Source organism: Aeromonas sp. R5-3 (genome assembly GCF_040908225.1).
In the GTDB taxonomy this organism is placed as follows: Bacteria; Pseudomonadota; Gammaproteobacteria; order Enterobacterales; family Aeromonadaceae; genus Aeromonas; species Aeromonas dhakensis.
The window spans coordinates 1-46,240 of the sequence record NZ_JBFODH010000003.1 but is presented as its reverse complement, the minus strand read 5'-3'; the positions used below and the strand labels follow the sequence as shown (position 1 = coordinate 46,240).

The 46,240-nt window shown below is 63.1% G+C and carries 48 protein-coding genes; 27 read left to right on the top strand and 21 right to left on the bottom strand.

Annotated features, from left to right (window positions below; translation table 11 throughout):
• Nucleotides 1-105: 105 nt before the first annotated feature.
• Both AB5Y95_RS02195 and AB5Y95_RS02190 read right to left on the bottom strand, forming a co-directional pair.
• Complete coding sequence (locus AB5Y95_RS02195; protein WP_368159430.1) at nt 106-2,685, bottom strand: GNAT family N-acetyltransferase; 2,580 nt, start codon at nt 2,683-2,685, stop codon at nt 106-108.
• 72 nt (nt 2,686-2,757) lie between these two features.
• Nucleotides 2,758-2,949 (bottom strand): hypothetical protein, encoded by a 192-nt coding sequence (locus AB5Y95_RS02190; protein WP_005307455.1) that lies wholly within the window; start codon nt 2,947-2,949, stop codon nt 2,758-2,760.
• Between the two features lie 171 nt (nt 2,950-3,120).
• Here AB5Y95_RS02190 and AB5Y95_RS02185 point away from each other — a divergent pair, with 171 nt between their 5' ends.
• Nucleotides 3,121-3,993 (top strand): transporter substrate-binding domain-containing protein, encoded by an 873-nt coding sequence (locus tag AB5Y95_RS02185; RefSeq protein WP_268000243.1) that lies wholly within the window; start codon nt 3,121-3,123, stop codon nt 3,991-3,993.
• Here the strand turns inward: AB5Y95_RS02185 and ilvY are convergent.
• The gene (ilvY, locus tag AB5Y95_RS02180; RefSeq protein WP_201990626.1) at nt 3,982-4,875 is read right to left on the bottom strand and encodes an HTH-type transcriptional activator IlvY; all 894 of its coding nucleotides are present in this window, start codon (nt 4,873-4,875) and stop codon (nt 3,982-3,984) included. The two genes, AB5Y95_RS02185 and ilvY, sit on opposite strands and share 12 nt — an antisense overlap.
• 202 nt (nt 4,876-5,077) lie before the next feature.
• Between ilvY and ilvC the strand changes: the two genes are divergently transcribed.
• A complete protein-coding gene (gene ilvC / locus AB5Y95_RS02175) occupies nt 5,078-6,559 on the top strand; it encodes a ketol-acid reductoisomerase (RefSeq protein WP_368159429.1) in 1,482 nt (493 codons plus the stop codon).
• A 156-nt stretch (nt 6,560-6,715) separates the two neighbouring features.
• Here ilvC and pgi read toward each other — a convergent pair whose 3' ends face one another.
• The gene (pgi, locus tag AB5Y95_RS02170; protein ID WP_042007876.1) at nt 6,716-8,365 is read right to left on the bottom strand and encodes a glucose-6-phosphate isomerase; all 1,650 of its coding nucleotides are present in this window, start codon (nt 8,363-8,365) and stop codon (nt 6,716-6,718) included.
• Between the two features lie 416 nt (nt 8,366-8,781).
• Here pgi and AB5Y95_RS02165 point away from each other — a divergent pair, with 416 nt between their 5' ends.
• Nucleotides 8,782-8,970 carry a holin gene (locus AB5Y95_RS02165; protein ID WP_368159428.1) on the top strand — a complete coding sequence of 63 codons (189 nt, stop codon included), beginning with the start codon at nt 8,782-8,784 and terminating at the stop codon, nt 8,968-8,970.
• Nucleotides 8,971-9,107: 137 nt separating this feature from the next.
• Here the strand turns inward: AB5Y95_RS02165 and AB5Y95_RS02160 are convergent, their stop codons facing one another.
• From AB5Y95_RS02160 to coaBC, 4 genes are all read right to left on the bottom strand, one after another.
• Complete coding sequence (locus AB5Y95_RS02160; RefSeq protein WP_099359903.1) at nt 9,108-9,944, bottom strand: mechanosensitive ion channel domain-containing protein; 837 nt, start codon at nt 9,942-9,944, stop codon at nt 9,108-9,110.
• Nucleotides 9,945-10,144: 200 nt separating this feature from the next.
• Nucleotides 10,145-10,741, bottom strand: a complete 597-nt coding sequence (slmA, locus tag AB5Y95_RS02155) for a nucleoid occlusion factor SlmA (protein ID WP_005307475.1) — start codon at nt 10,739-10,741, stop codon at nt 10,145-10,147.
• Nucleotides 10,742-10,809: 68 nt separating this feature from the next.
• On the bottom strand, nt 10,810-11,268 hold the full coding sequence (gene dut, locus AB5Y95_RS02150) for a dUTP diphosphatase (protein ID WP_211049060.1): 459 nt from the start codon (nt 11,266-11,268) through the stop codon (nt 10,810-10,812).
• Between the two features lie 40 nt (nt 11,269-11,308).
• Nucleotides 11,309-12,511 (bottom strand): bifunctional phosphopantothenoylcysteine decarboxylase/phosphopantothenate--cysteine ligase CoaBC, encoded by a 1,203-nt coding sequence (gene coaBC, locus AB5Y95_RS02145; RefSeq protein WP_005307482.1) that lies wholly within the window; start codon nt 12,509-12,511, stop codon nt 11,309-11,311.
• A gap of 147 nt (nt 12,512-12,658) precedes the next feature.
• Between coaBC and radC the strand changes: the two genes are divergently transcribed.
• The 6 genes from radC to AB5Y95_RS02115 all read left to right on the top strand — a co-directional run bounded on the left by radC (nt 12,659) and on the right by AB5Y95_RS02115 (nt 16,337).
• Entirely contained in the window at nt 12,659-13,333 is a 675-nt protein-coding gene (gene radC, locus AB5Y95_RS02140) for a DNA repair protein RadC (protein ID WP_005307485.1), read from the top strand.
• A gap of 136 nt (nt 13,334-13,469) precedes the next feature.
• Entirely contained in the window at nt 13,470-13,706 is a 237-nt protein-coding gene (gene rpmB, locus AB5Y95_RS02135) for a 50S ribosomal protein L28 (protein ID WP_005307492.1), read from the top strand.
• 11 nt (nt 13,707-13,717) lie between these two features.
• Complete coding sequence (gene rpmG / locus AB5Y95_RS02130) at nt 13,718-13,885, top strand: 50S ribosomal protein L33 (protein WP_005307500.1); 168 nt, start codon at nt 13,718-13,720, stop codon at nt 13,883-13,885.
• Nucleotides 13,886-13,978: 93 nt separating this feature from the next.
• A complete protein-coding gene (locus AB5Y95_RS02125; RefSeq protein WP_139726416.1) occupies nt 13,979-14,434 on the top strand; it encodes a hypothetical protein in 456 nt (151 codons plus the stop codon).
• 30 nt (nt 14,435-14,464) lie between these two features.
• Nucleotides 14,465-15,277 carry a bifunctional DNA-formamidopyrimidine glycosylase/DNA-(apurinic or apyrimidinic site) lyase gene (gene mutM / locus AB5Y95_RS02120; protein WP_010635525.1) on the top strand — a complete coding sequence of 271 codons (813 nt, stop codon included), beginning with the start codon at nt 14,465-14,467 and terminating at the stop codon, nt 15,275-15,277.
• A 178-nt stretch (nt 15,278-15,455) separates the two neighbouring features.
• Nucleotides 15,456-16,337, top strand: a complete 882-nt coding sequence (locus tag AB5Y95_RS02115; RefSeq protein WP_017780815.1) for a VirK/YbjX family protein — start codon at nt 15,456-15,458, stop codon at nt 16,335-16,337.
• A gap of 54 nt (nt 16,338-16,391) precedes the next feature.
• Here the strand turns inward: AB5Y95_RS02115 and coaD are convergent, their stop codons facing one another.
• Complete coding sequence (gene coaD / locus AB5Y95_RS02110) at nt 16,392-16,874, bottom strand: pantetheine-phosphate adenylyltransferase (RefSeq protein WP_042007869.1); 483 nt, start codon at nt 16,872-16,874, stop codon at nt 16,392-16,394.
• Nucleotides 16,875-17,096: 222 nt separating this feature from the next.
• On the opposite strand from coaD, the gene AB5Y95_RS02105 reads away from it, so the two are divergent.
• Nucleotides 17,097-18,140 carry a glycosyltransferase family 9 protein gene (locus AB5Y95_RS02105; protein ID WP_010635522.1) on the top strand — a complete coding sequence of 348 codons (1,044 nt, stop codon included), beginning with the start codon at nt 17,097-17,099 and terminating at the stop codon, nt 18,138-18,140.
• An 88-nt stretch (nt 18,141-18,228) separates the two neighbouring features.
• On the opposite strand, the gene AB5Y95_RS02100 is transcribed toward AB5Y95_RS02105, so the two are convergent.
• The gene (locus AB5Y95_RS02100) at nt 18,229-19,017 is read right to left on the bottom strand and encodes a glycosyltransferase family 2 protein (protein ID WP_337077369.1); all 789 of its coding nucleotides are present in this window, start codon (nt 19,015-19,017) and stop codon (nt 18,229-18,231) included.
• 241 nt (nt 19,018-19,258) lie between these two features.
• Here AB5Y95_RS02100 and waaF point away from each other — a divergent pair, with 241 nt between their 5' ends.
• Together waaF and waaA are read left to right on the top strand one after the other, a co-directional pair.
• Entirely contained in the window at nt 19,259-20,368 is a 1,110-nt protein-coding gene (waaF, locus tag AB5Y95_RS02095) for a lipopolysaccharide heptosyltransferase II (protein ID WP_337077370.1), read from the top strand.
• A 1-nt stretch (nt 20,369) separates the two neighbouring features.
• Nucleotides 20,370-21,635 (top strand): lipid IV(A) 3-deoxy-D-manno-octulosonic acid transferase, encoded by a 1,266-nt coding sequence (gene waaA, locus AB5Y95_RS02090; RefSeq protein WP_368159427.1) that lies wholly within the window; start codon nt 20,370-20,372, stop codon nt 21,633-21,635.
• 65 nt (nt 21,636-21,700) lie between these two features.
• Here the strand turns inward: waaA and AB5Y95_RS02085 are convergent, their stop codons facing one another.
• Genes AB5Y95_RS02085 through AB5Y95_RS02075 form a run of 3 tightly spaced genes read right to left on the bottom strand, consistent with a single transcriptional unit; the run spans nt 21,701 to nt 23,781 of the window.
• Nucleotides 21,701-22,957 carry a PTS ascorbate transporter subunit IIC gene (locus tag AB5Y95_RS02085; protein WP_005307528.1) on the bottom strand — a complete coding sequence of 419 codons (1,257 nt, stop codon included), beginning with the start codon at nt 22,955-22,957 and terminating at the stop codon, nt 21,701-21,703.
• 60 nt (nt 22,958-23,017) lie between these two features.
• Nucleotides 23,018-23,305: a PTS sugar transporter subunit IIB gene (locus AB5Y95_RS02080; protein WP_016349013.1), complete on the bottom strand. Its 288-nt coding sequence runs from the start codon at nt 23,303-23,305 to the stop codon at nt 23,018-23,020.
• Nucleotides 23,306-23,337: 32 nt separating this feature from the next.
• Complete coding sequence (locus AB5Y95_RS02075; protein WP_368159426.1) at nt 23,338-23,781, bottom strand: PTS sugar transporter subunit IIA; 444 nt, start codon at nt 23,779-23,781, stop codon at nt 23,338-23,340.
• 252 nt (nt 23,782-24,033) lie between these two features.
• Between AB5Y95_RS02075 and AB5Y95_RS02070 the strand changes: the two genes are divergently transcribed.
• From AB5Y95_RS02070 to AB5Y95_RS02055, 4 genes are all read left to right on the top strand, one after another.
• The gene (locus tag AB5Y95_RS02070; protein WP_042049786.1) at nt 24,034-25,056 is read left to right on the top strand and encodes a LacI family DNA-binding transcriptional regulator; all 1,023 of its coding nucleotides are present in this window, start codon (nt 24,034-24,036) and stop codon (nt 25,054-25,056) included.
• 29 nt (nt 25,057-25,085) lie between these two features.
• Entirely contained in the window at nt 25,086-26,066 is a 981-nt protein-coding gene (locus AB5Y95_RS02065) for an MDR family oxidoreductase (RefSeq protein ID WP_211027824.1), read from the top strand.
• 74 nt (nt 26,067-26,140) lie between these two features.
• Entirely contained in the window at nt 26,141-26,263 is a 123-nt protein-coding gene (locus AB5Y95_RS02060; protein WP_005307545.1) for a hypothetical protein, read from the top strand.
• Between the two features lie 135 nt (nt 26,264-26,398).
• The gene (locus AB5Y95_RS02055) at nt 26,399-26,734 is read left to right on the top strand and encodes a DUF2799 domain-containing protein (RefSeq protein ID WP_010635514.1); all 336 of its coding nucleotides are present in this window, start codon (nt 26,399-26,401) and stop codon (nt 26,732-26,734) included.
• A 4-nt stretch (nt 26,735-26,738) separates the two neighbouring features.
• On the opposite strand, the gene AB5Y95_RS02050 is transcribed toward AB5Y95_RS02055, so the two are convergent.
• Both AB5Y95_RS02050 and AB5Y95_RS02045 read right to left on the bottom strand, forming a co-directional pair.
• Complete coding sequence (locus AB5Y95_RS02050; protein ID WP_368159425.1) at nt 26,739-26,909, bottom strand: hypothetical protein; 171 nt, start codon at nt 26,907-26,909, stop codon at nt 26,739-26,741.
• A gap of 105 nt (nt 26,910-27,014) precedes the next feature.
• Nucleotides 27,015-27,449, bottom strand: coding sequence for a flagellar basal body-associated FliL family protein (locus AB5Y95_RS02045; RefSeq protein WP_042049789.1), 435 nt, complete (start codon nt 27,447-27,449; stop codon nt 27,015-27,017).
• Nucleotides 27,450-27,594: 145 nt separating this feature from the next.
• On the opposite strand from AB5Y95_RS02045, the gene AB5Y95_RS02040 reads away from it, so the two are divergent.
• Nucleotides 27,595-28,131 carry a chorismate lyase gene (locus AB5Y95_RS02040; RefSeq protein ID WP_005307556.1) on the top strand — a complete coding sequence of 179 codons (537 nt, stop codon included), beginning with the start codon at nt 27,595-27,597 and terminating at the stop codon, nt 28,129-28,131.
• A complete protein-coding gene (gene ubiA / locus AB5Y95_RS02035) occupies nt 28,128-28,991 on the top strand; it encodes a 4-hydroxybenzoate octaprenyltransferase (protein WP_368159424.1) in 864 nt (287 codons plus the stop codon). The genes AB5Y95_RS02040 and ubiA overlap by 4 nt, the downstream gene beginning before the upstream one ends.
• A gap of 61 nt (nt 28,992-29,052) precedes the next feature.
• Here the strand turns inward: ubiA and plsB are convergent, their stop codons facing one another.
• Nucleotides 29,053-31,476 carry a glycerol-3-phosphate 1-O-acyltransferase PlsB gene (gene plsB / locus AB5Y95_RS02030; RefSeq protein WP_244366147.1) on the bottom strand — a complete coding sequence of 808 codons (2,424 nt, stop codon included), beginning with the start codon at nt 31,474-31,476 and terminating at the stop codon, nt 29,053-29,055.
• A gap of 204 nt (nt 31,477-31,680) precedes the next feature.
• Between plsB and lexA the strand changes: the two genes are divergently transcribed.
• From lexA to dinF, 4 genes are all read left to right on the top strand, one after another.
• Entirely contained in the window at nt 31,681-32,304 is a 624-nt protein-coding gene (gene lexA, locus AB5Y95_RS02025; protein ID WP_005307564.1) for a transcriptional repressor LexA, read from the top strand.
• A 446-nt stretch (nt 32,305-32,750) separates the two neighbouring features.
• Nucleotides 32,751-33,038 (top strand): hypothetical protein, encoded by a 288-nt coding sequence (locus tag AB5Y95_RS02020; RefSeq protein ID WP_005307567.1) that lies wholly within the window; start codon nt 32,751-32,753, stop codon nt 33,036-33,038.
• Between the two features lie 211 nt (nt 33,039-33,249).
• Nucleotides 33,250-33,876, top strand: coding sequence for an SCO family protein (locus tag AB5Y95_RS02015; RefSeq protein ID WP_368159423.1), 627 nt, complete (start codon nt 33,250-33,252; stop codon nt 33,874-33,876).
• Complete coding sequence (dinF, locus tag AB5Y95_RS02010; protein ID WP_368159422.1) at nt 33,866-35,287, top strand: MATE family efflux transporter DinF; 1,422 nt, start codon at nt 33,866-33,868, stop codon at nt 35,285-35,287. The genes AB5Y95_RS02015 and dinF overlap by 11 nt, the downstream gene beginning before the upstream one ends.
• Before the next feature lie 28 nt (nt 35,288-35,315).
• On the opposite strand, the gene trmL is transcribed toward dinF, so the two are convergent.
• The 3 genes from trmL to AB5Y95_RS01995 all read right to left on the bottom strand — a co-directional run bounded on the left by trmL (nt 35,316) and on the right by AB5Y95_RS01995 (nt 37,902).
• Nucleotides 35,316-35,786 (bottom strand): tRNA (uridine(34)/cytosine(34)/5-carboxymethylaminomethyluridine(34)-2'-O)-methyltransferase TrmL, encoded by a 471-nt coding sequence (gene trmL / locus AB5Y95_RS02005; protein WP_201972094.1) that lies wholly within the window; start codon nt 35,784-35,786, stop codon nt 35,316-35,318.
• A gap of 68 nt (nt 35,787-35,854) precedes the next feature.
• A complete protein-coding gene (locus AB5Y95_RS02000) occupies nt 35,855-37,210 on the bottom strand; it encodes an ATP-binding protein (protein WP_005307577.1) in 1,356 nt (451 codons plus the stop codon).
• On the bottom strand, nt 37,207-37,902 hold the full coding sequence (locus AB5Y95_RS01995; RefSeq protein ID WP_010635506.1) for a response regulator: 696 nt from the start codon (nt 37,900-37,902) through the stop codon (nt 37,207-37,209). The genes AB5Y95_RS02000 and AB5Y95_RS01995 overlap by 4 nt, the downstream gene beginning before the upstream one ends.
• 86 nt (nt 37,903-37,988) lie before the next feature.
• Here AB5Y95_RS01995 and AB5Y95_RS01990 point away from each other — a divergent pair, with 86 nt between their 5' ends.
• The 4 genes from AB5Y95_RS01990 (at nt 37,989) to AB5Y95_RS01975 (ending at nt 41,437) form a co-directional block, all read left to right on the top strand.
• The gene (locus AB5Y95_RS01990; protein ID WP_368159421.1) at nt 37,989-38,900 is read left to right on the top strand and encodes a cation diffusion facilitator family transporter; all 912 of its coding nucleotides are present in this window, start codon (nt 37,989-37,991) and stop codon (nt 38,898-38,900) included.
• Between the two features lie 8 nt (nt 38,901-38,908).
• Nucleotides 38,909-39,688, top strand: coding sequence for a serine O-acetyltransferase (gene cysE, locus AB5Y95_RS01985; RefSeq protein WP_010635504.1), 780 nt, complete (start codon nt 38,909-38,911; stop codon nt 39,686-39,688).
• Between the two features lie 21 nt (nt 39,689-39,709).
• The gene (locus AB5Y95_RS01980) at nt 39,710-40,990 is read left to right on the top strand and encodes a hypothetical protein (protein WP_005307590.1); all 1,281 of its coding nucleotides are present in this window, start codon (nt 39,710-39,712) and stop codon (nt 40,988-40,990) included.
• Nucleotides 40,991-41,227: 237 nt separating this feature from the next.
• The gene (locus AB5Y95_RS01975) at nt 41,228-41,437 is read left to right on the top strand and encodes a cell division protein ZapB (RefSeq protein ID WP_005307594.1); all 210 of its coding nucleotides are present in this window, start codon (nt 41,228-41,230) and stop codon (nt 41,435-41,437) included.
• A 72-nt stretch (nt 41,438-41,509) separates the two neighbouring features.
• On the opposite strand, the gene elbB is transcribed toward AB5Y95_RS01975, so the two are convergent.
• Nucleotides 41,510-42,160: an isoprenoid biosynthesis glyoxalase ElbB gene (elbB, locus tag AB5Y95_RS01970; RefSeq protein WP_368159420.1), complete on the bottom strand. Its 651-nt coding sequence runs from the start codon at nt 42,158-42,160 to the stop codon at nt 41,510-41,512.
• A 400-nt stretch (nt 42,161-42,560) separates the two neighbouring features.
• Here elbB and polA point away from each other — a divergent pair, with 400 nt between their 5' ends.
• The gene (gene polA / locus AB5Y95_RS01965; RefSeq protein WP_368159419.1) at nt 42,561-45,311 is read left to right on the top strand and encodes a DNA polymerase I; all 2,751 of its coding nucleotides are present in this window, start codon (nt 42,561-42,563) and stop codon (nt 45,309-45,311) included.
• An 89-nt stretch (nt 45,312-45,400) separates the two neighbouring features.
• On the opposite strand, the gene AB5Y95_RS01960 is transcribed toward polA, so the two are convergent.
• The gene (locus AB5Y95_RS01960) at nt 45,401-45,940 is read right to left on the bottom strand and encodes a gamma carbonic anhydrase family protein (RefSeq protein WP_010635500.1); all 540 of its coding nucleotides are present in this window, start codon (nt 45,938-45,940) and stop codon (nt 45,401-45,403) included.
• Nucleotides 45,941-46,240: the final 300 nt, after the last annotated feature.

The following is a 46,240-nucleotide window of genomic DNA, read 5'->3' as shown; positions in this document are numbered from 1 at the left end:
CATGCGAGAGTAGGACACTGCCAGGCACCCAATTGAAGAAGCCCGCTCATTTGAGCGGGCTTTTTTATTGCCTGAAATTCAGCCATTTCTGCACAATTTCCCGTGCTATTCCCTCTCTATTCGCTCCGCACAGGGCAGCTCCATGTTGACTACCCCATCTTCCAGCTGGATATCGATCTTGAAACCAAGCCGTTTGGCCAGGTTGATCATGCCGCGGTTGCTGGGCATGGTCATGCCCGACAGCTGGCCAATGCCGCGCTCCCTGGCATAACGCACAATCTTCTCCATCATCAATTTGCCAAGCCCCAACCCCTTCAGATCGGACCGTACCAGAATGGCAAACTCGGCATCGCTCAGATCCGGCGTCGAAATGGCGCGAACCACCCCTAAAATCTGATCTTTTCGTTCCCCATCCTGTCCCACGGCGACAAAGGCCATCTCCCGGTCGTAATCGATCTGGGTCATGCGGGCCAGCTCTTCGTGCCCTAGCTCCCCCACATCGGCGAAGAAGCGCTTGTACCTGTCTTCATCCGATACCTTGAGGACAAATTGCTTGTGGGCAGGTTCATCCTCCGGTCGGATGGGGCGCAGCAGCACATGGCTCTGATCCTTGAGCCAGGCCCCCTCTTCCAGCTCGGTGGGATAGGGACGGATAGCCAGCCTGCAGCTGCCTTCTTCATGGGGTTGCAGGGTCAGGCTGGCGTCCAGCACCACCATCTCGGCACCGCAGGCCTGCAGCGGGTGCAGATCCAGCTGCTGGATCTCGGGGAAGGCGAGCAGCAGTTCCGACAGTTGGCACAGCACCTGGCCGAGGGCGTCGATATCGAGTCGTTCCGGACTGGCTTGTTCGCGGATCTTGCGACTCTTGAGCGCCCCTATGATCTGGTAGCGTGCCAGCGCCTGGTTGAGTGGCGGCAGGGCCGCCATCATCTCCTGCGGCTCGGCCCCTGATTCACCGAGCAGGATGACGGGGCCGAACACCGGGTCTTGTTGCAGCCGGATCCGCAGCTCCAGGCCGCCGCTGCGCCGTGCCATCCGCTGTACCAGCAGGCCTTCGATGCGGGCACCGGGGTCGTGCTGCCTGACTCGATCCAGAATGGCGTCCGCAGCCTGGGCGACTTCGGCCGAGGTGCGCAGGTTGAGCATGACGCCGTGCACGGCCGACTTGTGGAGTATGTCTGGCGAGCGCAGCTTGACCGCGACTGGATAGCCGATCTGCTCCGCGGTCAGGGTGGCCTCGATGGCATCGGAGACGAGCCAGGTCGGCAAGGTGGAGAGCCCAGCGGCCTGCAGAATGGGGTGTGCCAGATGGGTGTCGAGGGTGAGCTGTTTACGTTCCAGCGCCTGCCGGATCAGCAGTTGGCACTGGTCGACGTCGAGCCTGTCACCCTGCAGCGATGCGGGGGTTTCCATCAGCTGCTTCTGGTTACGGCGATATTCCACCATATGCATGAAGGCGGCGACCGCGCTCTCCGGGGTGCGGTAGGTGGGGAATCCCGCCTCGCTGAACAGCCTGCGTCCTTCCTGGGCTGAATATTCCCCCGCCCAGTTGGTCAGGATATTGAAGCGTCTGGCCCTGGGATGCTGTTTGACGTAGTCGATCAGGCTGCGGGCCAGGGCGGCACCGCGGGCGGTGAGCGAAGGGGCATGGATGAGCAGGATGGCGTCAGCCTCCTCCCCTTGTAGCAGGTTGTCGAGTGCCTGCTGATAGTCGTGGATGTCGGCATCGCTGCCGATGTCGTGGGGCGGCATCGCCAGCTTGCCACCACGCTCCAGCAACTTGTCGATCGCCATGTTGGCCAGGCCACGACCATTGGAGATGATGGCGAGCCGCTCCCCCTTGAGGGTCAGGGAGTGACTCAGGGTCTCGACGGCGGCAAACAGTTCGTGGGTATCCCGTACCCGCAGCATGCCGGCGCGACGAATGGCGGCGTCATAGACGTTGTCGAGCCCGTTGTCCGGTTCATGGCGGCCACTCTTGAGCACCAGGATGGGCTTGTTGCGAGCGGCGGCACGGGCGGCCGAGAGAAAATGGCGGGCATCCTGCAGCTTGTCCATGTAGAGCAGGATGGCGCGGGTCACGCTGTCGCGGGAGAGCTGATCCAGTAGTTGGCCGAAGTTGATGTCGCAGTGATCGCCAAGGGAGATGAAGGCCGAGAAGCCGAGTTCATGCTGTTTGGCCCAATCCAGAATGGTGGTGCTGACGGCGGCCGACTGGGAGAGAAAGGCGACCTGACCGGGCTTGGCTGCAATCGGTGAGAAGCTGGCATTGATGCCCTGACCCGGCAACAACATCCCCATGCTGTTGGGGCCGAGCAGGCGGATGTCGTATTGCCGGCTCAGTCGCTGCAGTTGTTCGCGCTCAGGTGGGGTGAAATCGGCCGCCAGTATGATGGCGGCACCCGCTCCCCGCTTGCCGAGCGCCTCGATGAGGGCCAGTACCCGTTCCCGCCGGGTACAGATGATGGCGAGGTCCGGGGCAAGGGGGAGGCTGTCGATGTCGGGATAGGCCAGCACGCCGGCAATGGCCTTGCTGTGCGGGCTGACCGGCAGGATGGGGCCCTTGAACTGGCCAGCGAGTAGGTGCCTTATGACCACGTGACCGGCCTTCTGCGGGTCGGTCGAGGCGCCGATGACGGCGATTGACTGGGGTTTGAAGAGCCGATCCAGGCCGCTTGGTTTCATGGGCACTCCCGTGGGTGGCGGATGGTGCCAGTGTAATATGCTTTCAGCGCCGGTTCTGTGACCGGCTGCGGATCACTGCTTGGTGAGGGCGTTGGCGCGGAGGTAAAACCTCAGTTCACCCTGGATCTGGCGTACCGCTGCCAGGTGGTGCTCCTGCAGATAGATGTCCTGTTCCTGATCCAGCAAGGTTGAGGGTACCCCCAGGCTTTGCAGGTACTCGTCGAACAGCAGCGAGCTGTTGATTTCGATCAGATTAGACATCATGGCGGGACTCCCTCTTCCACTCAGGTTGAACGTTCAGTCTAGTCTCTGATCTGCCCCTTGCCGTAGCTACTGTCATATTTGACATCGAGTCGCTCACATATCCGTGCTGCCATGCGCCCGGCGGTAGAGGAGGAGAGGTTATAGTGAGGAAGTGACAAGGGGAGGAGTGCAATGATCAGGAGCTGGCTGTGGTGCGTCATTCTGCTGGCTGGCAGCGTGCAGGCGGCCGAGACCCCCATCAGGGCCTGGAATTTGCTGCTTGATCACCCCAATCCCGCCGTGGCTGGTCTGTTGCGACTCTCCCTCGATCTGACCGTGCCCGAATATGGTCCCTATCGGCTGATTGCCAGTCCGCCGATGGAGCAGGGTCGGGCGGTCAAGGAGTTGCAGGGGGGCGAACTGGTGCAGGTCGGGGTGTTTGCGCCCGATGAGGAGCGCGAGCGCACCCTGCTGGCCATTCATGTTCCGTTGGCAAAAGGGTTGCTGGGCTGGCGGGTGTGCCTCGTTCGGCAGGGGGACGAGGGGCGGTTCGCCAACATACGATCGCTGATCGACTGGCAGCAGGCCGGGCTTCGCATCGGCCAGCACAGATCCTGGCCTGATACTCGTCTGCTCAAGGAGAACGGCCTCGACGTGGTGGTGGGCGGCCTCTATGAGGCCCTGTTCAACATGCTGCGCAAGCGGCGCTTCGACTGCTTTCTGCGCTCGGTCATCGAGATCGAGGATGAGCTCACACAGCATCCTGATCTGGCCATCGAACCCCACCTGGTGTTTCGCTATCCGCTGGCGCTGCTGTTCTTCGTCTCACCCAGGTATCCGGAGCTGGCCAAGCGCATCGAGCTGGGGCTGCAGCGGGCCCGCCAGTCCGGTGACTATGAGCGGATATTCGAGGCGGGTTTTGGCAGCACCATCCGGCGGCTGCAGCTCGATCGGCGGGTGATGCTGGAGCTGAGCAATCCGGATCTGCCGGCCGGCAGCCGCGCCATGATGCAGGATCCCTCGCTCATCTATGCACCTGTGTTGCCCGCCTTGTCAGCGCAGTGATCCCTGTCCCCGCGCCGTATCCCAGAAGGCGCGGATCAGCGGCTCCTCCAGCCGCTTCTTGAGCACTGCGATGCCGACATCGAATGGTTTGAGCGCCGGCTTGGGCTCGACGATGCGTACCTTCTCACCCATGGGGCTGTGGTCGATCACCGCCGCCGGCACCAGTCCCACGCCGAAGCCGAGCGCCACCATGGCGACAATCCCCTCGTTGCCCGCCACCTCCGCATAGATGTTGGGGGCGATCCCCTTGTTGCGCAGCCACTGATCGCAGCGTTTGCGGGCCAGCCCCTGCTCCGAGAGGATAAGCGGCAGCCGCTCCCAGTCAGGTTCGCCCTGGGAGAACCACTGGCTCTGCTGCGGTGCGGTGCGAGGAGCGATGAACACCAGCGGTACTTGCTGCAGGCTGGCAAACTCCAGCTTGGACGAGAGGGCATCGGGGCGGGCGGCGATGGCGAGATCGGCCTCGTCGGCCAGGATCTTGTCTACCGCCAGCGCCGGGTCGCCGGTCTCCAGTTTGATCTCCAGCTGGGGATAGCGGCGGCGAAAGCGCTCCAGCACCTCGGGCAGCAGAAAGTAGCTGGCGGTGACCGAGCAGAACACCCGCAGTCGGCCCTGCAGCGGTTCGTCGCTGCGCTTGAGTTCCTGCTTGAGCTGGCGCCACTCCTGCAGCAGCTCTCCACCAAACTCGCGTAGCTTCTCGCCCGCCACAGTGAGCCGCACCGAGCGGTTATCCCGCTCGAACAGCACGCAGCCGGTCTCCTGCTCCAGCCGCTGGATGGCGCGGCTGAGAGTAGAGGGGCTGACCGCCATGGCGTCGGCGCTCTTGCCGAAGTGGAGGGAGTCGGCGAGGTGGAGAAACAGTTCGAGATTGCGAAGGTCCATCTTTCAGCTCCTGGCGCTGGATGTCTGCCCGATATCCAGCAGTGGGTGGTTCGCTCCCGCCATGTGATCATGAAGGGTTAACGTTTCAATTATTGCAACGTACTGTTTCGAATATATCAGTTCAGGCAATAAGTGTCCCGCGCTATAGTGGTTTCGACAACGCCGCCATCCGGCATGGAATCAATCGAACGGAGCAATCACCATGGCTAACTATTTCAACACCTTGAACCTGCGTCAGCAGTTGGCCCAGTTGGGCAAGTGTCGTTTCATGCAGCGCGAAGAGTTCGCGGACGGCTGCAACGTGCTGAAGAGCAAGAAGGTGGTGATTGTGGGCTGTGGTGCCCAGGGTCTGAACCAGGGCCTGAACATGCGCGACTCCGGGCTGGATATCTCCTACGCCCTGCGCAAGGCCGCCATCACCGAGAAGCGCGCCTCTTGGCAGAAGGCCACCGACAACGGCTTCGCGGTCGGCACCTATGAAGAGCTGATCCCGACCGCCGATCTGGTGCTGAACCTGACCCCGGACAAGCAGCACTCCGACGTCGTCAAAACCGTGATGCCGCTGATGAAGCAGGGCGCCGCGCTGGGCTACTCCCACGGCTTCAACGTGGTGGAAGAGGGTCAGCAGATCCGCTCCGACATCACGGTCGTGATGGTGGCGCCGAAGTGCCCGGGTACCGAAGTGCGTGAAGAGTACAAGCGCGGCTTCGGTGTGCCGACCCTGATCGCCGTTCACCCGGAGAACGATCCCAAGGGTGAAGGCATGGCCATCGCCAAGGCGTGGGCCTCCGCCACCGGCGGCGACCGTGCCGGGGTGCTGGAGTCCTCCTTCGTGGCGGAAGTGAAATCCGACCTGATGGGCGAGCAGACCATCCTCTGCGGCATGCTGCAGGCAGGTTCCCTGCTCTGCTACGACAAGCTGGTTGCCGAAGGCACAGACCCGGCCTATGCCGGCAAGTTGATCCAGTTCGGTTGGGAGACCATCACCGAAGCCCTCAAGCAGGGTGGCATCAGCCTGATGATGGACCGTCTGTCCAACCCGGCCAAGCTGCGCGCCTTCGAGCTCTCCGAGCAGCTCAAGACCCTGATGCGCCCGCTGTTCGAGAAGCACATGGACGACATCATCGCCGGTGAGTTCTCCCGCGGCATGATGGCCGACTGGGCCGAAGACGACGCCAAGCTGTTCGGCTGGCGCGAAGAGACCGGCAAGTCCGCCTTCGAAAACGCCCCGGCCTTTGCAGGCAAGATTGCCGAGCAGGAGTACTTCGACAATGGCGTGGTGATGGTGGCCATGGTCAAGGCGGGTGTCGAGCTGGCGTTCGAGACCATGGTGGCTTCCGGTATCTACGAGGAGTCCGCCTACTACGAATCCCTGCACGAGTTGCCGCTGATCGCCAACACAGTTGCCCGCAAGCGTCTGTACGAGATGAACGTGGTCATCTCCGACACCGCCGAGTACGGCAACTACCTGTTCGCCAACGCCGCCGTGCCCTTGCTGCGCGAGCACTTCATGCCGACCCTGAAAGCGGGCGACCTGGGTGCCAGCAAGGCGGAAGGGCAGAGCGTCGACAACCTGGCGCTGCTGGCGGCCAACGAGGCGACTCGCAACCACCCCATCGAAGCGATCGGTCAGGTGCTGCGCGGTTACATGAAGGACATGAAGCGTATCGCTGTCGGTGGTTAAGCCGGCATCGGGCTGGATGATGAAGGGGCGGGGGTGACGATCCCCGTCGCCGGTCGGGCTGGACACCCGACCGGCCAGCCAGCAAAACCAGCCCGACAGCCATAAAAAAGCCCCGCTCATCGAGCGGGGCTTTTGCATTCAGAAAGGCTGGCTAAATCAGGCTTTCCACGCTTTCCAGGTGTTGATAAGGCCGTTGGTGGAGCAGTCGTGGCTGGTGACAGCCTCGGCAGTGTTGAGCTCCGGCAGGATCTTGTTGGCCAGCTGTTTGCCCAGCTCCACGCCCCACTGGTCGAAGCTGAAGATGTTCCAGATTGCGCCCTGTACGAAGATCTTGTGCTCGTACATGGCGATCAGAGCACCCAGGGTTTTCGGGGTCAGGCTCTTGAACAGGATGGAGTTGGTTGGGCGGTTGCCTTCGAACACCTTGAACGGCACCAGATCCTTGACCTGCTCCAGCGTCTTGCCGGCGGCCAGGAACTCGGCTTCGACCTGCTCCTTGCTCTTGCCGAAGGCCAGCGCCTCGGTCTGGGCGAAGAAGTTGGCCAGCAGTTTCGGGTGGTGGTCACCGATCGGGTTGTGGCTGATGGCCGGTGCCAGGAAGTCACAGGGGATCAGCTTGGTGCCCTGGTGGATCAGCTGGTAGAAGGCGTGCTGGCCGTTGGTGCCCGGCTCACCCCAGATGATGGGGCCGGTCTGGTAGTCAACCGGCTTGCCGTTGCGATCCACGTACTTGCCGTTGGACTCCATGTTGCCCTGCTGGAAGTAGGCAGGGAAGCGGTGCATGTACTGATCGTACGGCAGGATGGCTTCGGACTCGGCACCATGGAAGTTGTTGTACCACAGGCCGATCAGCGCCAGCAGCACCGGCACGTTCTGCTCATAGGAGGCAGTGGCGAAGTGCATGTCCATCTCGAAGGCGCCTTGCAGCAGGGCTTCGAAGTTCTCGAAACCGACGGACAGGGCGATAGGCATGCCGATGGCAGACCAGGAGGAGTAGCGGCCGCCAACCCAGTCCCAGAACTCGAACATGTTGTTGGTGTCGATGCCGAACTCGGCCACGGCCTTGCCGTTGGTGGAGAGGGCGGCGAAGTGCTTGGCAACGTGGGCCTTGTCACCGGCAATCTTGATGAACCAGTCACGGGCGGTCAGGGCGTTGGTCATGGTCTCCTGGGTAGTGAAGGTCTTGGAGGCCACCAGGAACAGGGTGGTTTCCGGATCGATCTTCTTCAGGGTCTCGGCGATGTGGGTGCCATCGACGTTGGAGACGAAGTGCATCTGCAGGTGGTTTTTGTAGGGACGCAGCGCCTCGGTGATCATCACTGGGCCCAGATCGGAGCCACCGATGCCGATGTTGACCACGTGCTGGATCGCCTTGCCGGTGTAGCCTTTCCATTCGCCGCTGATGATCTTCTCGCAGAAGCCTTTCATCTTGGCCAGTACGGCGTTCACTTCCGGCATCACATCCTTGCCGTCACACTCGATGGGGCGGTCGGAGCGGTTGCGCAGGGCCACGTGCAGTACGGAGCGGCCTTCGGTCATGTTGATCTTGTCGCCATTGAACATGGCGTCGATCGCGCTGCGAAGATCGGTCTCTTTGGCCAGATCAATCAGCAACTTGAGGGTTTCTTCGGTGATCAGGTTCTTGGAGTAGTCGACCAGGATGTCGCCGCCGAAGGTGAGGGAGAATTTGTCGAAACGCTGGGGATCCTGGGCGAACAGATCCTTGAGCCGGGTCTCTTTGTTCGCTGCAAAGTGGGCTTCCAGTGCCTGCCAGGCCTGGGTCTGGGTTGGATTGATGTTTTTCATAGGATTATCAGTCTTCCAAGTTGTGTATGAACCTTGCAGGCAAGGCTCCCGCCAAACCTTATTATTCGAGCATTATACCGGGCCAGCTGCGCAGCCCGTGTAACAGAGCTTTACCAATTGTCTGCCATCGACCGAGTTTACAACCAAAACGCTGCGATTATGAGTCACTCATGGCAGCCGGATCTTGCGTTTGCGCATACTTGGTCGGGCTTGCAGCCGCTGAAAGGGCTTTCAGGGCGAGGCATGCTTCGAGCGGGGTGGCAACCTGGCATGGCAGCCAAAAGAGTATTCGATAGACGCCTTTTCGCTCATTTCATGCGCAGGCGCAAATTGTCGGCGGCCCAAGATGGCTAGCATGGGTGTCGCATGGACGAGATCTCCCAGGGATGGCTACTGTCTGGAGTGAGGAGATCGCTATGAAAGCTGTGTTGTCCCTGTTTGCCCTTAGCCTGATCGCCACCGGCCTCATCGGCCTGTTGACCCTGGTGCTGACCAGTGCGGCCCCTACCTTGCCGCTGCGGGTACTGGCGGTGATCAGTGCCGTGCTGGGGGGATATGTGCTGGTGCAACCGCTGCTCAACCGGGTGGCACGTCGGCTGGTGTAAGCCGACGCCCTGGAATGCTGAAAACAAAGTCCGGCCCATTGTGGCCGGCTTTTTTATGGTCGTGTTCACCCCTGCCGAGGCCAGAGACGACAATGCCAGCCCGAAGGCTGGCATTGTGGGTGGCTGCAAAACCGCGTTTACGCCTGCGGCTTTTGCATGTGCATGACCATCTGCGGGAAGGGGATCTCGATGCCTTCGGCATCGAAGGTGAGCTTCACCTTCTCGTGGAAGTCGAACCAGACTCCCCAGTAGTCGCCGGTCTTGACCCAGGGGCGCACGACTATGTTGACCGAGGAGTCGGCCAGCGCGGCGACGGCGATGGTGGCTGCCGGCTCCTTGAGGATGCGCGGCTCTTCGTTCACCAGCCGCTCCAGGATCTGCTTGGCCTTGCGGAGATCCGAGCCGTAGCCGATGCCGAAGGTCATGTCGACGCGGCGGGTATCCATGCGCGAGTAGTTGACGATAGTGCCGTTGAGGATGGCGGAGTTGGGCACCACCACCATCTTGTTGTCACCTGAGGTGAGAGTGGTGGTGAACAGCTGAACGGATTGCACCACGCCATTGGTGCCTGCCACCTCGATGAACTCGCCTGCCTTGATGGGGCGGAAGATGATCAGCAGGAAGCCGGCGGCGAAGTTGGAGAGCGAGCCCTGCAGCGCCAGACCGATGGCCAGACCGGCGGCACCGATAATGGCGACGAAGGAGGCGGTCTGCACCCCGACCCGGCCCAGCGCGGCGATCACCACGAACACCAGGATGGCGTACTTGAGGATGCTGCCGACGAAGTGGGTGACAGTGGTGTCCAGCTTGCGGGACTGCATCACCTTGACCACGGCGCCGCTGATGAGGTTGGCGGCGATGTAGCCGACCAGCAGGGTGAGCAGGGCGGCCGCGATGTTGACGGCATACTCGATCAGCAGGCCCTGGTTGTTGACCAGCCAGGTCTGCGCTTCGGTAATGATTTCGGGTTCCATAGGGTGTCCTGTCAGGCGATAAAAGGTTTATGACGCATGAATCTAACATTGGCATGCGACAGTCCGGGTCGCATCTGGTGCTCACCGCCTCTTTTGTGCCACAAAAAACAAGGGAGGCCAAGGCCTCCCTCTTTACTGCAACTCACCTGGAGCGGCGTTGCCGCGGCTGATTGCGAATGCATTGTCGCCGGGCGTGTTGCTCAGCTCTGCAGCAATTGGCTGCGGATAAACTGCCACTGATCTTCAAAGCCAGCGGTGGGTTTGATTTTGAACTCGGAGCGCACGAACTGGCTGATGCGCCCCTCGGTGTAGGCCAGCAGCAGGTTGGCCAGCATGGTTTCGTCGAGCTGGAAGCCCTGGCCTTCGCGCAGCCGTTTTTCCCGCAGCACCTGCTTGATCTGGGTCTCAAGCTTGTCAAACAGGATGCTGATGCGATCCCGCAGCCGGTCGTGCTCTCCCAGCAGGGCGTCGCCGTTGAGGATGCGGGTGATACCGGGATTGCGCTCGGCGAACACCAGCAGCAGCTGTAGTATGTGGTGGCAGCGGCTCATGGTGTCCTTCTCTTCGGCCATGATCAGGTTGACCCGTGACAGCAGGGAATCTTCGATAAAGTCGATCAGCCCCTCGAACATCCGCGCCTTGCTGGGAAAATGTCGATAGAGGGCTGCCTCGGAGACCCCCACCTCGGCCGCCAGACGGGCCGTGGTGATGCGCTGGCCTGGGCTGGTCTCCAGCATGTGGGCGAGCGCCTGCAGGATCTGATCGCGCCGACTCTGTTTCTGATTACTGCTTGCCATGGATTCCCCTAAAAAAACAATGGCCTGATTCTGTTATTAGGCACCGCCGCTCGGGCCGGTGTGGTCTGTTATTGGCGACCAGAAGAACCAAAACCGCCTTCACCCCGTTCGCTCTGATTGAACTCATCGACCAGTTGGAAGCTGGCCTGAACCACCGGCATGATCACCAGCTGGGCGATGCGCTCGCCGGGCTGCATGGTGAACGCCTCTTTGCCGCGGTTCCATACCGAGACCATCAGCTGGCCCTGGTAGTCGGAATCGATGAGGCCGACCAGGTTGCCCAGCACGATGCCGTGCTTATGGCCGAGGCCGGAGCGGGGCAGGATGGTGGCGCACAGGCCCGGATTCTGGATGTGGATGGCCAGCCCGGTTGGTACCAGGGTGGTATCACCCGGGGCCAGCGTCAGCGGGGCATCCAGCAGTGCGCGCAGATCCATGCCGGCGGAGCCCGGTGTGGCGTAGGCAGGCAGCGGATAGTCGGTGCCGATGCGGGCATCCAGAATCTTCAGTTCAATTTGTGTTGTCATAAATCGTTTTTATTGGAGTGGAGGTGGTCGATTGACTGGCTCAGCGCCGGTAATGGCGTGCAATCAGGGCAATCAGGTGACGAGCCAGCGTCAGCTTATCGGCCAGGGGCAGAGGGGCTTGACCCCCTTGCCAGAACACGGTGAGGGCGTTGTCATCGGCATTGAAGCCCTGGCCCGCACGGGATACGTCGTTGGCGGCGATCATGTCCAGCCGCTTACGCTGCAGTTTGTCGAGGGCGTATTGTTCCACATCCACGGTTTCTGCGGCAAATCCGACGGTGAAGGGTTTGTCTGACAAAGCCCCCACGGCGGCGATGATGTCGGGGTTTTTGACCAGGGTCAGCTGCATCTGGTTGTTGTCGCCGGTCTTCTTGATCTTCTGCTCGGCCACCTGGGCGGGGCGATAATCGGCGACGGCGGCGCAGCCGATGAAGAGGTCGCTCTCGCCGACCCGGCTCATGACCGCCTGGTGCATCTGCTCGGCGCTCTCGACGTCGACGCGGGTGACGCCGGCCGGGGTGGCCAGTGCCACCGGGCCGCTCACCAGCGTCACCTCGGCACCCGCTTCACGGGCGGCACGGGCGATGGCATAGCCCATCTTGCCGGAGCTGTGGTTGCTGATGTAGCGCACTGGATCGAGCGCTTCACGGGTCGGCCCGGCGGTGAGCAGCAGCCTGACGCCGGCCAGCAGCGGCTCGGCGGTGAGCTGCTGGCAGCAGCGTTCAACCAGCTCGAGGGGATCCAGCATCCGGCCCGGGCCCACGTCACCGCACGCCTGGCTGCCGGAATCCGGCCCCCACAGCAGAATGCTGCGACTGGCGAGGGTCTTGAGGTTGGCCTGAGTGGCGGCGTTGAGATACATCTGCTGGTTCATGGCCGGCGCCAGCGCCACCGGTGCCGGGGTGGCCAGGCAGAGAGTGGTGAGCAGCTCGTCGGCCATGCCGGCGGCCATGCGGGCCATCAGATTGGCGCTGGCGGGGGCGATCAGCACCAGATCGGCCCATTTGGCCAGCTCGATGTGGCCCATGCCCGCCTCGGCAGCGGGATCCAGCAGACTGTCGGCCACCGGGTGGCCGGATACGGCCTGCAGGGTCAGCGGGGTGATGAACTCCTTGGCGGAGCGGGTCATCACCACCCGTACCTCGGCGCCCTGATCTTTCAGGCGGCGCACCAGCTCGGCACTCTTGTAGGCGGCGATCCCGCCACTGACACCCAACAGGATGCGTTTATCGGCCAATCTCATCTGCTGTTTCTCTTCCGGCTCACTCTGACTGGTCGGCTAAGATACCACAGGCAGCAGTGGACGACAGAGGCTGACATGGGGGTCTTGTGGCCGGGCTCCCGTGATTTCTTTGCTATGTTTTCTCTCAATAGCGCGAAGGAGAGACAAATGAGCATCAAGGAGTGGCCAGAGGATGAACGACCCCGTGAGAAGCTGCTGCGTCACGGCCCGGGCGGCTTGTCCGATGCCGAGCTGCTGGCGATCTTCCTGCGCACCGGGGTCAGTGGCCTGAGTGCGGTCGATCTCTCCCGCAACCTGTTGAATCAGTTCGGATCGCTGCGCAATCTGCTGGGGGCGGACCGACGTGCCTTCTGCGAGGCGCATGGCCTGGGCCCAGCCAAATATGCCCAGCTGCAGGCGGTGCTGGAGATGGGTAAACGTCATCTGGCGCAGCAGCTGCAACGGGGGGATGCACTCACCTCGCCCCAGCTGACCCGAGACTATCTGCAGGCCCAGCTGCGGGATCGGCCGCGGGAGGTGTTTGCCCTGCTGCTGCTCGACAATCAGCACAGAGTGATTCAATTCGTTGAACTTTTTTACGGCACCCTCGACTCGGCGAGCGTCTGGCCCAGAGAAATCGTGCAGATCGCACTCAAACATAATGCAGCCGCCGTGATTCTGGCGCATAATCACCCGTCCGGCGTCGCCGAGCCCAGTAGGGCCGACCGCCAGATCACGGATCGGATCACGGCCGCCCTGGCCCTGATCGATATCAGAGTGCTGGATCACTTGGTGATCGGTGATGGCATCACGGTTTCTTTCGCCGAGCGCGGTTGGTTATGACTGTGCTCTGGCGCCGTATTAGTTGATCTTTGATCACGGATGCTGTATAAAATGCCGCCTTCTGTTTGCCCCGCAATCGAAGGCCAGCGGGGCAGATATTTGCTCGAGCAATGAAGTAAGATTTGGAGAGACTGACATGTCTAGAGTATGCCAAGTAACCGGCAAGCGCCCGGCAGTTGGTAACAACCGTTCGCACGCTAACAACGCTACCAAGCGTCGTTTCCTGCCGAACCTGCACACTCACCGTTTCTGGGTTGAGAGTGAAAAACGCTTCGTAAGCCTGCGCGTATCCGCAAAAGGCATGCGTATCATCGACAAGCGTGGCGTTGAAGTGGTTCTGGCTGAACTGCGCGCCAGCGGTGTTAAGGTATAAGGAATTAGATCATGGCTAAAGGTATTCGCGAGAAGATTCGCCTGAACTCCAGCGCCGGTACTGGTCACTTCTATACCACTACCAAAAACAAGCGCACCATGCCCGAAAAAATGGAAATCAAAAAGTTTGATCCCGTTGTTCGTCAGCATGTGATCTACAAGGAAGGCAAAATCAAGTAATTACTTGATGCTGCATTCCCAAAAACCCGGCCCTGTGCCGGGTTTTTTTATGGCTGGAATTCAGTACACTGCCGGTTCGAAGGGAGGCTTGCCATGTTCAAATTGAGCCGCAGAGGCTGGAACAACGTGATCATTGTGGTGGTGCTGATCGTGATCACCCTGTTGCACCGGCTGGAGATCGCCCAGCAGGAAAACACCGCCAAGCGGGCGCGTCCGCTGTTGCCGGAGAGCGCCGTGGTGCTCACCTGGCAGGGGCCGAGCTGGCAGATAGAGCGCATCGGGCAGGGCTGGCGCAGCGGGCCGGACCTGGGGCTCAGCAGTGCCCAGCTGGCGGCGCACATCGAGGCCTGGCAGGGCTGGTTGCTGCCGCCCGGCGAAGCCGTGCGCGGCAATCCGGTTACCCTCAAGATCTGGGTCGCTGGCCAGAGCGACCCCATCGAGGTGGGGCTCTATCAGGATGACGGCAAGTTTGCCGCCCTGCTGCCCCCCTCGACCTGGCTCAGCCTGAGCCAGGAGCAGTATCGCAGCCTGCTGCGTCCCGCTCCCTAACCCATTTTTCAGCGTCAGCACGAGGATCCCATGCCTGAATTACCGGAAGTCGAAGTCAGCCGCCAGGGCATATCGCCCTGGCTTACCGGCATCAAGGTCACTAGGGTGGTGGTGCGGGACGGCCGTCTGCGCTGGCCGGTGCCGGGGGAGATCCAGGAGCTGGTGGACCTCACCATCCACCGGGTCAGCCGCCGCGCCAAGTACCTGCTGCTGGAGACCGACTTCGGTACCGCCATCCTCCATCTGGGCATGTCGGGCAGCCTGCGGGTGCTGGACATCGGCACCCCGGCCGAGAAGCACGATCACGTGGATATCGAGCTCGAGAACGGCAAGCTGCTGCGGCTCAACGATCCGCGCCGCTTCGGCGCCCTGCTGTGGACCCGCGAGCCGGCCGAGGCGCATGCGCTGCTGGCCAAGCTGGGGCCTGAGCCGCTCACCGACGCCTTCAACGCCGATTACCTGCGTGAGCGTGCTAAGGGGCGCAGCACTGCCATCAAGACCTTCCTGATGGACAACCAGGTGGTGGTCGGGGTAGGCAACATCTACGCCAACGAGGCGCTCTATGCCGCTGGCATTCATCCCAAGCGGGCGGCGGGCAACATCAGCGCCGAGCGGCTGGGCACCCTGGTAGGGGAGATAAAGCGGGTGCTGGCCGAGGCGATTCGGCAGGGCGGCACCACCCTCAAGGATTTCACCAGTGCGGATGGCAAACCGGGTTATTTCGTGCAGCAGTTGCAGGTGTACGGGCGGGGTGGCCAGCCCTGTTTTCACTGCCACACCCTGCTCAGCGAAATCCGGCTTGGGCAGCGCACGACCGTGTTCTGTTCCCACTGTCAGCGCTGAATCGCGGTTTTTTCGGCCTGAAACGGCCAAGTTGTAAGAGAGTATTTCCAGTCTGTTGAATATTTGCTCGCCCGTCACTACTATCTCGGCCGTTCAGGCGGTTTGAGACAATAAAATGACAGCTAAATCAATAGACTGGGACCATTTGTCCCGGCAGGGGCACTATTGTGCCCAAAAAATGGCGCGCTTCCTCTATCCCGATGACAGCGCCCGCAAGACCTTCAATCGCGCCAAGTTCGTGCTGCGCAGTCTGCTCTATCGGCAACAGCTGAGCCGGGTGTTCGAGCTGTTCCAGGCCGAACCGCTCAAGGCCCTGCCCGCCCACTATCCCGAACTGCTCGACAAGCCGATGCGACCCTATCGCTTCGCCGGCTCCACCGCGACCGAGCGGGCCGAGATGCTGGAAAACCACTATCGGCTGATGCTGGCTCGCTACCCGGATCTGATCGACCCGCTCTATCTGGGGGATGGCATCGAGCTTGGCCGTTATCCCGAGAGCGGCTGCCGCATCGTGCTGCGCCACGACGGCACCTTCCGCCGCGAGGCGGAGCTGGCCCTCTCCATCGTCGACCCGCAGGGCAAGCGGCTCTACAGCTGCGCCTTCTCGCTGGCCGGCACCCCCAACCGGCTGGCGGTGGTGATCGGTTCGGTACAGGGCCCGGAGCCCTGCATCGAGCAGGCGCAGGACAAGGTGCGTGCGCTGACCAAGGAGGGCCACGGTGTGCGGCCCAAGTCGCTGGTGGTGATGCTGGTGATGCAGCTGGCCGAGGCGATGCAGGCCGAGCATATCTCGGCGGTGCGAATGAAGGCCCACATCTATCAGGCCCGTCGCTACAGCAAGAAGAAGAAGGCCTGTCTGCAGGCGGACTATGACGAGCTGTGGCAGGAGTTCGGCGCCACCGATCTGGACGCCAACTTCGTGCGGCTGCAGCCCGCCCAGCGCAAACCGCTGGAGGAGATCGCCTCCAAGAAGCGGGCCATGTACCGGCGCCGCTACGAGTGGCTCGATCAGCTGACCCTGGCAGGCCAGCAGCTGCTGGGCCCGCGTCTGGCGGGCTGAGCCGCACAGGCCCCCAGCAGCAAACAGGCTACCCTCGGGTAGCCTGTTTCGTTGTTATCTGGTCTGTTTGGCCTTGATGGCGGCCGCCACTATGGGGTCGACGAACTGGCGAATGTCGCCGCCGTGCAGGGCGACCTCCTTCACCAGGGTGGAGGAGATGAAGGAGTTCTCCTCGGCCGGGGTGAGGAACACGCTCTCCAGCTCCGGCATCAGGCGGCGATTCATGTTGGCCAGCTGAAACTCGTATTCGAAGTCGGAGACGGCGCGCAGACCGCGGATCAGCACGTTGGCCTGCTGCTCCTTGGCAAAGTCCACCAGCAGGCCGGAGAAGCCGACCACCTTGACGTTGGGCAGGTGGGCGGTCACCTGGCGGGCCAGCTGAACCCGCTCGTCCAGATCGAACAGCGGCCGCTTGCTCGGACTGTTGGCCACCCCGACCACCACCTGGTCAAACAGTCTGGCGGCCCGGCCGATGAGATCGGTATGGCCGTTGGTGACGGGATCGAAGGTGCCGGGATAGATTACCTTGTTGGTCATGCTGCTGATTCCTGCAACCGGGAAATTTGGTCGCATTATAGGGGCTGTTGGGGGATTGGCGCGACCGCAATGGGGCGAGTTTTGGCGCCCCGATGGTGGCTTTGCCGCGTCAAATCAGCACCGACGGGCGTCTTCGCTTGAGAATAGCGATACATCAGGCAAGAATACCGCATCGCGCATCAAGCCTCCTTGCGTTGGTGACAGGGAGCAAAGGGATTTTTTATGAAACGTATTCTGGTAGTCCGCAATGACAAGATTGGTGACTTCATGCTGGCCTGGCCGAGTTTTGCCATGCTCAAGCGCTCCATGGAGTGTCATGTGACTGCCCTGGTTCCCGCCTACACGGCGCCGCTGGCCCGCCTCTGCCCCTGGATTGACGAGATCATCCTGGATCCGGGCTCGCGGGCCGACAAGGAACAACAACGTGCCTTGCAGGCACGCATCAAGGCGGCCGCCTTCGATGCCTCCATCTGCCTCTTCTCCAACTCCCGCAACGCCATGCTGGTGTGGAAGGCGCACATTCCCTACCGGCTGGCGCCGGCCACCAAGCTGGCCCAGGTGCTCTACAACCAGCGCCTGATCCAGCGCCGCTCCCGCTCCCAGAAGCCGGAGTACGAATACAACCTGGATCTGGTGCGCCGTTTCCTTGCCGACCAGCAGGTGAGCGCGGTGGAGCCGCAGGGCCCCTACCTCAGCTTCGATGCGAAGAGCCTGCAACAGGTGCGCGAGCAGGTTGCCGCCCGCCTGCGGCTCGATGCCGGCCGCCCCTGGCTGATGGTGCATGCCGGCAGCGGCGGCTCGGCCAACAACCTTTCCATCGAGCAGTACGCCCGCCTCATCATCAAGCTCAACCAGGCCTGTCCCGAGCTGCAGTGCATCCTGACGGCGGGGCCGGGGGAGGAGAAGATCGCCGAACAGCTGGCGGCCGAGCTGCTGGCCCACGGCGGCAACGGCTGGATCTACCGCTCCGAGGAGGGGCTGCCCAAGTTCTGCCAGGTGATGGCCAACGCCGCCCTGTTCGTGGCGGGCAGCACAGGGCCGCTGCACATCGCCGCGGCGCTGGATGTGCCCACCATCGGCTTCTTCCCGGCGCACCGCTCGGCAACGCCGCTGCGCTGGCGTCCGCTCAACAGCGAGGGGCGTCACCTGGCGTTCAGCCCGCCGGAAGACAGCGATCACCCGGAAGACATGAGTCAGCTCGATCCCAAGACCATGGCGGCGGCGATCGCCCGCTGGGCACCGCCGTTCTGGCGCAGCGAGCAGTGATAGCGGATAGCGCAAATGCAGACAGGGCCCTTCAAGGGCCCTGTCTCGTATGGGGGGCTGCTCGCTGGCAGCGCCTATCTGCGGCGGCTTACTTGTCCGCCTGTTCCGGTGCCTGCGGCTGCTGGCGGATCCAGAGGTCGGCGTACTTCACGAAGGTGGAGTGGGCCGACAGTATGGCCAGCAAGAGCCCCTGCTTGCCGTCGAGGAAACCGGCCTTGAGCAGGTACATCTTGAGGAAGCAGCCCAGTGCGTGCACCAGCCCCTGGCCGAGGGAGCCCTTCTTGCCACGGGCGGTGCGCTGATCGGCCCAGGCGCGGGCATAGCCGGCGGACTTGACCAGGTAGTGTTCCAGATCCCGATAGGTGAAGTGGAGCAGGTCGCCGTGCAGGTTGACGATCTTCATGTTGGCACGTACCTCCACCTTCTCGTGCACCAGCACCTCGTTGTAGCTGGTGAGATCCTTGGGATAGAGGCGCAGCACCCGGTCCGGGTACCAGCCACTGTGGCGGATGAAGCGGCCGAACACCCAGGAGAGGCGCGGGATCGAGTAGATGGTGTCGCTGGCCGGGTTGGCCATGACGTCGGCGATGGCGGCTTTCAGCTCGGGGGTGAGCCGCTCGTCCGCATCCAGCCACAGCACCCAGTCGGATTGCACGTGGGACTGGGCGAGCCGGCGCTGGCGGCCGAAGCCCGGCCACACCGGGTTGACGAAGAAGCGGGCGCCGAATTCGGCGGCGATGGCCGGGGTCTCGTCCTGGCTGCCGGAGTCCATGATGACGATCTCGTCGACCAGTCCGTCGAGGGAGGCGAGGCAGGGGCGCAGGTTTTCGGCTTCATTCTTGACGATAAGGACAGCCGCCAGAGTCGGTTTGTTCACGGATTAAAGGCTCTTGTTGGCGCCCGACTGGCGGGCCATGCTCAAATTGGCGCCCATTCTAGCCTAAAACGGCAGGCGGAGCATGGTTCCGGCGGTGGGACGAGCGCCGGCTTCAAATGGGTTGTTTTTTGGCGCCAGGATGCATGGCTGCGGGATCTTCTGTTATTTCTCGGGCCATTCTTCGGGCATAATCTCGGCCAGCAACGATTAACCGCAGGGCGTGGCCCTGGAGAAGTGCGAGATGAAAATATTGGTGATCGGCCCCTCCTGGGTCGGCGACATGGTGATGTCCCAGAGCCTCTACAAGGCGATCAAGGCCAACCACCCCGACAGCGAGCTGCACGTGATGGCGCCCGCCTGGTGTGGTGCCCTGCTGGAGCGGATGCCGGAGGTGGACAAGGCCATCCCGATGCCGCTTGGTCACGGCGACTTCAAGCTGGGAGCCCGCCGTCGGCTCGGCAAGCAGCTGGCGGCCGAAAAGTACGATCAGGCCATCATCCAGCCCAACTCCATGAAGTCGGCGCTGATCCCCTGGTTTGCCCGCATCCCGGTGCGCACCGGCTGGAAGGGCGAGCACCGCTTCGGTCTGCTCAACGACATGCGCAGCAACAAGTCCGCTTTTCCGCTGATGGTGGAGGCCTACCTGGCACTGGCCTATCCCAAGACGCAGATGAAGAGCCGGGCCGACATCCCGACCATCCCCCAGCCGGCCCTCAACGTCGATCTCGTCAACCAGGAGAAAGCGCTGGCGCGACTCGGGCTGGATCGCGCCCGCCCGGTGCTGGTGCTCTGCCCGGGGGCCGAGTTCGGCCCGGCCAAGCGCTGGCCGGAGGGCCACTACGCCGTGGTGGCACAAAAGCACCTCGACGAGGGCTGGCAGGTGTGGATCTTCGGCTCCGGCAAGGACGCGGCGGTGGCCAACACCATTCGCGACCGGATCAACCCGCTGTCGCGCCCCAACTGCCACGTGCTGGCGGGCAAGACCAGCCTGTACGAGGCGATCGACCTGATGGCGCTGGCCGGGCGGGTGATCGCCAACGACTCCGGCCTGATGCACGTCGCCGCCGCCCTCAACCGGCCGCTGATCGGGGTCTATGGCTCCACCTCGCCGCTCTACACCCCGCCGCTGGCGGACCGGGTCGAGATCGTCCACACCGACATCGAGTGCCGCCCCTGCTTCAAGCGCACCTGCAAGTTCGGTCACCTCAAGTGCCTGATCGAGCTGATGCCGGAGCAGGTCATCGAGGCCGGCCGCCGGCTGGAGTGCAGCGAGACGCCGGCCCCGCCGCTGGCGCCCGGCGAACCTCCCCGTTTTGTCGCCGAGCCGGGCAAGCGCGGGGAGCCGCACTAGCATGGGCTATCGGCTGCTCTACAACCTGCTGATCCACCTGGGGTTGCCGCTGGCGTTGCTGGCGCTCTACAAGCCGAAGAGGGGCAAACCAGGTTTTGGCAAGCGCTGGAGCGAGCACCTGGGGCTAACGCCCGCCACCGGGCAGGAGGCGCCGCTCTGGATCCATGCGGTGAGCGTGGGGGAGACGCTGGCCATCAGCCCCTTCATCCGCGCCCTCAAGGCCGAGCGGCCCTTCTTGCCGATCCTGCTCACCACCACCACCCGCACCGGCGCCGAGCAGGCCGCCAGGCTGGGGGATCTGGTGGAGCACCGCTACGCGCCGCTCGACTACCCCTGGGCGGTGGCGGCGTTTCTCAAGGCCGTCAAACCGCGCGCGCTCTGGGTGATGGAAACCGAACTGTGGCCAAACTGGCTGGCGGCCTGCGAGGCGCGCCACCTGCCGGTGACCATCATCAATGCCCGCCTCTCGGAGCGATCCTGCCGGCGTTATGGCCGTTTTCAGGGCGCCTTCGATGCCCTCAGCCGGCCGCTGACCCACCTGCTCTGCCAGCACCAGGACGACGCGGATCGCTTCCATCGGCTGGGGTTGGGGCGTGAGCGGCTGGCGGTGACCGGTTCCATCAAGTTCGACATCCAGCTCGATGAGCAGGTACAGACCAAAGGCCGTGCCCTGCGCCAGCTGCTGGGGGCGGAGCGGCCGGTCTGGATTGCCGCCAGCACCCATCAGGGAGAGGACGAACAGGTGCTGGCCGCCTTTGATCTGTTGCTCAAACGTCATCCCGCTGCGCTGCTCATTCTGGTGCCGCGCCACCCCGAGCGGTTCGAGCGGGTGGCAGCGCTGTGCGCCCCCTACGGCTGCGTGCGGCGCACGGCGGGCAGTGCGGTGGGCGAGCGCGACAAGGTTTACTTGGGGGATACCATGGGCGAGCTGCCGCTGATGCTGGCGGCGGCCGATGTGGCCTTCGTCGGCGGCAGCCTGGTCAAGGTGGGTGGCCACAACCTGCTGGAGCCGGCTGCGCTCGGCAAACCCTGCCTGAGCGGCCCCGCCTACTTCAACTTCAGCGACATCACCCGCCAGCTGGTGGCCCAGGGTGGCGCCGCCGTGGTGGCCGATGCCGCCGAGCTGGCGGAACAGGTGAGCGCGCTGCTGGCCGACGAGGGCCGGCGCCGGGAGATGGGCGAGCAGGCCCGCGCCGTGGTGCTGCGCAACCAGGGGGCGCTGGCGCGCACCCTGTCTCACTGCCTCGCCAGCCTGGAGAACGACTGAGTCGGGAGTGGTGGGCATAAAAAAACGGAGCGCATGGCGCTCCGTTTTGCATTTTAGAGACCGGCTCAGCGCATGATAAGGCCAAGCAGGATCCCCACCACGCCGAAGTCGGCATCGCTGAAGGTGGTGTTGGCAAAGCCGAGATCCCCCAGCACCGGCAGCAGGAACACCGGCAGGAAGGTGATCAGCAGGCCGTTGGCGAAGGCCCCGAGCATGGCGCCGCGACGGCCGCCGGTGGCATTGCCGAACACCCCGGCCGCCGCGCCGACGAAGAAGTGTGGCACGACGCCCGGAATGATGACGGTGAGCCCCAGCAGGTAGAGCAGCACCATGCCCACCAGCCCGGCGGCAAAGCTCGACAGGAAGCCGATCAACACCGCATTGGGGGCATAGGGGAAGACGATGGGGCAGTCCAGCGCCGGCTTGGCGTTGGGTACCAGCTTGTCGGAGATCCCCTTGAAGGCCGGCACGATTTCGGCGATGACCATCCGTACCCCCTGCAGGATCACGTAGACCCCGGCGGCGAAGGTGATGGATTGCATCAGGGAGAACATGAACCAGTGCTTGCCTTTGGCGACTTCCGAGACGTAATCCGCACCGGCAAACAGAGAGGTGATAAGGAAGATGATCCCCATGGTGAAGGAGATGGCCACCGGGGTATCGCGCAGGAACAGCAGGCTCTTGGGCACTTGCACCTCTTCGCTGCTGTGGGCCTTGTTGCCGAATTTGGCGCCGATCCAGCCGGCCAGCACGTAGGAGCAGGTGGAGAAGTGGCCGAGTGCCACGTCATCGGAGCCGGTGATCTGCTTCATGTAGGGGTGGGCGAGGGCCGGGAACAGCACCATGGTCACGCCGACCACCAGGCTGCCCACCGCGATGAGCGGAATGCCGCTCATGCCGCCGGCGGAGAGGATGGCCGCCACCATCATCGACATGAACAGGGTGTGGTGACCGGTCAGGAAGATGAATTTCCACGGGGTGAGGCGGGCGATCAGGATGTTCACCAGCATGGCGAAGAACATGATCATCGCCATCTCCTTGCCGAACGACTGCTGGGCGATGGAGACGATGGCCTCGTTGTTGGGCACCACCCCCTTGATGCCGAAGGCGTGCTGGAAGATGGTGGCGAAGTCGCCCAGCGAGTTCACCACCAGGGTGGCGCCGGCCCCCAGGATGACGAAGCCCATGATGGTCTTGACCGTGCCCTTGATGCACTCGGTCACCGGTTTCTTCTGGGCGATCAGGCCGATGAGGGCGATCAGGCCAACCAGCACGGCCGGCTCCGACAGCACGTCAAACATCAGAAAATTGAAAAATTCCATGGTCAGCTCCAAGCAGATGGAAGCGGCGGCTCACCGGCCGCCCAGACAGTTGCAAAGGGGTTAGAGTGCGCCCAGCTCGCGCAGGGCGATGGCGAGTTTTTCTTTCATGGCGGCCTTGTCGACCATGTTGTCCAAGGACACCAGCCGGCCGTCGACGCCCATGCTGACCAGCTGTTCGGCGATGTCGCGGGTGGCGACAAAGATCTCGGCGCTCTCGCTGCCGGCGGAAGCGAGATCCCGGTGATCCACCTCGGCCGTCACGGCCAGCTCCTTGAGAATGCTCTTGATGCTCATCTCCATCATCAGGCTGGTGCCCAGGCCGTGTCCGCATACAACCAGAATCTTCATGTGCTCTTCCTCTGTCGGGCGCAGGGCGCCACTCAATAACGCGCCAGGATGCGCAGGATGTCGTCTTTGCTGGTGGCCGCCATGATGGCCGCCACGTCTTCTTCATTCATGAACAGCTCGGCCAGCTGGGCGATGGTCTCCACGTGGGAGTTGCTGTCGCTGGCGGCCAGGGTGACCAGCAGCCGGACCGGGTCGTTGCCCTCGGAGCCGAAGTTGACCCCCTCCTTCAGCACGGTCAGCGCCAGTCCCAGCCGGTTGACGCCGTCTTCCGGGCGGGCGTGAGGCATGGCCAGGCCCGGGCCCAGCACGTAGTAGGGGCCGAGCTCCTCGTGGGAGCGGTAGAGCGCCGCCACATAGGAGGGTTCTATGGTGCCGTTGGCCAGCAGGGTGGCGGTGGACAGCTCGATGGCGTGGCGCCAGTCGCGGGCGCCCGCTTCGATGGAAATGACCTCTTCGGTCAGCAATTGGGTCAGCATGGCAGTGTCCGGGCTGGATAAGATGGCGCCAATCTAGCGATCTTGCCGGCTGATAACTGTGAGCCTGATCGCGAAAGTTAGCGCTACCAGATAGCGCTAACATCGATCTGTGATAGCGCTATCATTTCTCTCATGGAAGGGATTCATCCTGCCCCTTGTCGGCCTCAAAGGGGGTAAAATCCGGTTTGAGCAAATAGTCAGTGCCCCGCTTTTGCCTTAAAGTGAGCACCCGTATGCCGAGGAAGGGAAAGGATGTCAGAAGCGAAGAAACGCCGTAGCACGGGTCGGGTGACCCTCAACGATGTGGCCCAGCTGGCCGGCGTGGGGGCCATGACGGTGTCGCGCGCCCTGCGCACCCCCGAGCTGGTATCCGACAAGATGCGCGAGCGCATCGAGGCGGCGGTGGATGAACTCGGCTATATCCCCAACCGGGCGGCGGGGGCGCTGGCTTCCGCCACCTCCCAGACCATAGTGGTGATCGTGCCCAGCCTGACTGACTGCGGCTGCGGCGAGGTAATTGCCGGGCTGCAGCAGAGCCTGCGCCGGGAGGGTTACCAGATCATGCTGGGGGATGCCCAGCACCTGAAACAGCAGGAAGAGAGCCTGCTGACCAGCTTTCTGCAGCACAATCCGGCGGCCGTGGTGCTGTTTGGCAGCGATCCCGGCGAGACTATCCGCATGCGGCTGAAGGCGGCCCGCCTGCCGGTGGTGGAGGTGGGGGCCATGGCCCGCAGCCCCATCGACATGAACGTCGGGGTCTCCAACTTCGATGCCGGCTATCAGCTGACCCGCCACCTCATCGAGCGCGGCTACCGCAATATCGGCTTTCTCTGCGCCCGCCAGGAGCAGTGGATGCTGCAGCAGCGAATGCAGGGCTGGCAGAAGGCGCTGCTGGACAACTACCTCTCCCCCGACGCCATCATCAACACCTCGGAGCGACCCAGCTTCAGCACCGGGGCGGCCATGCTGGGGGAGTTCCTGCTGCGCTGGCCCGAGCTGGATGCGCTGGTCTGCGTCAACGACGAGCTGGCGGCCGGGGTGCTGTTCGAATGCCAGCGCCGCCACCTGAACGTGCCGGGCAAGCTCGCCATCGCCGGTTTCGACGATCTGGACGTGGCGCGCGCCTGCTACCCGGCCCTCACCTCGGTCCGTATCCCCTATCAGCGGATGGGGCAGGAGGCGGCCGATCTCATCTTGCGTCAGCTGGCCGGTGAACCCGTCATGGGCTCGGCGCTGACCCTCGACTTCCAGCTGCAGAAGCGGCAAAGCAGCTGATCCTTTTCACACTCATCAAAGAGGCAACCATGTTCAAGGCTCTGTTACTGGAAAACCAAGAAGGCAAGACGGTACCGACCCTCACCCGGCTGGGCGAGAGCCAGCTGCCGGAAGGCGAAGTGCGGGTGGCGGTGAGTTACAGCTCCATCAACTACAAGGACGGGCTGGCCATCACCGGCAAGGGCAAGATAGTGCGCCAGTGGCCGCTGGTGCCCGGCATCGACTTCGCCGGTACCGTGCTCGAGTCTGCCGACGACCGCTATCAGCCGGGCGACAAGGTAGTGTTGACCGGCTGGGGTGTGGGGGAAGGGCACTGGGGCGGCATGGCCGAACAGGCGCGAGTCAAGGCCGACTGGCTGGTGCCGCTGCCGGCCGGGCTGGATGAGCGCCAGGCCATGTGCATCGGCACCGCCGGCCTGACCGCCATGCTCTGCGTGCTGGCGCTGGAAGAGGCGGGAGTGACCCCGCACAGCGGCGAGATCCTGGTGACCGGCGCCGCCGGCGGGGTGGGCTCCACTGCGGTCGCACTGCTGGCCGCGCTGGGGTATCAGGTGGCGGCGCTGACCGGTCGTCCCGAGGAGCAGGGCGAGATGCTGACCGCGCTCGGTGCCAGCCGCATCGTGCCGCGCAGCGAGCTGCTGGAGCCTGCCAAGCCGCTCGAGAAGCAGCTGTGGGCCGGGGCGATCGACAGTGTCGGCAGTCAGGTGCTGGCCAAGCTGCTGGCCCAGATGAACTACGGCGGCGCCGTGGCGGCCTGCGGCCTGGCGGGCGGCTTCGATCTGCCCACCAGCGTGATGCCTTTCATCCTGCGCAACGTGCGGTTGCAAGGGGTCGACTCGGTGATGTGCCCGCTGGCACGTCGCCAGCTGGCCTGGCAGCGACTGGCCCGGGATCTGCCCGCCAGCTTCTTCGCGCAGGCGGTGACCGAGATTGGACTGGAGCAGGTGGTGGAGGCCGCCGAGGCCATCACCCAGGGCAAGATTGCTGGCCGCACCCTGGTCAAACTTTGAACTCCCGCTGACTGGCGAGCCCCATTTTTCTGGATAGACTTTGAGTGCGGGTGCACTATCCAAGGAGAATGAGCATGGGTGGACACAAGCCGGATTACGACCTCGACGACGAGTGGGAGCCGGAATCCTGGGAGGACGAGCTGGATGAATGGGAAGACGAGAGCTGGCAGGACGATGACCCTCTTGACGACCAGTAATCCGCGTATTGAATACACAGGCGGGCCTCGGGCCCGCCTGTTTTTTTGGGCGGCTCACAGGAATGGGGGCGGGCACTTGGAGGCCGGCGGCGGGCTGGCTAGAATGAACTGCCCAAACGACACTCAAGGATGACTATGCGACTCTCGGTGATAGTGTTTGCCGCCCTGCTTGGGGGCTGTGCCTCCCACTCGGATGATCCGTGCGAGAAGGTGTGGAGCGAGGTGGGGGAGGCGGATGGCAAGCTGGGCCTCACCGCCGAGCGGGTCGAGTTCCATCAGGCCCAGTGCGGCGAGAAGGTGGATGCCGAGCTGTGGAAACAGGGACACCAGAAAGGGCTGGCCTGGTACTGCCGACCGGAACATCTCTATCTGGCGGGCCGTTCCGGTGAGGAGTACCGCGGGGTCTGCCCCAACGACGTCCAGGCACGCCGGCTGTTCGAGCAGGGGCGCCAGGGCTGGACCGATCAATAGCCGGTCAGGCTTCTTTCTCTTTCAACCGCAGCGGCTGACACAGATAGCTCTTGTCGTTGGCGCTGCGGACACACTTGCCGCAGACGAACTTGGGTTTGCGCACGATTTTGCGCAGGGTCTTGAGATCGGCCGGGATCTCGCTGCGACGCCATTCACACAGGGTCTTGTTGCCCATTCCGACTACCTCGACAACTCAGTGGGCCCTAGTGTAATCAATTTTCATTTCTAAAACAGCGAGCGGGCCCGGATGATCGCATGGCCCGCTCGTGATGAGGGGACCTTACTGATAGAGGAATTTGGTGAAGATGAGCTCGCGTATCGCCTTCTTGCCGCTCTCTTTCACCAGCAGCTCGTTGGCCCGGGTCTCGCACTCCTTGCGCAGGTCTTCACGGCTGACCAGGGACTTGATCTGATCGGCGGTCTTGCTGCCCATCAGGCGGATGATGGCGTCGCGGATCAGGGGGTCATGCTGCTCCAGCAGCTTGAGGTCGGCCTCGTTCTCGGCCATCAGCTCCACCGTCACCCGGACGTAGCCGAGGGTTTTACCGTCGCTCAGGTAGTTGGTGATGATGTCGGGATCCAGCAGGTGGTAGAGGAATCCCGGCTTGGCCGCCGCCGCTTCTCCTTCTGCGGGTGCTTCCCCCCCTTCGGAGGCGTAGGTCTGGAGTGCACCACAACTCAGCAACAACACCAGCAGAAATTTGAATAGCTTCATATGGATGGCTCATCAGCAAGAGATACCCCATTTTTGATGTTGCCATCGGGGCCGTCAAGCACGGATGTTCTTACAATTCTCGATTGATTTACGGATAATAAACCGGATTTTAACCTGATAACGGAAATCTCCGGATGGTGAAGCTGTGAAGTCCGAGTTGACTGTTCCCCTTGTCCGGCTGGAGCCCTGGCGGACTCCCGCGCAGTGCGAGCCGCCCGAGGCCTTGCTGCCCTGGTTGTTGGAGGCGGACTCCATGACCCGGCGCCTGCGCCGCCATAATCACCACTTTTCGGTGCAACTGCTCGGCAACCGCAGCGTCCCCCTCGATGCCGACGAGCAGCAGCTGGTGGCCGCCGATCATCCGGCTGGCCTGTGCCGCGAGGTGATCCTGCACGGTGATCGGGGGCCGGCCCTGCTGGGCTGGACCCTGTTCGCCGAGGCCGCCTTGCCGGACAGCGGCTTGCGCGAGCTGGGCGAGCAGCCTCTGGGTGAGCGTATCTTCGGTGACGAGCCTGCCCGGCGCGATCACCTGCAACTGGCCTGTTTCGAGATTGCGAGCAATCCCTGGTGCCCGGCCGGCATCGTGTGGGGACGCCGTTCCCGTCTGTTTCTGGGGCAATGGCCACTGCTGGTCCATGAACTCTTCTTGCCCTCTCTGTCATGCAACAAGGAGCTGGAGTGAATCTGTTAACCAAGGAGCGGGGACTGGCCTACGTGCAGTTGGCTCGCATCGACAAGCCCATCGGTACCCTGCTGCTGCTGTGGCCGACCCTGTGGGCGCTCTGGCTGGCGGCGGATGGCCTGCCGGATCTCTGGACCCTGCTGGTGTTCGTGGTGGGGGTGTTTCTGATGCGCTCCGCCGGTTGCGTCATCAATGACTATGCGGATCGCAACTTCGACGGTCACGTGAAGCGTACCGCCGGCCGGCCGCTGCCCATGGGCAAGGTCAAGCCACGGGAGGTACTGGCGCTGTTCGCCGTGCTGGCGCTCATCTCGTTCGCCCTGGTGCTGACCATGAATCCACTCACCATAGGCCTGTCGTTCGCGGCCCTGCTGCTGGCGGCCTGCTACCCCTTCATGAAGCGCTACATCCCGATCCCCCAGCTGGTGCTCGGCATGGCCTTCTCCTGGTCCATTCCCATGGCCTATGCGGCCCAGGCCAACGCCCTGCCGGCCGTGGCCTGGCTGGTGTTTCTCGCCAACCTGCTGTGGACCATCGCCTACGACACCGAGTACGCCATGGTGGACCGGGACGATGACCTCAAGCTCGGTCTCAAGTCGAGTGCCATCCTGTTTGGCCGCCACGACAAGCGGATCATCGGCGCGCTGCAGCTGCTGGCCCTGCTTATCCTGTTGCTGGTGGGCCAGCTGAGCGAGCTGGGATCTAGCTACTACTGGTCGCTGCTGGCGGCGGCGGCCCTGTTCGTCTATCAGCAGCGGCTGATCCGCGAGCGGGCGCGGGAAGGATGCTTCCAGGCGTTCCTCAACAACAACTACGTGGGGGCGCTGATCTTCGCCGGGGTGGTGATCAACTACCTGTGAGCTCGCGTTCCCCCATGAAAAAGGCCGCAACATGCGGCCTTTTTCATTGGTGTGTACCTGCTCAGGTCCGGTTGCCCGCCTGAATGGTGCGGCGGATCTTGGTGCTGAGCAGTGGCACTATGTTGTCGGCCAGCGCCTGGAAGCGGCCCAGATCCGGCTTGCAGCCCGGATCCAGATAGCCTTCGCTGCGCAGGGTGTGGATCAGGGTGCTGAACAGCTTCTGGTCGAAGAACTCGGGGGCGTTGATGCCGTGCAGGGTGCCGAGGCGTTCCGCCATCATCAGGCCGTCCGCCTCCAGCTGCTCCGCCTCGATGCTGGGCTGGGCCAGCACCCGGGTCAGCACGATGGCGTAGCGTTGCAGAGTCTCCTGGATGCTCTCGGCCAGGAGCAGCAGGCGGGTCTGGTTGACCGGGTTGACCCAGAAGCCGCCGTCGCGCGCCTCGATCAGCTGCTGGCGCTGCAGTTCGGCCAGCAGGGCATCGACCAGCTCCGGCAGATCATCCTCTTCGTAGCGCAGGAACAGCTCGGTCTTGAGCAGCGGGTAGATGTCGATGCAGCGGGCGACGATCTCGCTGCGGGAGATCCCCTCGCAACGCTCGATCAGGGCCGCCACCAGCGAGGGCATGGCGAACAGGTGCAGTATGTTGTTGCGGTAGTAGGTCAGCAGGATCGCCTGATAGCGGTCCAGACTGATGATCTGCCCCAGCTTGTCCTCGCTCACCTCGAACTTGTTGAGCTCCATCGCCTGATCCAGCAGGGTCTTGGCATCCTCGGCCGGCATGGTGCTGTGCGGGCTGTAGGGCACCTGCTTGAGCAGGTCCAGATAGGTGTTGAGCTGGGCCTGCAGTTCGTCGCGGGTGAGGGCGTGGCGTTCGGCGGCCAGCAGCGCCAGCGCGCTCAGGGTCAGGCCGTTGACGGCGGCGGCGCCGTTGATGCGGGTCATCAGCAGCTCGGCCAGCTGGTTGACGGTGCCTGCCATCCACTCGGGGCGTTCCTCCTCGCCGATGTGCTCCTTCCAGGTCGGCACGTGTTCGTTGAGGTAGCTGTTGAGGGTCAGCGGCTCGCCGAAGTTGACGAAGCCGCGGCCGTAGTTGCGCAGCTTGCGCAGGATGCCGAGCACCTGCAGGAAGCTCTCCTTCTCCTTGCGGCTGCCCTTGAGCTCGTTGTGGTAGGTGTTCACCTCCATCACGTGCTCATAACCCAGGTAGACGGGGACGAAGGTGAGCGGCCGATCCAGTCCGCGCATCATGGCCTGCAGGGTCATCGCCAGCATGCCGGTCTTGGGTGGCAGCAGGCGACCGGTACGGGAACGACCGCCCTCGGTGAAGAACTCCACCGAGTAGCCTTTGGCAAACAGCAGGTTGAGGTATTCCCGAAATACCGTGCTGTAGAGCGGGTTGCCCTTGAAGGTGCGGCGGATGAAGAAGGCGCCGCCGTGGCGGAAGATCGGGCCCGCCGGCCAGAAGTTGAGGTTGATGCCGGCCGCGATGTGGGGCGGCACCATGCCTTGGTGATAGATGACGTAGGAGAGCAGCAGGTAGTCCATGTGGCTGCGATGGCAGGGCACGTAGACGATCTCGTGGCCCTCCTGGGCCAGCTGGCGCACCTTCTCGGCGCCGTTGACCGACAGGCCGCGATAGAGCTTGTTCCACAGCCAGCCGAGGAAGCTCTCGCCGAGGCGGATCAACCGGTAGGAGAAGTTGGAGGCGATCTCGTCCATGTAGCCATGAGCCCGTTTCTGGGCTTTATCGAGGCTGATACCCTCGCGCTGGGCCTCCTCCTCGATGGCCTGCTGGATCACGCCAGAGTCGAGCAACTGCTTGAACAGCAGGTTGCGGTTGGGCAGCTTGGGCCCGGTGGCGGCCAGCTGCTGGCGGCTGAAGTGGGTGCGGGCCACCCGCGCCAGCTTGTGGGCGATGGCCTCGTCGGTGCCGTGCTTGTCCGCCATGTAGCGCAGGGAGAGCGGCGGAGAGAAGCGCACCAGGTTCTCGCGTCCTTTCAGGATCACGATCAGCGCCTTCTTGAGGCGGTTCGGCGCCAGGCTGCTGATGATGTTCCAGCCGGAGGCCTCCTCGCCTTCCCGACCCGGGGCACGGCCCCAGAACAGGGTGACGGGCACCACCTGGATGTCCAGCGCCGGATCCTGCTTGTGCAAGTCCAGCAGTTGGTGAAACTCCTGCAGGAAGGGGAGCGGCTTGCTGCGCTTGCCGAACAGGGGAGGCGGACGATCCAGACAGACATAGCGCGGCAGCAGCTGACCGTTCAGCTCCAGCGGCGTGAAGGGGCCGGGCAGACCGAGATCCTCGCAGCACTGCTGCAGGGTCATCAGGTCGGTGATCGAGCTGGTCTTCAGGGCATAGACGATGGGTCTGGCCGGATCCAGCTTGAGTTCCGTGATGGGGTTTTCCGGCAGGCTCTTGTGATTGACCAAGCCGCTGACCGGCCATTGCAAGATGGCTCTGGAAATCTTCTGTCCAAGGGACATGTGCGTCTGCTCTCCAAAAAAATGCGGCGTGAGCATAGCAAATCACCGACTGCTTGTCGCCGAGAGGTACGATGAGTCGGCTGCGCGGGATCAAAACCATGGTAAATGAACAGAGGGCCGCGACAAATGTCAGCGGCGGCTTGCCTTGGCCACTGCACTGTATATACTGCCAGTGTGCTGTATAAAAAGACAGGTGCCCATGCTATGAAACCCCTTACTCCCCGCCAGGCCGAAGTGCTGGAGTTGATCAAGGCGAACATGAACGAGACCGGCATGCCGCCGACTCGCGCCGAGATTGCCCAGAAGCTTGGTTTCAAGTCGGCCAACGCGGCCGAGGAACATCTGAAGGCCCTGGCCAAAAAGGGGGTCATCGAGATCATGCCGGGCACGTCCCGCGGCATCCGCCTGCTGCTTGAAGAGGAAGAGCAGCTGGAAGAGAGCGGTCTGCCGCTGATCGGCAAGGTGGCTGCCGGCGAGCCCATCCTGGCCCAGGAACACATCGAGAGCCACTACCAGGTGGATCCCGCCCTGTTCCACCCGCGGGCAGACTTCCTGCTGCGGGTGCAGGGCATGAGCATGAAGAACATCGGCATTCTGGATGGCGACCTGCTGGCGGTGCACAAGACCCAGGAGGTGCGCAACGGTCAGGTGGTGGTGGCGCGGCTCGACGAGGATGTCACCGTCAAGCGCTTCCAGCGCAAGGGCAGCCAGGTGTGGCTGCTGCCGGAGAACGAAGAGCTCTCCCCCATCGAAGTGGATCTCGCCAGCCAGCACCTCACCATCGAGGGACTGGCGGTCGGTGTCATTCGCAACGCCGACTGGATGTAATCCGTGCTAACAAGGCCTCCCATGGGAGGCCTTGTTGTTTCTGCGCTCCTTTCCCCGTGATTTCAATCAGATCCTGATACCCGGCACTTTTGTCTGCGGGCGCTCGCCGCAGGCGATTCATTTCAGATATATCATTTGGTAAGGCTGGTTCACTGGCGTGAGCCACCCCCCGATGCTCGGCAAGACGCGCAGCTTCGCGTCGCTGGTGGCAGGAACCCCGAGGGCAGCAGGGAATAACAAGCGCTTCGCGCCCGGTGCAGGCAGCATGTGTGCCTCGTCCGGGGGCAGAGGCGTCAGCGGGATAGAAGGGAGAGTGGCCAGCAGGGCGCCGGCAGTCGGCACAACAGCGGCACACTCGTGCAGTCGACACGCGGCAGTCATCGGGTCGCCCCTTGCGGTGGTGGACGGTGCCGGTCGACGTGACCTGTTGATCAAGGAGGACAGGTATGGCTTCAAGCTCGCCATGGGATCCGGGTCTGGCATCGCCCGTTTCTTCCATCACCCGTTTCATCAAGGGTAACCGGATGACCCGTTTCTACGCGCTCTGGGTACACCACAAGGGCGCCTGCTGGACCATCTGGCTGGGGTGCCCGAAGGACAAGATTGTCCGCCTGGTGCGCCTGTTTCACAGCCATCACGAGCAGGGGTTGGCCGATGATCTCTGGACCGCTCCTGTCATCCCGCTGCGCGCCTCGAGCCGCCGCCTGCACGAGCGGCGCCGACAACAACCTTGACCCGTTGCAACAGCCCCACCTCCCGGTGGGGCTGTCGTTTTGGGCGATCCGGCGTCGCTTTGCAGACCCTGGCGTCATCTTCTGACCAAAGTTGGCCAGCGAACGGGCAACCGTGACAAGGGAGTGACCGGCCCGGTGCTCACTGGGTTACAATAGCCCTTTCATTCTGGCCCGGCTGGCGGGCATGTCGACGTAAAGGGTTTGTTTTTTTATGGTGAAACCACGTTACCCCTTGCTGTTTCTGCTGCTGGTCGGGGGCATGATGGGCGGTTTTTACTGGAGCCAGCCCTCCCTGCCCGAGCACGCCGACTACTATCCGGCGGGGCGGGACATCAATCCGTTTGCCTTCACCGATCAGGATGGCCAGCCGTTCGTGCCGGCCAGCCTGACCGGCCACTGGACCTTCCTGTTCGTCGGCTACACCTCCTGTCCCGATATTTGCCCGACCACCCTGGCGGATCTGCGTTCCGTCTATCCCGAGCTGAAAAAAATAGCTCCGAGCAGCCAGGTGGTGTTCATCTCGGCTGATCCGCAGCGGGACGACGTGGCCCGCCTCAAGACCTATACCGCCTTCTTCAACCCGGAGTTCAAGGCGGCAACCGGCCCCCACGACAAGCTGTTTCCCTTCGTGCGCAATCTGGGGCTCATCTACTCCATCGCCGATCAGGGGGAGAAGGATTACCTGATCGACCACTCCGCCTCCATCGTGCTGATCAATCCGGCCGGCAAGCTGGAAGCCGTGTTTCGCCCCCGTCTGAGCGAGGACGGGGTGCCCAGGGTGGTGATGGCGAGCATGGTGTCGGACTTTGCCAGGATAGTGCGGCTGGATGGCGAATAGTGATGAGCAACGGACGTCCTCCGGCATGTTGACCCCCGCCTGGTGGCGAGACGGGCGGCGCCATCGCGCCGTGTTTGCCCTCGCCCTGCCCATGGTCTTTTCCAATGTCACCACCCCGCTGCTGGGGCTGGTGGACACCTGGGTGATCGGTCATCTCGGCCAGGCCTGGTTCCTCGGCGGCGTGTCGGTTGGGGCCACCCTCATCAACCTGCTGTTCTGGCTGCTCGGCTTCCTGCGGATGTCCACCACCGGCCTGACCGCCCAGGCCCATGGCGCCAGCAGCCCGGCCGGCCAGCTCGACACCCTAGCCAGGGCGCTGGGTCTCGCCATCGCACTGGGGCTGGCGTTGTTGCTGCTGTTGCTGCCGTTGCTCCCTACCCTCATCGCCCTCAGCGGTGGCTCCGCCGAGGTGCAGCACTATGCCGCCGAGTACGTCTCGGTACGGATCTGGAGCGCCCCGGCGGCGCTCTGCAACCTGGTGATCATGGGCTGGTTGCTGGGCATGCAGGATGCGCGCAGCCCCATGCTGCTGCTGCTCTTCACCAATCTGGTCAACATGGGGCTCGATGCCTGGTTCGTGCTGGGGCTGGGTTGGCAGGTAAAAGGGGTCGCCGCCGCCTCGCTGCTGGCGGACTACAGCGCGCTCGGGGTGGGGCTCTGGCTGGTGAGCCGTCACCTGCGCCGGCTGGCCGCGTCGGCGTGGCAGGGTGCCTGGCAACGCTGGCGCCAGTGGCCCGCGTTGCTGCGGTTGCTGGCCCTGAACCGGGATATCTTCATCCGCTCCCTCTGCCTGCAGCTCTGTTTCGCCTTCATGACCCTGCAGGGGGCCAGGCTGGGGGATGTGGCGGTCGCCGCCAATGCGGTGCTGCTCAACTTTTTGATGCTCATCTCCTACGGGCTGGACGGCTTCGCCTATGCGGTGGAGGCCATGGTGGGGCGCGCCATCGGACGGCGGGATCGGCAGGGACTGCGGGAGGCCATCGGCCTCAACCTTGGCTGGGCGCTGCTGATTGCGCTGGGCTTCAGCCTGCTGTTTGCGCTGGGAGGCAGCCGGCTGATTGGGTACATTACGGACCTGCCGGCGGTGATCGCCGCGGCCAATGCGCAGCTGCCCTGGCTCATCGCCATGCCGCTGCTGGCGGTCTGGTGTTTCCTGCTGGACGGGGTCTTCATCGGGGCGACCCGGGCCCGGGAGATGCGCAACAGCATGCTGGTGGCGGCCCTCGGCGGCTTCTTCCCGGTCTGGTGGCTCTGTCAGGGCTGGGGCGTGGCGGCCTTGTGGGCCGCGATGGCGGCCCTGATGGCAGGGCGGGGACTGACACTGGGCTGGCTCTGCTGGCAGCTGGAGCGCGATGGTCGGCTGCTCCACTCACCCCACGGGGCGGGGGAGGCGCCGCAGGCCTCCTCCTGAGCCCGCTATCTAGCCAGGCAGGTCCGGTTCAGACCTGCAGCGAGCCCGGGTAGCCCAGCTGGCGCCAGCTTTCGTAGACGAATACCGCCACCGCATTGGAGAGATTCATGCTGCGACTCTGGGGCAGCATGGGGATGCGCAGCCGCTGCTCGAACGGCAGGCTCTCGATGATCTCGATGGGCAGGCCGCGGCTCTCAGGCCCGAACAACAGGGCGTCCCCGGCGGCAAACTGCACTGCCGAATGGGCGGTGCGCCCCTTGGTGGTGCAGGCAAAAACCCGCGTCGGCACCACCGCCGCCAGGAAGGCCTCGAAGTTCGGCCAGCGCTTCACCTCGGCGAACTCGTGATAGTCGAGCCCCGCCCGCTTCACCCGCTTGTCATCCCACTCGAACCCCAGCGGCTCTATCAGGTGCAGCCGATAGCCAGTGTTGGCGCAGAGGCGGATGATGTTGCCGGTGTTGGGCGGAATTTCCGGTTGGTAGAGCACGATGTCGAGCATGACGGCGTCCTGATGGGGCGAAAAGGGCGCCAGCATACCCAGCGCCCGGGCGGATGAAAAGGGCCTGCTCAGCCGATGGGCAGGCGGATGGTGATGGTCAGCCCGGCCGGGTGGTTGCTGCTGGCGCGGATGGTGCCGCCGTGGCGCAGGATGGCCTCCGCGGCGATGGCCAGCCCCAGCCCGGTGCCGCCGGTCTTGGCGTTGCGGGCATCATCCACCCGGAAGAAGGGCAGGAACAGCTGCGGCTGCTGCTCCACCGGTACGCCTGGGCCGTCGTCGCGGATGGTCATCACCCACTCCCGTCCCTCCCGGTACCAGTCCACCTTGATGAACTCGCGGGCATATTTGAGCGCGTTGCGCAGCGGGTTTTCCAGTGCCCTGGCCAGCAGATCGGGCCACATCCGCAGGGAGTCGGTGGGCAGCGGCGGCAACCTGAGCTGCTTGCCGCTCTGATTTGCCTCGAACATGGCGTCGTCCAGGATGGGCTCCAGCAGATCGGCCAGCGGCATCACCACCGGCGCCTCCACATGTTGCTGCACCCGCGACAGGTCGAGCAGGTCGCCGATCAGCTTGTCGAGCCGGCCTATCTCCGATTCGATCCGGGCCAGCTCGTTGCTGTCCCCCTGCTTGCGGCGGATCAGCGCCTGCGCCAGCTGGATGCGGGTGAGCGGGCTGCGCAGCTCGTGGGAGATGTCGGAGAGCAGCTGTTTCTGCTTCTGGATCATGTTCTTGAGGGTATCGACCATGTGGCTGACGTGATCCGCCAGCTGGCCTATCTCGTCCCGCCGCCCCAGGTTGGGGATCTGCGCCTCCAGATTGCCCTCCGCCAGCTGGGAGACCGACTGCTGCAGCTGCAGGATGGGGCGGGTCAGCCGCCAGGCCAGCAGCAGGCAGAGCGGGGTGCTGACCAGCATGGCGATGCCGAGGATCTGGATCGGGTGATCCAGGATCTGGATGAACAGGAACAGATAGGAGTTCTCGACGTTGAGGCCGAAGTAGACGTGGTAGATCTGGCCGCGATGCTCCATCTGGAAGGGGCCGGCGATGGCCCGCTTGTGCTCGCTGCCCAGCATGGGCTTGGCCGGGTTGTCCGAATCGAGCATGAAACGGACCACGAACTTGCTCAGGCGGGTGCTGGACTGCATCTGCCCCTTGGCATCGCGCAGGTAGATGTTGTCTACCGGCAGCAGGCCGGCGGCGTCGATGGCCTGGGCCAGATCGAAATCCTGAGTGGGATCCGCCCCCTTCTGCAGCGCCTTCAGATTGTTGTTGAGGCGGGCGATCTCGTGGGCCGGCAGCGGGATGATGTTGCGGGGATCCAGGGTCGGCAGGATCACCACGGCGGCCACCACCAGCAACAGCATGAACCAGAACCAGAGGAAGATCTGGGTGGAGAGACCGTTGAAGGTGCGGGCCGTTCTCATGCCTGTTCCAGCCACAGGTAGCCACGGCCGCGCACCGTCTTGAAGCGGGGCTGGCCGTCGGTGCGCTCAGGCAGCTTCTTGCGCAGGTTGCTCAGGTGCATGTCGATGGCGCGATCGAAGGGCTCCAGCTTCTTGCCCAGCACCAGCTCGGAGAGCTGGCTCTTGCTGACGATCTGACCCGGGTTGCGCAACAGGCACTCCAGCAGGCCGAATTCGGTGGCGGTCAGCTCCAGCAGATCGCCGTGGCAGCTGGCCTGCTGCAGGCCGGGCTGCAGCACCAGATCCATGAAGCGCACCTCGTCCGAACTGCCGCCGCGCTGGGGCTGGCTGCCTTGGGTGCGGCGCAGGATGGCGCGCACCCGGGCCAGCAGTTCCCGGTCATCGAACGGCTTGGCCAGATAGTCGTCGGCCCCGGCCTCCAGCCCGTTGACCCGATCCTGGCTGTCGCCGCGGGCGGTCAGCATCAGCACCGGGGTGTCGTGGGTCTTGCGCAGCCGGGTCAGCATGGCGAAGCCGTTGAGCTTGGGCATCATCACGTCCAGCAGGACCAGGTTGAAGTGCTGTTCGGCCAGCCGCTGCAACCCCTCTTCGCCATCCTCGGCGACGGTCACCTGGAAGCCTTCCAGGGTCAGAATTTCGGTGAGCAACTGGGTCAGCTCGAGATCGTCGTCGACCAGGAGTATTTTGTGCATCTGAAGTCATTCCGCTGATTTTTCGCGCCAGACTGGCGCAGGGGTCAGGGTATAATAGATTTTTAACCGCAAGAGGAAAGTCGGTTTTGAGCCATCAACAATATTCCCGCTGGGTGACGCTGGCCAGCATGGCCGCCGTCACCACCGCTACCCTGCTGATCACCGGCAAGCTGATCGCCTGGCTGATGACCGACTCCTCGAGCCTGCTGGCCTCCCTCACCGACTCCTTTATGGATCTGAGCGCCTCCATCATCAACCTGCTGGCCATCCGTTATGCCCTGTCACCGGCCGACGACGAGCATCGCTTCGGTCACGGCAAGGCGGAGTCGCTGGCCGGGCTGATCCAGTCAGCCTTCATCTCGGGCTCCGCGCTGCTGCTGGTGATGCACGGCATCTCCTCCCTGCTCAAGCAGGCGCCGCTGGAGCGGCTCGAGGCGGGTCTGTGGGTCAGCGGTGGCTCCATCGTGCTGACTCTGCTGCTGGTCAGCTTCCAGAGTTTCGTCATCCGCAAGACCAACAGCGTGGCCATCAAGGCCGACATGCTGCACTACCGCTCCGATCTGCTGCTCAACGGCGGCGTGCTGCTGGCACTGGTGCTGGCGGGGCAGGGCTGGTACTGGGCCGACGGCCTGTTTGCCATCCTGATCGGGCTGTTCCTGCTGTGGGGGGCGTTGCACATCGGTTATGAATCGGTGCAGGCGCTGCTCGATCGTCAGTTGCCAGCCGAGGAACAAGCGAGAATAATGGCCCTCTGCTGTGCCGTCGAAGGTGTACACGGGGTGCATGATCTGCGCACCCGCCAGTCCGGTCCGACCCGCTTCGTGCAGTTGCATCTGGAACTGGACGATCAGCTCCCTCTGGTCAAGGCCCATCAGATTGCCGATGAAGCCGAACTGGCGGTTCGTCAGGCATTCGAGCGCATGGATGTCATCATCCACATGGACCCCATCTCCGTGGTGCACAAGGAACAGCAAGGCACTCCCTCAGAACAACAGTAGGCTGCAACATGGATGATCTGGTTGCCAGAACCTGGCAAAAAATTCAGCAAGAAGCGGCGAGCATGGCGACCGAAGAGCCCATGCTGGCCAGCTTCTTCCACTCCACCATTCTCAATCACAAGAACCTGCGTTCGGCCCTCAGCTTCCAGCTGGCCAACAAGCTCGACAGCGCCACCATGCCCGCCATCGCCCTGCGCGAGGTGATCGAGCTGGCCCTGCGCAGCGAGCCCGAGCTGCTGACCATGGTCGCCGCCGACATCTGTGCGGTGCAGGAGCGCGACCCGGCGGTCGACCTCTTCTCCACCCCGCTGCTCTACCTGAAGGGGTTCCACGCCCTGCAGGGCTATCGGGTCGCCAACTGGCTGTGGCGCCAGGGGCGTCGTTCGCTGGCGCTCTACCTGCAGAACCAGATCTCCGTGGTGTTCGGGGTGGACGTGCACCCGGCCGCCCGTATTGGCAAAGGCATCATGTTTGACCACGCCACCGGTATCGTGGTCGGCGAGACGGCGGTGATCGAGGACGATGTCTCCATCCTGCAGAGCGTCACCCTGGGCGGTACCGGCAAGGAGAGCGGCGATCGCCACCCCAAGATCCGGGAAGGGGTGATGATAGGGGCGGGTGCCAAGGTGCTCGGCAACATCGAGGTGGGTATGGGGGCCAAGATCGGTGCCGGCAGCGTGGTGATCAATCCGGTGCCGCCGCACACCACAGTGGCGGGCGTACCCGCCAAGATCGTAGGTCGTCCGGAGTGCGACAAGCCCTCGTTGGACATGGATCAGTGTCTCTGATCCCCTGACCGAGGCGAGTCGATGGCCAAGCGCTGGTCGGGTTATCTGATCCTGGGGATGTGGCTGCTCAACCTGCTGCACCTCTATCTGGGGTTCTCCCCCTGGCCGGCAGCCATCGCCGCCTGGGGAGCCTCCCTGCTCACCTGGCCCTGGCTGGTGGGGGCGGCGCGCCGTCAGGCGCTTGCCCTGTACGGGGCGGCACTGGCGCTGCTGATCTTCTCCTGCTGGCAAGGGGCCAGCCTCCAGCCGGCGGACTGGCTGCTGCCCAACATCAACATGCTCACCATGTTTGCGGCGGTGAGCACCCTCAATCTCGCCACCTCGGGCCTGCTGACCGGCACCACCTCATGGCAAGGGCGCAAGGGGCTGTGGAGCACCATGGCCAGCCTCAACCTGCTGGGGGCCGTCATCAACCTCTCGGTGCTGTTCATCATCGGCGATCGGCTGGAACGGAGCGGCACCCTGGAGCGGCGTCAGGTACTGGTGCTGAGCCGGATCTTCTGCGCCGCGGCCTTCTGGTCCCCCTTCTTCGTCGCCATGGCGGTGGCGCTTACCTATGCCCCCGGTCTGCAACTGTCGCAGATCCTGCCGTTCGGGCTGGTGGCGACCCTGCTGGCGATGGGATTGACCGCCTGGCAGGTGGAGCGGCTGGGGGTGGTGGATTTTGCCGGCTACCCGCTGCGGCTGCAGACCCTGGGGCTGCCGGTCGCCCTGGCCGGGCTGGTGCTGCTGATCAAGCAGATCTGGCCGGATCTCGGCATCCTGGCGGTGATCGCCCTGGTGGCGCCGCTGCTGGCGTTTGCCTTTATGCCGAGCACGGGGCGAGGCCCTGCCCTCAAGCGGCAGGTGGTGGAGCGCTTTCCCGCCATCGGCGGTCAGATTGTGCTGTTTCTGGGGGCTGGCCTGCTGGCTGCCGGCATTAACAGCGCCTTGTCGGTACTCGAGCTGGGCGGCGGCCACGGCTTGCCCTTCTTCCATCACTTCGGCTGGCTGGAGGCCTCGCTCACCCTGCTGCTGATCCTGTTGGTGGCCATCGTCGGAGTACACCCGCTCATCAGCATCTCCGGGCTGGCGCCGCTGCTGTGGCCACTGGCACCGGATCCCAGCCTGCTCGGCATGACCTTTTTGCTGGGGTGGGGGCTGGCCACCGGCACCAGCCCGCTCTCCGGCTCCAACCTGGCGCTGGCCTCCCGTTACAACCTGAGTGCCGGGGCCATTTTGCGCGGCAACCTGCTCTACGGCCTGCTGATGTACGGGGTTGCCTGTCTGCTGCTGGGGGCCTATATCGCCCTGCACAGCTGAGGCGTCCGGTTGATGTGAATAGGGGAGCAGATCGGATGCAATGGCGGCTTGTGCGGGCCCTGCCGTGGCCCCGGCGCAGGATGCGAGAAAAATAGACGCATATTTAGTCAATACATCCATGGAAGGCGCATTTTACAGCGCACCGGCTTGTTTGTGCCGATGCCATCAGGGTATGCTGGCTTCACGCGCTTGAATCGCCCTCTGTGGGGCATCGCAATTGAACATACAGGTATGCATATGTCACTAGAAGTCCTTGAGCAACTCGAATCCAAAGTACAATCCGCCGTCGACAACATCTCCCTGCTGAAGATGGAGCTGGACGAGCTGAAAGAGCAGAACAGCAAGCTGCAAGACGAGAACCATCAGCTGCGCAACGAGCACGTTGCCTGGCAAGAGCGTCTGCGTGCCCTGTTGGGCAAGATGGATCAGATGGGCGAAAGCATCTAATCCGTCGCTATACGCGAGAATTGAAAACGGGCCGCTCCATGAGCGGCCCGTTTGTTTGGGTCAGTCTGGCAGTCAGAGTGCCAGCAGCTGCTTGACGGTCTTCTCGATGCCGTCCGCGGCTTCCACTATATTGCTGGCCAGCATGTAGGCGGGGGTGGAGATCACCTTGCGCTCCTGATCCACCACGAACTCGTTGACCGGGCAGTTGAGGTGGCTGCCCCCCATCGCCTCGATGGCGTTGGCGGTGCCCTCGTCGTGGCCTATGGTGGCCAGGGTGCCGGCGCCGTAGATGAGCGGGATCATGGCTGGCGCGATGCAGATGTAAGCCGCCGGCTTGTTGGCCCTGGCAAAGCTCTGGCAGGCCTTCAGCACGTCCGGCTGGACTTGGCACTCGGCTCCCTTGATGGCGAAGTCGCACAGGTTCTTGGCGGCGCCGAAGCCGCCCGGTACCAGCAGGGCATCGTAGTCGGCTGCATCCAGCTCTGCCACGTCCTTGATCTGGCCGCGGCAGATGCGGGCGGCTTCGACCAGCACGTTGCGGCTCTCTCCCTCGCTCACTTCCCCGCTCAGGTGGTTGACGACATGGAGCTGCGGAACATTGGGCGCGAAGCACTGCACGGCGGCGCCCTGCCTGGCCAGCGCCAGCAAACTGATGACGGTCTCGTGGATTTCGGCCCCGTCAAAGACGCCACAGCCACTCAAGATCACGGCCACTTTTTTCATGACAGACTCCTCGTTGTTGAAAATGTGAGCCAGGATGGATTGTTGTACTTTTGTATGGTTATCGTTCGTCCTCCGCTGGTCAAGTCATCTTGCTGTGCTAGGATTGTTTCGTTTCGGATCCTGCCGCGTTTACTCCCTTAAATCTTTTTCCACATTGATCGAGATCATTTCAACGGTCTGGCGATCGGTTTTAACGATCTCAATTCGTTGTTATATATGCGATTTTCATTTTTTATCCACAGTGGTTTCACTGGGCTTCATCAATCACGCCATTTTTGAGCACAGAGTTATCCACAGCGTGGCAGTCGATGAGGATCCCTCGACCGGGTCGCCCCCCCTCTTGGTGTGAGGGGGGCCCTGTGGCATCCTAGCGGCTGTTTATCTCTGGCAGGACGATTTCATGGCCCCTAGCAATCCCCTTATTCTGGTCGACGGCTCCTCTTATCTTTACCGCGCCTTCTTTGCCTCTCAGCAGGCCGATCTGCGCACCTCGACCGGTTTGCCGAGCGGCGCCGTCCGTGTCATGGCCAACATGATGCGCAGCCTGCGCAAGCAGTACCCCGACTGCCATGTGGCCGTGGTGTTCGATGCCAAGGGCAAGACCTTCCGCGACGACATCTATCCCGAATACAAGGCCAACCGGGCCAGCATGCCGGATGATCTGCGCAGCCAGGTCGCCCCCATCCACCAGATGATCAAGGCGATGGGTTTCCCCTTCCTGATGGTGGAGGGAGTGGAGGCGGACGACGTGATCGGCACCCTGGCCCGTCAGGCGACCGAGAAACAGCTGCCGGTGCTGATCAGCACCGGCGACAAGGACATGGCGCAACTGGTCTCCGACCATGTCACCCTGATCGACACCATGAAGGACGTGAAGACCGATCGGGAAGGGGTGATCGAGAAGTTCGGCGTACCGCCAGAGCTCATCATCGACTACCTGGCTCTGATGGGGGACAAGGTGGACAACATCCCCGGCATGACCGGCGTCGGCGAGAAGACAGCCTTGGCCCTGCTGCAGGGGATCGGTAGCATCGACGAGATCGCCGCCAACCTCGACAAGGTGGCGGCACTCGGTTTCCGCGGCTCCAAGGCGTTCGCAGACAAGTTCCGCGAGCAGGAGGAGCAGGTGCGCCTCTCCTATGTGCTGGCCACCATCAAGACCGATGTGGCGCTGGAGCAGAGCCTGGAAGAGCTGGAGCTCGGCCCCATCGACAAGGAAGCCCTGCTGGCGGTCTATCGCGAGTATGAGCTGCGCAACCTGATCAAAGAGCTGGAGTCCGGTGGCGAGGAGAGCGGCGCCGAGGGTGATGAGGAAGGCTCTGCCCCGGTTGCCGCCATCGAAACCGACTACCGCTGCATTCTGGACGAGGCCGAGTTTGACGGCTGGCTGGCCCAGCTGCAGGCGGCGCCGTTGTTTGCCTTCGATACCGAGACCACCAGTCTCGACTATATGGAGGCGCGCATTGTTGGCGTCTCCTTTGCCATCGAGCCGGGCAAGGCGGCCTATGTGCCTTTCGGCCACGACTATCTGGGGGCGCCGGTGCAGCTGACCGAGGCCGTGGTGCTCGGCAAGCTCAAACCGCTGCTGGAAGATCCGGCCCGGCTCAAGGTAGGGCAGAACCTCAAGTACGATCGCAACGTGCTGCTCAATCACGGCATCGAGCTGCAGGGTATCGCCTACGACACCATGCTCGAGTCCTATGTGCTCAACTCCACTGCCAGCCGCCACGACATGGATTCGCTGGCCCGCAGGTATCTGAACGTCGAGACCATCTCGTTCGAAGAGATTGCCGGCAAGGGGGTCAAGCAGCTCACCTTCAACCAGATCGAACTGGAGCAGGCGGCTCCTTACGCGGCGGAAGATGCCGACATCACCCTGCGTCTGCATCAGGCGCTGTGGGGCAAGCTCTCTGCGGAGCCGGGTCTCGCCAAGGTGTTCAGCGAGATCGAACTGCCGCTGCTGCCGGTGCTGGCGCGGATGGAGCGACTCGGTACCACCATCGAGCCCAAGCTGCTGCACCAGCAGAGCCAGGAGATCGAAGTGCGGCTGGCAGAGCTGGAGAAACAGGCCCACGAGCTGGCCGGGCAGGAGTTCAACCTCTCCTCGCCCAAGCAACTAGGGGAGATCCTCTTCACCAAGCTGGGGCTGCCGATCATCAAGAAGACTCCGAAAGGAGCCCCTTCCACCGCGGAAGAGGTGCTGGCCGAGCTGGCGGAGACCTATGAGCTGCCGCGTCTGCTGATGGAGCACCGTGGTCTGGCCAAGCTCAAGTCCACCTACACCGACAAGCTGCCGCTGATGATCAAGCCGCAGACCGGGCGGGTGCACACCTCCTATCATCAGGCAGTGGCGGCGACCGGGCGGCTCTCGTCTACCGATCCCAACCTGCAGAACATCCCGGTGCGCAACGAACAGGGGCGTCGCATTCGGCAGGCCTTCATCCCGTGCGCAGGTTACAAGCTGGTAGCGGCGGACTACTCCCAGATCGAGCTGCGGATCATGGCCCACCTCTCCGGTGACAAGGGACTGCTGACCGCTTTCGCCGAGGGCAAGGACATCCACAAGGCGACCGCCGCAGAGGTATTCGGGGTTGAACTTGATGCGGTGACCAGCGACATGCGTCGCAGCGCCAAGGCGATCAACTTCGGCCTCATCTATGGCATGAGCGCCTTCGGTCTTGCCAAGCAGCTGGGCATCGGCCGTGCCGAGGCGCAGAAGTACATGGATCTCTACTTCGAGCGCTACCCGGGCGTGCTGGAGTACATGGAGCGCACCCGCCAGCAGGCGGAAGCCCAGGGCTATGTCGAAACCCTGTTTGGCCGCCGCCTCTATCTGCCGGACATCAAGTCGCGCAACGCCGGTCTGCGCAAGGCGGCGGAACGGGCCGCCATCAACGCCCCCATGCAGGGTACGGCCGCCGACATCATCAAGCGCGCCATGATCAACGTGGATGGCTGGATCCGGGGCATTGAAGACCAGTCGATCCGCATGTTGATGCAGGTGCACGATGAACTGGTGTTCGAGATCCGCGAAGAGAAGCTGGAGGAATACATCGCCATCATCAAGGAGAAGATGTCAGCCGCTGCCGAATTGCATGTGCCGCTGGTGGTCGAAGCGGGCACCGGTGACAACTGGGATCAGGCCCACTGATCGCTGGCAGTCGTCATCGACACCTATATAGCTATATAAGACGCGAAGCCCGGCCTCATGCCGGGCTTCCTGTTTGTGGCTATCTGGATTCAGACCTCTTGCAGGTATTCGTCCTTGAGCAGGACATAGTTGTCGGCCGAGGTCTTGAGGAAGGCGATCTCGGCCGGCTTGAGAGGGCGCGCCTGCTTGATGGGATTACCCATATAAAGAAAGCCGGCCTCGAGTCGCTTGCCCGGTGGCACCAGACTGCCGGCACCGATCATCACATCATCTTCGACCACGGCCCCGTCCAGCAGGATGGCACCCATGCCGACTAGCACCCGGTTGCCAATGGTGCAGCCATGCAGCATCGCCTTGTGGCCGACCGTGACATCTTCCCCGATCAACAACGGATAGCCGGCCGGGTTGCTGGCACTCTTGCGGGTCAGGTGCAGTACTGTACCGTCCTGAATGTTGCTGCGGGCGCCGATGCGGATATGGTTGACGTCCCCTCTGGCGGCCACCATGGGCCAGATGCTGGCATCGTCACCCAGCTGGATATCGCCCACCAGGGTGGCGCAGGGGTCTACATATACCCGTTTGCCCAGTTGCGGGCGTTTTCCCTTGTAAGGTCTCAGTCGCAAGTCCATCTTGGCCTCCTTGTTTTCGGCCATTCTAGCAATTCGGCGCTGGTTTCTGTGGATAAGTTTGTATAAAAGCTGTGCTTGGATATGAATAACTAAAAAAGTGCAGTTTTTTGCAATTTTATTGCAGGAGGGGGGTTGCCAGAACGAATTCACTCCCTATAATGCGCCTCCATCGACAGGGCAAGCGGCAACGCAAAGCCTGAGTCGATAGCCTCGAAAAGCCTTTGAAAATAAGGCTTGACTCGAGAAGGCGGTTGAGTAGAATGCCACTCCCGCAGCAGCCAAAAGCTGCGTCGCTCTTTA

Excerpts from the sequence above, each read along its gene's own strand:
- coaD (WP_042007869.1), bottom strand. The coding sequence starts at position 16,874 with ATGACCAACAAGGTAATCTATCCCGGCACCTTCGATCCCGTCACCAAC.
- cysE (WP_010635504.1), top strand. The coding sequence starts at position 38,909 with ATGGATGATCTGGTTGCCAGAACCTGGCAAAAAATTCAGCAAGAAGCG.
- AB5Y95_RS02055 (WP_010635514.1), top strand. The coding sequence starts at position 26,399 with ATGCGACTCTCGGTGATAGTGTTTGCCGCCCTGCTTGGGGGCTGTGCC.
- rpmB (WP_005307492.1), top strand. The coding sequence starts at position 13,470 with ATGTCTAGAGTATGCCAAGTAACCGGCAAGCGCCCGGCAGTTGGTAAC.
- dut (WP_211049060.1), bottom strand. The coding sequence starts at position 11,268 with ATGACAACACAAATTGAACTGAAGATTCTGGATGCCCGCATCGGCACC.
- waaF (WP_337077370.1), top strand. The coding sequence starts at position 19,259 with ATGAAAATATTGGTGATCGGCCCCTCCTGGGTCGGCGACATGGTGATG.
- mutM (WP_010635525.1), top strand. The coding sequence starts at position 14,465 with ATGCCTGAATTACCGGAAGTCGAAGTCAGCCGCCAGGGCATATCGCCC.
- AB5Y95_RS02115 (WP_017780815.1), top strand. The coding sequence starts at position 15,456 with ATGGCGCGCTTCCTCTATCCCGATGACAGCGCCCGCAAGACCTTCAAT.
- AB5Y95_RS02070 (WP_042049786.1), top strand. The coding sequence starts at position 24,034 with ATGTCAGAAGCGAAGAAACGCCGTAGCACGGGTCGGGTGACCCTCAAC.
- dinF (WP_368159422.1), top strand. The coding sequence starts at position 33,866 with ATGGCGAATAGTGATGAGCAACGGACGTCCTCCGGCATGTTGACCCCC.
- AB5Y95_RS02195 (WP_368159430.1), bottom strand. The coding sequence starts at position 2,685 with ATGAAACCAAGCGGCCTGGATCGGCTCTTCAAACCCCAGTCAATCGCC.
- AB5Y95_RS02015 (WP_368159423.1), top strand. The coding sequence starts at position 33,250 with ATGGTGAAACCACGTTACCCCTTGCTGTTTCTGCTGCTGGTCGGGGGC.
- AB5Y95_RS02125 (WP_139726416.1), top strand. The coding sequence starts at position 13,979 with ATGTTCAAATTGAGCCGCAGAGGCTGGAACAACGTGATCATTGTGGTG.
- AB5Y95_RS02065 (WP_211027824.1), top strand. The coding sequence starts at position 25,086 with ATGTTCAAGGCTCTGTTACTGGAAAACCAAGAAGGCAAGACGGTACCG.
- rpmG (WP_005307500.1), top strand. The coding sequence starts at position 13,718 with ATGGCTAAAGGTATTCGCGAGAAGATTCGCCTGAACTCCAGCGCCGGT.
- polA (WP_368159419.1), top strand. The coding sequence starts at position 42,561 with ATGGCCCCTAGCAATCCCCTTATTCTGGTCGACGGCTCCTCTTATCTT.
- AB5Y95_RS01975 (WP_005307594.1), top strand. The coding sequence starts at position 41,228 with ATGTCACTAGAAGTCCTTGAGCAACTCGAATCCAAAGTACAATCCGCC.
- AB5Y95_RS02045 (WP_042049789.1), bottom strand. The coding sequence starts at position 27,449 with ATGAAGCTATTCAAATTTCTGCTGGTGTTGTTGCTGAGTTGTGGTGCA.
- AB5Y95_RS02020 (WP_005307567.1), top strand. The coding sequence starts at position 32,751 with ATGGCTTCAAGCTCGCCATGGGATCCGGGTCTGGCATCGCCCGTTTCT.
- plsB (WP_244366147.1), bottom strand. The coding sequence starts at position 31,476 with ATGTCCCTTGGACAGAAGATTTCCAGAGCCATCTTGCAATGGCCGGTC.
- AB5Y95_RS02105 (WP_010635522.1), top strand. The coding sequence starts at position 17,097 with ATGAAACGTATTCTGGTAGTCCGCAATGACAAGATTGGTGACTTCATG.
- lexA (WP_005307564.1), top strand. The coding sequence starts at position 31,681 with ATGAAACCCCTTACTCCCCGCCAGGCCGAAGTGCTGGAGTTGATCAAG.
- AB5Y95_RS02185 (WP_268000243.1), top strand. The coding sequence starts at position 3,121 with ATGATCAGGAGCTGGCTGTGGTGCGTCATTCTGCTGGCTGGCAGCGTG.
- AB5Y95_RS02160 (WP_099359903.1), bottom strand. The coding sequence starts at position 9,944 with ATGGAACCCGAAATCATTACCGAAGCGCAGACCTGGCTGGTCAACAAC.
- ilvY (WP_201990626.1), bottom strand. The coding sequence starts at position 4,875 with ATGGACCTTCGCAATCTCGAACTGTTTCTCCACCTCGCCGACTCCCTC.
- AB5Y95_RS02080 (WP_016349013.1), bottom strand. The coding sequence starts at position 23,305 with ATGAAGATTCTGGTTGTATGCGGACACGGCCTGGGCACCAGCCTGATG.
- ilvC (WP_368159429.1), top strand. The coding sequence starts at position 5,078 with ATGGCTAACTATTTCAACACCTTGAACCTGCGTCAGCAGTTGGCCCAG.
- AB5Y95_RS02000 (WP_005307577.1), bottom strand. The coding sequence starts at position 37,210 with ATGAGAACGGCCCGCACCTTCAACGGTCTCTCCACCCAGATCTTCCTC.
- AB5Y95_RS02050 (WP_368159425.1), bottom strand. The coding sequence starts at position 26,909 with ATGGGCAACAAGACCCTGTGTGAATGGCGTCGCAGCGAGATCCCGGCC.
- AB5Y95_RS01980 (WP_005307590.1), top strand. The coding sequence starts at position 39,710 with ATGGCCAAGCGCTGGTCGGGTTATCTGATCCTGGGGATGTGGCTGCTC.
- AB5Y95_RS02190 (WP_005307455.1), bottom strand. The coding sequence starts at position 2,949 with ATGATGTCTAATCTGATCGAAATCAACAGCTCGCTGCTGTTCGACGAG.
- AB5Y95_RS01960 (WP_010635500.1), bottom strand. The coding sequence starts at position 45,940 with ATGGACTTGCGACTGAGACCTTACAAGGGAAAACGCCCGCAACTGGGC.
- AB5Y95_RS02075 (WP_368159426.1), bottom strand. The coding sequence starts at position 23,781 with ATGCTGACCCAATTGCTGACCGAAGAGGTCATTTCCATCGAAGCGGGC.
- elbB (WP_368159420.1), bottom strand. The coding sequence starts at position 42,160 with ATGAAAAAAGTGGCCGTGATCTTGAGTGGCTGTGGCGTCTTTGACGGG.
- AB5Y95_RS02060 (WP_005307545.1), top strand. The coding sequence starts at position 26,141 with ATGGGTGGACACAAGCCGGATTACGACCTCGACGACGAGTGGGAGCCG.
- AB5Y95_RS01995 (WP_010635506.1), bottom strand. The coding sequence starts at position 37,902 with ATGCACAAAATACTCCTGGTCGACGACGATCTCGAGCTGACCCAGTTG.
- pgi (WP_042007876.1), bottom strand. The coding sequence starts at position 8,365 with ATGAAAAACATCAATCCAACCCAGACCCAGGCCTGGCAGGCACTGGAA.
- waaA (WP_368159427.1), top strand. The coding sequence starts at position 20,370 with ATGGGCTATCGGCTGCTCTACAACCTGCTGATCCACCTGGGGTTGCCG.
- slmA (WP_005307475.1), bottom strand. The coding sequence starts at position 10,741 with ATGGCAAGCAGTAATCAGAAACAGAGTCGGCGCGATCAGATCCTGCAG.
- AB5Y95_RS02165 (WP_368159428.1), top strand. The coding sequence starts at position 8,782 with ATGAAAGCTGTGTTGTCCCTGTTTGCCCTTAGCCTGATCGCCACCGGC.
- radC (WP_005307485.1), top strand. The coding sequence starts at position 12,659 with ATGAGCATCAAGGAGTGGCCAGAGGATGAACGACCCCGTGAGAAGCTG.
- trmL (WP_201972094.1), bottom strand. The coding sequence starts at position 35,786 with ATGCTCGACATCGTGCTCTACCAACCGGAAATTCCGCCCAACACCGGC.
- coaBC (WP_005307482.1), bottom strand. The coding sequence starts at position 12,511 with ATGAGATTGGCCGATAAACGCATCCTGTTGGGTGTCAGTGGCGGGATC.
- AB5Y95_RS02085 (WP_005307528.1), bottom strand. The coding sequence starts at position 22,957 with ATGGAATTTTTCAATTTTCTGATGTTTGACGTGCTGTCGGAGCCGGCC.